This window comes from Alteromonas antoniana, from assembly GCF_019249295.1.
GTDB classification, from domain to species: domain Bacteria; phylum Pseudomonadota; class Gammaproteobacteria; order Enterobacterales; family Alteromonadaceae; genus Alteromonas; species Alteromonas antoniana.
This window is the reverse complement of sequence record NZ_JAESDH010000008.1, coordinates 115,343-173,013: the sequence shown is the minus strand read 5'-3', so window position 1 is coordinate 173,013 and position 57,671 is coordinate 115,343. Positions and strand designations below refer to the sequence as shown.

At 48.1% G+C, this 57,671-nt stretch carries 57 protein-coding genes and 1 tRNA gene (2 of these 58 running past the window's edge); 50 read left to right on the top strand and 8 right to left on the bottom strand.

The features are described 5' to 3' along the window. Positions 1-83, top strand: the 3' end of a protein-coding gene (locus JKP77_RS09120; RefSeq protein WP_218310873.1) for a transporter substrate-binding domain-containing protein. It extends 997 nt beyond the left edge of the window; 83 of the gene's 1,080 nt are visible here — the last part of the coding sequence; the start codon falls outside the window, past its left edge; it ends in the stop codon at positions 81-83. A 40-nt stretch (positions 84-123) separates the two neighbouring features. On the opposite strand, the gene JKP77_RS09115 is transcribed toward JKP77_RS09120, so the two are convergent. The 3 genes from JKP77_RS09115 to JKP77_RS09105 form a co-directional block, all read right to left on the bottom strand. Next, complete coding sequence (locus JKP77_RS09115; RefSeq protein ID WP_338024855.1) at positions 124-930, bottom strand: polyphosphate kinase 2 family protein; 807 nt, start codon at positions 928-930, stop codon at positions 124-126. Positions 931-1,358: 428 nt separating this feature from the next. Further along, positions 1,359-1,434: transfer RNA gene (locus JKP77_RS09110), tRNA-Arg, on the bottom strand. 154 nt (positions 1,435-1,588) lie between these two features. Beyond that, a complete protein-coding gene (locus tag JKP77_RS09105; RefSeq protein WP_218310871.1) occupies positions 1,589-2,764 on the bottom strand; it encodes a flagellar assembly protein T N-terminal domain-containing protein in 1,176 nt (391 codons plus the stop codon). Positions 2,765-3,050: 286 nt separating this feature from the next. Here JKP77_RS09105 and JKP77_RS09100 point away from each other — a divergent pair, with 286 nt between their 5' ends. Further along, the gene (locus JKP77_RS09100; protein WP_218310870.1) at positions 3,051-3,539 is read left to right on the top strand and encodes an LPP20 family lipoprotein; all 489 of its coding nucleotides are present in this window, start codon (positions 3,051-3,053) and stop codon (positions 3,537-3,539) included. A 228-nt stretch (positions 3,540-3,767) separates the two neighbouring features. On the opposite strand, the gene flgN is transcribed toward JKP77_RS09100, so the two are convergent. The 3 genes from flgN to flgA all read right to left on the bottom strand — a co-directional run bounded on the left by flgN (position 3,768) and on the right by flgA (position 5,496). After that, positions 3,768-4,199 (bottom strand): flagellar export chaperone FlgN, encoded by a 432-nt coding sequence (flgN, locus tag JKP77_RS09095; RefSeq protein WP_218310869.1) that lies wholly within the window; start codon positions 4,197-4,199, stop codon positions 3,768-3,770. A 7-nt stretch (positions 4,200-4,206) separates the two neighbouring features. Continuing rightward, positions 4,207-4,539 (bottom strand): flagellar biosynthesis anti-sigma factor FlgM, encoded by a 333-nt coding sequence (gene flgM, locus JKP77_RS09090; protein ID WP_218310868.1) that lies wholly within the window; start codon positions 4,537-4,539, stop codon positions 4,207-4,209. 117 nt (positions 4,540-4,656) lie between these two features. Beyond that, positions 4,657-5,496, bottom strand: a complete 840-nt coding sequence (gene flgA, locus JKP77_RS09085) for a flagellar basal body P-ring formation chaperone FlgA (protein WP_246601147.1) — start codon at positions 5,494-5,496, stop codon at positions 4,657-4,659. Between the two features lie 91 nt (positions 5,497-5,587). Between flgA and JKP77_RS09080 the strand changes: the two genes are divergently transcribed. From JKP77_RS09080 to flgL, 13 genes are all read left to right on the top strand, one after another. Beyond that, the gene (locus JKP77_RS09080; RefSeq protein ID WP_218310867.1) at positions 5,588-6,517 is read left to right on the top strand and encodes a chemotaxis protein CheV; all 930 of its coding nucleotides are present in this window, start codon (positions 5,588-5,590) and stop codon (positions 6,515-6,517) included. A gap of 15 nt (positions 6,518-6,532) precedes the next feature. After that, the gene (locus tag JKP77_RS09075; protein ID WP_218310866.1) at positions 6,533-7,366 is read left to right on the top strand and encodes a CheR family methyltransferase; all 834 of its coding nucleotides are present in this window, start codon (positions 6,533-6,535) and stop codon (positions 7,364-7,366) included. An 80-nt stretch (positions 7,367-7,446) separates the two neighbouring features. After that, positions 7,447-7,851, top strand: coding sequence for a flagellar basal body rod protein FlgB (gene flgB, locus JKP77_RS09070; protein WP_218310865.1), 405 nt, complete (start codon positions 7,447-7,449; stop codon positions 7,849-7,851). Positions 7,852-7,853: 2 nt separating this feature from the next. Further along, positions 7,854-8,276, top strand: coding sequence for a flagellar basal body rod protein FlgC (flgC, locus tag JKP77_RS09065; protein WP_218310864.1), 423 nt, complete (start codon positions 7,854-7,856; stop codon positions 8,274-8,276). Between the two features lie 28 nt (positions 8,277-8,304). Then, positions 8,305-8,991: a flagellar hook assembly protein FlgD gene (gene flgD, locus JKP77_RS09060; RefSeq protein ID WP_218310863.1), complete on the top strand. Its 687-nt coding sequence runs from the start codon at positions 8,305-8,307 to the stop codon at positions 8,989-8,991. A gap of 16 nt (positions 8,992-9,007) precedes the next feature. Beyond that, the gene (gene flgE / locus JKP77_RS09055) at positions 9,008-10,393 is read left to right on the top strand and encodes a flagellar hook protein FlgE (protein ID WP_218310862.1); all 1,386 of its coding nucleotides are present in this window, start codon (positions 9,008-9,010) and stop codon (positions 10,391-10,393) included. A 287-nt stretch (positions 10,394-10,680) separates the two neighbouring features. Continuing rightward, a complete protein-coding gene (flgF, locus tag JKP77_RS09050) occupies positions 10,681-11,424 on the top strand; it encodes a flagellar basal-body rod protein FlgF (RefSeq protein ID WP_218310861.1) in 744 nt (247 codons plus the stop codon). Between the two features lie 43 nt (positions 11,425-11,467). Further along, positions 11,468-12,256 carry a flagellar basal-body rod protein FlgG gene (gene flgG, locus JKP77_RS09045; RefSeq protein WP_218310860.1) on the top strand — a complete coding sequence of 263 codons (789 nt, stop codon included), beginning with the start codon at positions 11,468-11,470 and terminating at the stop codon, positions 12,254-12,256. Between the two features lie 11 nt (positions 12,257-12,267). Next, entirely contained in the window at positions 12,268-12,948 is a 681-nt protein-coding gene (gene flgH, locus JKP77_RS09040) for a flagellar basal body L-ring protein FlgH (protein WP_218310859.1), read from the top strand. 8 nt (positions 12,949-12,956) lie between these two features. After that, on the top strand, positions 12,957-14,069 hold the full coding sequence (locus JKP77_RS09035) for a flagellar basal body P-ring protein FlgI (protein WP_218310858.1): 1,113 nt from the start codon (positions 12,957-12,959) through the stop codon (positions 14,067-14,069). After that, positions 14,069-15,019 (top strand): flagellar assembly peptidoglycan hydrolase FlgJ, encoded by a 951-nt coding sequence (gene flgJ, locus JKP77_RS09030; RefSeq protein WP_218310857.1) that lies wholly within the window; start codon positions 14,069-14,071, stop codon positions 15,017-15,019. Before JKP77_RS09035 ends, flgJ begins: the two co-directional genes overlap by 1 nt. Further along, positions 15,019-17,151, top strand: coding sequence for a flagellar hook-associated protein FlgK (gene flgK, locus JKP77_RS09025; RefSeq protein ID WP_218310903.1), 2,133 nt, complete (start codon positions 15,019-15,021; stop codon positions 17,149-17,151). The genes flgJ and flgK overlap by 1 nt, the downstream gene beginning before the upstream one ends. Before the next feature lie 5 nt (positions 17,152-17,156). Further along, positions 17,157-18,377, top strand: a complete 1,221-nt coding sequence (gene flgL, locus JKP77_RS09020; protein ID WP_218310856.1) for a flagellar hook-associated protein FlgL — start codon at positions 17,157-17,159, stop codon at positions 18,375-18,377. Between the two features lie 89 nt (positions 18,378-18,466). Here the strand turns inward: flgL and JKP77_RS09015 are convergent, their stop codons facing one another. Further along, positions 18,467-19,444: a hypothetical protein gene (locus JKP77_RS09015; protein WP_218310855.1), complete on the bottom strand. Its 978-nt coding sequence runs from the start codon at positions 19,442-19,444 to the stop codon at positions 18,467-18,469. A gap of 225 nt (positions 19,445-19,669) precedes the next feature. Between JKP77_RS09015 and JKP77_RS09010 the strand changes: the two genes are divergently transcribed. From JKP77_RS09010 to JKP77_RS08870, 29 genes are all read left to right on the top strand, one after another. After that, positions 19,670-20,500, top strand: coding sequence for a flagellin N-terminal helical domain-containing protein (locus tag JKP77_RS09010; RefSeq protein WP_218310854.1), 831 nt, complete (start codon positions 19,670-19,672; stop codon positions 20,498-20,500). A gap of 358 nt (positions 20,501-20,858) precedes the next feature. Further along, on the top strand, positions 20,859-21,689 hold the full coding sequence (locus JKP77_RS09005) for a flagellin N-terminal helical domain-containing protein (protein ID WP_218310853.1): 831 nt from the start codon (positions 20,859-20,861) through the stop codon (positions 21,687-21,689). A 472-nt stretch (positions 21,690-22,161) separates the two neighbouring features. After that, entirely contained in the window at positions 22,162-22,995 is an 834-nt protein-coding gene (locus JKP77_RS09000) for a flagellin N-terminal helical domain-containing protein (RefSeq protein ID WP_218310852.1), read from the top strand. A 680-nt stretch (positions 22,996-23,675) separates the two neighbouring features. After that, a complete protein-coding gene (locus tag JKP77_RS08995; protein ID WP_218310851.1) occupies positions 23,676-24,506 on the top strand; it encodes a flagellin N-terminal helical domain-containing protein in 831 nt (276 codons plus the stop codon). An 88-nt stretch (positions 24,507-24,594) separates the two neighbouring features. Continuing rightward, positions 24,595-25,029 (top strand): flagellar protein FlaG, encoded by a 435-nt coding sequence (locus JKP77_RS22530; protein WP_218310850.1) that lies wholly within the window; start codon positions 24,595-24,597, stop codon positions 25,027-25,029. An 11-nt stretch (positions 25,030-25,040) separates the two neighbouring features. Then, positions 25,041-26,474, top strand: coding sequence for a flagellar filament capping protein FliD (fliD, locus tag JKP77_RS08985; protein ID WP_218310849.1), 1,434 nt, complete (start codon positions 25,041-25,043; stop codon positions 26,472-26,474). 18 nt (positions 26,475-26,492) lie between these two features. After that, on the top strand, positions 26,493-26,921 hold the full coding sequence (gene fliS / locus JKP77_RS08980; protein ID WP_218310848.1) for a flagellar export chaperone FliS: 429 nt from the start codon (positions 26,493-26,495) through the stop codon (positions 26,919-26,921). Beyond that, entirely contained in the window at positions 26,918-27,229 is a 312-nt protein-coding gene (locus tag JKP77_RS08975; protein ID WP_218310847.1) for a hypothetical protein, read from the top strand. The genes fliS and JKP77_RS08975 overlap by 4 nt, the downstream gene beginning before the upstream one ends. Positions 27,230-27,232: 3 nt before the next feature. Continuing rightward, positions 27,233-30,643 (top strand): 6-hydroxymethylpterin diphosphokinase MptE-like protein, encoded by a 3,411-nt coding sequence (locus JKP77_RS08970; protein ID WP_218310846.1) that lies wholly within the window; start codon positions 27,233-27,235, stop codon positions 30,641-30,643. Continuing rightward, on the top strand, positions 30,640-31,644 hold the full coding sequence (gene pseB, locus JKP77_RS08965) for a UDP-N-acetylglucosamine 4,6-dehydratase (inverting) (RefSeq protein WP_218310845.1): 1,005 nt from the start codon (positions 30,640-30,642) through the stop codon (positions 31,642-31,644). The genes JKP77_RS08970 and pseB overlap by 4 nt, the downstream gene beginning before the upstream one ends. After that, complete coding sequence (gene pseC, locus JKP77_RS08960; RefSeq protein ID WP_218310844.1) at positions 31,641-32,786, top strand: UDP-4-amino-4,6-dideoxy-N-acetyl-beta-L-altrosamine transaminase; 1,146 nt, start codon at positions 31,641-31,643, stop codon at positions 32,784-32,786. The genes pseB and pseC overlap by 4 nt, the downstream gene beginning before the upstream one ends. Then, positions 32,783-33,475: a pseudaminic acid cytidylyltransferase gene (pseF, locus tag JKP77_RS08955; RefSeq protein ID WP_218310843.1), complete on the top strand. Its 693-nt coding sequence runs from the start codon at positions 32,783-32,785 to the stop codon at positions 33,473-33,475. Before pseC ends, pseF begins: the two co-directional genes overlap by 4 nt. Position 33,476: 1 nt before the next feature. Further along, positions 33,477-34,415, top strand: coding sequence for a glycosyltransferase family 9 protein (locus tag JKP77_RS08950; protein WP_218310842.1), 939 nt, complete (start codon positions 33,477-33,479; stop codon positions 34,413-34,415). Then, entirely contained in the window at positions 34,416-35,474 is a 1,059-nt protein-coding gene (gene pseI / locus JKP77_RS08945; RefSeq protein ID WP_218310841.1) for a pseudaminic acid synthase, read from the top strand. Further along, the gene (gene pseG, locus JKP77_RS08940) at positions 35,453-36,508 is read left to right on the top strand and encodes a UDP-2,4-diacetamido-2,4,6-trideoxy-beta-L-altropyranose hydrolase (protein ID WP_218310840.1); all 1,056 of its coding nucleotides are present in this window, start codon (positions 35,453-35,455) and stop codon (positions 36,506-36,508) included. The genes pseI and pseG overlap by 22 nt, the downstream gene beginning before the upstream one ends. Next, positions 36,501-37,082 carry a GNAT family N-acetyltransferase gene (locus JKP77_RS08935; protein WP_218310839.1) on the top strand — a complete coding sequence of 194 codons (582 nt, stop codon included), beginning with the start codon at positions 36,501-36,503 and terminating at the stop codon, positions 37,080-37,082. The genes pseG and JKP77_RS08935 overlap by 8 nt, the downstream gene beginning before the upstream one ends. A 16-nt stretch (positions 37,083-37,098) precedes the next feature. After that, positions 37,099-37,338 (top strand): acyl carrier protein, encoded by a 240-nt coding sequence (locus tag JKP77_RS08930; protein ID WP_218310838.1) that lies wholly within the window; start codon positions 37,099-37,101, stop codon positions 37,336-37,338. After that, positions 37,322-38,089, top strand: a complete 768-nt coding sequence (locus tag JKP77_RS08925; protein WP_218310837.1) for an SDR family NAD(P)-dependent oxidoreductase — start codon at positions 37,322-37,324, stop codon at positions 38,087-38,089. The genes JKP77_RS08930 and JKP77_RS08925 overlap by 17 nt, the downstream gene beginning before the upstream one ends. Before the next feature lie 15 nt (positions 38,090-38,104). Beyond that, positions 38,105-39,514, top strand: a complete 1,410-nt coding sequence (locus JKP77_RS08920) for an AMP-binding protein (protein ID WP_218310836.1) — start codon at positions 38,105-38,107, stop codon at positions 39,512-39,514. Positions 39,515-39,528: 14 nt separating this feature from the next. Next, positions 39,529-40,614, top strand: coding sequence for a LuxE/PaaK family acyltransferase (locus JKP77_RS08915; RefSeq protein ID WP_218310835.1), 1,086 nt, complete (start codon positions 39,529-39,531; stop codon positions 40,612-40,614). Continuing rightward, positions 40,611-41,813 carry an acyl-CoA reductase gene (locus JKP77_RS08910; protein WP_218310834.1) on the top strand — a complete coding sequence of 401 codons (1,203 nt, stop codon included), beginning with the start codon at positions 40,611-40,613 and terminating at the stop codon, positions 41,811-41,813. Before JKP77_RS08915 ends, JKP77_RS08910 begins: the two co-directional genes overlap by 4 nt. Further along, positions 41,810-42,754 (top strand): glycosyltransferase family 2 protein, encoded by a 945-nt coding sequence (locus tag JKP77_RS08905; protein WP_218310833.1) that lies wholly within the window; start codon positions 41,810-41,812, stop codon positions 42,752-42,754. The genes JKP77_RS08910 and JKP77_RS08905 overlap by 4 nt, the downstream gene beginning before the upstream one ends. A gap of 4 nt (positions 42,755-42,758) precedes the next feature. After that, complete coding sequence (glf, locus tag JKP77_RS08900) at positions 42,759-43,925, top strand: UDP-galactopyranose mutase (protein WP_218310832.1); 1,167 nt, start codon at positions 42,759-42,761, stop codon at positions 43,923-43,925. Further along, positions 43,925-44,791 (top strand): glycosyltransferase family 2 protein, encoded by an 867-nt coding sequence (locus tag JKP77_RS08895; protein WP_218310831.1) that lies wholly within the window; start codon positions 43,925-43,927, stop codon positions 44,789-44,791. The genes glf and JKP77_RS08895 overlap by 1 nt, the downstream gene beginning before the upstream one ends. 18 nt (positions 44,792-44,809) lie before the next feature. Further along, entirely contained in the window at positions 44,810-45,163 is a 354-nt protein-coding gene (locus JKP77_RS08890; RefSeq protein ID WP_218310830.1) for a RapZ C-terminal domain-containing protein, read from the top strand. Continuing rightward, positions 45,160-45,954, top strand: coding sequence for a glycosyltransferase family 2 protein (locus JKP77_RS08885; protein WP_218310829.1), 795 nt, complete (start codon positions 45,160-45,162; stop codon positions 45,952-45,954). The genes JKP77_RS08890 and JKP77_RS08885 overlap by 4 nt, the downstream gene beginning before the upstream one ends. Continuing rightward, positions 45,954-47,213 (top strand): glycosyltransferase family 2 protein, encoded by a 1,260-nt coding sequence (locus tag JKP77_RS08880; RefSeq protein ID WP_218310828.1) that lies wholly within the window; start codon positions 45,954-45,956, stop codon positions 47,211-47,213. Before JKP77_RS08885 ends, JKP77_RS08880 begins: the two co-directional genes overlap by 1 nt. Beyond that, on the top strand, positions 47,210-48,292 hold the full coding sequence (locus tag JKP77_RS08875; RefSeq protein ID WP_218310827.1) for a hypothetical protein: 1,083 nt from the start codon (positions 47,210-47,212) through the stop codon (positions 48,290-48,292). The genes JKP77_RS08880 and JKP77_RS08875 overlap by 4 nt, the downstream gene beginning before the upstream one ends. Before the next feature lie 57 nt (positions 48,293-48,349). Next, the gene (locus JKP77_RS08870; RefSeq protein WP_218310826.1) at positions 48,350-49,282 is read left to right on the top strand and encodes a hypothetical protein; all 933 of its coding nucleotides are present in this window, start codon (positions 48,350-48,352) and stop codon (positions 49,280-49,282) included. 19 nt (positions 49,283-49,301) lie between these two features. On the opposite strand, the gene JKP77_RS08865 is transcribed toward JKP77_RS08870, so the two are convergent. Continuing rightward, positions 49,302-50,048: an FkbM family methyltransferase gene (locus JKP77_RS08865; protein ID WP_218310825.1), complete on the bottom strand. Its 747-nt coding sequence runs from the start codon at positions 50,046-50,048 to the stop codon at positions 49,302-49,304. Positions 50,049-50,310: 262 nt separating this feature from the next. Here JKP77_RS08865 and JKP77_RS08860 point away from each other — a divergent pair, with 262 nt between their 5' ends. The 6 genes from JKP77_RS08860 to fliF form a co-directional block, all read left to right on the top strand. Next, complete coding sequence (locus JKP77_RS08860) at positions 50,311-51,111, top strand: flagellin N-terminal helical domain-containing protein (RefSeq protein ID WP_218310824.1); 801 nt, start codon at positions 50,311-50,313, stop codon at positions 51,109-51,111. Between the two features lie 146 nt (positions 51,112-51,257). Next, positions 51,258-52,718 (top strand): sigma-54 dependent transcriptional regulator, encoded by a 1,461-nt coding sequence (locus JKP77_RS08855; protein WP_218310823.1) that lies wholly within the window; start codon positions 51,258-51,260, stop codon positions 52,716-52,718. A 402-nt stretch (positions 52,719-53,120) separates the two neighbouring features. Beyond that, positions 53,121-54,269, top strand: coding sequence for a sensor histidine kinase (locus tag JKP77_RS08850; RefSeq protein WP_218310822.1), 1,149 nt, complete (start codon positions 53,121-53,123; stop codon positions 54,267-54,269). Beyond that, positions 54,266-55,609, top strand: a complete 1,344-nt coding sequence (locus tag JKP77_RS08845) for a sigma-54-dependent transcriptional regulator (RefSeq protein WP_218310821.1) — start codon at positions 54,266-54,268, stop codon at positions 55,607-55,609. Before JKP77_RS08850 ends, JKP77_RS08845 begins: the two co-directional genes overlap by 4 nt. Positions 55,610-55,833: 224 nt before the next feature. Then, positions 55,834-56,163: a flagellar hook-basal body complex protein FliE gene (fliE, locus tag JKP77_RS08840; protein ID WP_218310820.1), complete on the top strand. Its 330-nt coding sequence runs from the start codon at positions 55,834-55,836 to the stop codon at positions 56,161-56,163. Positions 56,164-56,175: 12 nt separating this feature from the next. Next, positions 56,176-57,671, top strand: the 5' portion of a protein-coding gene (gene fliF / locus JKP77_RS08835) for a flagellar basal-body MS-ring/collar protein FliF (RefSeq protein ID WP_218310819.1). It continues 202 nt past the right edge of the window; only the first 1,496 of its 1,698 coding nucleotides appear in the window; it begins with the start codon at positions 56,176-56,178; the stop codon falls past the right edge of the window.

Sequence of the window (57,671 nt, the reverse complement as noted above, 5' to 3'; positions counted from 1 at the left end):
AGCGTTTAAACACCACTTTGCTGGAAGTGATAGAGGAAGATAGCTGGGAGGATACCGTAGAGTCCTACCTTGGTCAGCAGTAACTTTGCTGAGAACATGACTTACACAACACGGTAGCGTTACTCAGCTATCACCGGAGACTTGCTTAGATGAGCTGGGAACAGTAATTCCCAGCTTCTCCTCTGCTAACGTGACAAGCTTTTTATCGATAGGGGGTGGTGAAATGTCGACCCCTTCACGCAGCGCTGACACCAGCGTTTTTAGTACCTCAACCCTGGCAAACCATTTATGTTCGGCGGGGATCAGGTGCCAGGGCGCCTGTACTGTATCTGTTTTTGAAAACATGGCATCAATAGCCTGCTCATAGTCTTTCCGCTTTCCACGGTTTCTTACGTCCTCTTCAGTCAGTTTCCAGCGCTTATGCGGGTTATGCAGACGCTCCTCAAACCGTTTCAATTGCTCTTTTTCCGAAATGTGCAGGAAAAGTTTTACAATGCGCACGCCATCGTCGCAAAGCAGTCGTTCAAATTCATTGATTTCCTGATACGCACGTTGCCACTGAGTTGGGCTTGCTAGCCCCTCAACGCGTTCGACGAGTACCCGGCCATAATAAGAGCGGTCAAAAATTGTCATCGTGCCGGGAACGGGTAGTTTGGTATAAAAGCGGTATAGATAATGACGCCCGTTTTCCTCTTCGCCCGGCGCGGCGATGGGATACACCGTAAACCCTCGCGGATCCAGCTTGCTTGTGAGGCGGCGTATTGCACCGCCTTTGCCTGCAGCATCCCAGCCCTCAAATACAATCACAGCGCGTCGTTTCTGATGATAATACGCCTGCTGTACATGCAGCAGCTTTCTTTGCCACTTCTTGAGCTGGGCTTTGTAATGCGCTTTGTCTTCAATATAGCCAAATGCGCCGTGTGATTTCACACTGAGACCGCTGTCACGTAAGGTGACTGGTGTTGGCAAATGGTTGATATGCGCCCCCTGATTACGGTATGCCGTTCTTTAAAATATACAACGCCAGACAGTTCCTGCCCATTTTCTCATGTTGTCAGCACCGTAAAACGACAGATACAGTTAAAAGATAGGGGAGATGGGGAGAGAAAGTGAACTCTGGTTGAGGTAAGAAATGAATGTATTGCGCCTTTTTATTCACCGCGAACAAGAGCGATGCGCGCAGTGACAAGGTGTACGGTTGACGAAAAGGAAGGTAGTAACCGGCTCTGTCAGCTTGGTGATAAACGTGTTCAGCAGATATTATGGCCGGGTAACGGTAAAGGCGAATGTAATAAGGGCGTGCTCAGGACATGCAGATGATGGCGGGTCCCAAATTCGTTTACGCGAAAATCGGAGCCTGGCGTCCCCACCGCGACTTGAACGCAGATCTAAAGCTTAGGAGGCTCTTGTTTTATCCAGTTAAACTATGGGGACACGGCGCTATTATAACTAGCTGACAGCAAAGGGAAAGTCCCCAGCGCTTTCATTTTTCCAGACAGTCACCGTGTGAGTGAGAATGAAGTCATAAGAGTGGCTTGCCCGTTAAATCCGGGCACAGGCTTTTCGGTTATATGGGTCAGACAAGTAATCAGCGCTTAGCTACAAAGTCATTCGGTTGGATATTCGCCAGAACGACACCATCCGCAGCCTCAACCGTTGCGGTATCGGCGTAAGCACTTACCACTTTGACTTTACCCGGATAAATATTGTACTGAATAAAGCTCTGTCCGAAAGCATCCTGAATTTGTCGTGTCTGATATAGAAACAGTTCATCACCTACGCTGATGCCGTGGTCACGGCCCAGCGACACCTGGACACGGTCTCCTGCAACCTGAATAACGCGCCCTGTTAGTGGCTGACAGGATACCGCTTCTTCAACATCGCGCACGATATCCTCAAGTGTATTGTCCAGCGCACTGCCATATTGTGATTGCCAGAAACGGCCTGCAGTGACGTCCACCTGAGCAAAGCGGTCAAAGTCCCACCCCGCTTCCAAATCGTATTGTTTTTCCAGCAGTACACCGCCGTTCATACCATCGACCAGCCGCATGGTGAAGCCAAATTGACGGTAGGCAGAATCATCTTTCCAGAACGCCAGAGAAGAATGCTGTGGTCGATATACGCTGAGATCAGTGATGATCCCTGTCAGTACATATTGGGTTTTACTCTGGCGGGCTAAAACCGGCGCCTGACCAAGTACAGCATCATCGTTCCAGTGCGCAGTATAAGGGGCAATGTGCTGCAGTGACACCGCATCAGAAAAATGCGTAAACTGGCGCTGCAGCCTGACTGCCAGTACCTCAGACAGCGATTGTAATTGTCCGTCCTGGGCCTGCTGACGGTGCAGGATAGGGTAGTAACTGGTAGATAAGGTGCGGCGATAGTCATGCGTATTACATTGATTTGTTTGCGGGAATATATCGGCGCGTACGCTTACCGTTACATAGTTGTCGTGCCAGGTTTCGTTAATAAGCTCTACCTGAGACACTTCTCCCGAGGCGCGTATTTGCAGCTCATCATTGCTTAATAGTCCGTTAGTCAGCGTCTGAACGCTCTTTACTGACGCGCCTGAAAACAACATCGCCTGTTTAAGTGCTTCTTGTGTGGCTTTCTGGCGGGCCATGGCTTTATCACCGTTAACCACTACAGCCTGACCTTTTGCCTCGAACCATGCGGCAGAGGCTTGCCACGCCGGCAGCATCAACAGGCATAATAGGGCGAGTTGTCGCCATACGGTTGAGATTTTATAAAGCACATCACTCATTATGAGATACCGATTCTGATCATTAAAACGTTATCCGCACATCGACAGCTAACGTCTGCTGTAGGTTGTTTGCGGGCACCGTGTCAGCGCTTCGCCGCCACTGCGACAGAGCCGCTTTCATTTCAATACGATTTTACTTGCACAAAGTATTCCCAAATTGCATGTCGACAAAATAGAAATATGGCGGGCACAAATATTGCTATCCAGTTATTGCTAAGCGAGTTGGCACTATGACTAAAAAAACGGTATTTAGGGTGGCGAAACACCAGCAGGTGAGCGAACAGTTATGATCGTAAAAATAGTAAAACTTATTCGTCTTTCAGTTATGTCTGGAGCGATTGTCACTTCAGTAGCTTTAACGGGTTGCAGTTCTCTGGTAGACAAGCATGTTGAATGGGAAACGGTAGAGCCGGAGTCCTATCCGGTGTTGACGGCAGTGGGTTATGCGCCAATAGAAAGCCAGAGAGGCGATACTGATAGCGTGCGCTCACTTATGGCGATGAGAGCGTCAAAGCTTGACGCATACCGTGAGCTTACTGAGCAGGTGTATGGACAACGAATCGAAGGAAACGAAACGCTTGCCAATCTTGTGGTAAACAATACCCGTCTGGAGGCATCCGTTGAGGGCGTTATTCGTGGCGCAAAAGTAGTCAAAACGTATGCTGTAGGTGAGGACACTTACGCCACTGAACTTGAACTGGATATGCAGCGCGTCTATGACATCTATTTAACCACTGCGAAACCAAGACGAATAAAAGAAGTGCGTTATTACTAGAGCCTGTTAATCTTTGGCCACTGCCCACAGGGTTGGAGCTAAAACGCCCTACTACTGCGTTATCAGCCGCTTATTTGGATTGCCAAACCACGCTGCTTCTGCTTTGTATTAGGGCGTTTTAGCATCCAACATAAATACTGAACAAAGATAAACAGGCTCTAGTCGTTGTCTTTGGGTTTGATATACAAAAAAAGCGCCGTCTGGCGCTTTTTTTTAGAATGGATTTCTTCAGGCGCTGACGCCGGGTCCGAGACCGGTACCTTTTGGCTTGCCACTTTTGTCGTAAGTGAGAGATTCTTTTGCGCGGACTTCCAGCATAAGGTTTCTGAGGTGCGTCAAGCGTAGCTGGCCCTGTTCCACGGCTTTTTGATTGATTTCAGTTCGGTACTGACAGTCTTCTAACAGTACTTTAGCCTTATCAATACCCTGTTCAACGTCATCGGTCAGCGCATCGTTCTGTTTCGCGTCCCGGTAAAGCGGGTCGATGCGGTTGTCTGTCTCACCAATGGCTTCTAACGTTAACTCTTTCTCTTTGAGCAGAGACATCAACGACTCAGCATCACGGGTACTTATCAAATGCAATTCCTGCTCGAGCAGCGATGAAAGCTGACTCAATTGTTCCACTTGTTGTTCGACGAGTGATTGCAGAGATTGCGTCATAAATTACCTAAGATTTGATGCCGAAAATTTCAGATTCCAGTCGCGCTATCTTTTTCGCCAGCACTTCTGGGTTAACCTGATACTCACCACTCTGGATGGCTTTCTTCAGTTTATCAACTTTTTCCTGGTTAACCGGCGCTTCAGTGCCTTTTTTCTGCACTTGATTCAGCTGTTGTGCAGACTGAGTTAACGACACAGAATCCTGACGAGGCGCAGCAGTTGTTGCGCTCTTAGCTGCAACCTGTTGCTGAGCTGCCTGATTTTGCGTTTGCTGATTAACCTTATTGTCTAACGGTGTCTTCGGGACCCCGTTATTGTTATTCACATTATTAATTGCCATAAAGAAATTCCACTACCTTTTTACACCTCAGTTAGTATATCGGCAGGCATGTGTGTTTCTTTAGCAAATTTTCATCTCTGTCTAAAGAACAGCGTTTGTCGTAACGATGCCCGAATATCAAAGGCTGACGACCACTTCCTGCGCACTGGCCACTTCGGCGATGACGGCTTTCTGTGAGTTTGCATTCACTACCTGGATCGTGTCTCCCACAACACCATCCTGCTTAGCAATACCCGCCGTTTTCACCTGCATACCAGACAAGTTAGCGCTTATTGTAATACGGTCGCCCTTACAAACAAAGCATAGCATGTTTGACTGCACCGGCTGACCGTCACGAACTCGACGTTTCATTCTGGCACCGACTAGCGCATCTATATCAGTATAGGCGGTGTGGCGAAGTCGGTTTACATCGATATCGGCCGCCTGCAGATTTTCTGAAGTCAGCACGGTACCCGGACTAATCATGCCTGAGGTAACAATAACCTGACGCGTACGGTTCACGTGCGCACTGGTGAATAAATACCAGTCATTGTTCCGGCAGCTGACGCGAACGGAAATATAAGACTGGCTAAGAGAAGCCTGGTCGGCATTGTAACTGAAACCTTCCGGGCAGGCAGGAATGGCAATGCGCTCATCAATATCAACGATCTCCACATTGACTTTGGTGTCGGCATTGTCCGATCCGAGCTCTGACATCAAATAGGCTTTTGCACCATCCTGCACTTTCTGATGCTGGCTTTTTCCGGCACTCGCCGCTTGCGCTGTAAAAGCGGTTAGCAAGAGTATTGCTGCGGATCCGATGATATTTCGGGTCAATAATTGGCAATTAACTTTTTTCATATCCACTTTTTCGTGTTCAGTTGGTGTCATTTTGTCTATGATTACTAAAGCACAGTCAGGCAATGAGGTTTTGCGCTGCTCCAAACGGCCTGCTACATTGCTTGAAAGCGCGCGCATGCAAAGCGTCACTTTTTTGGCGATGTTTAGTAATCAGCATGTTGTTAAGGTACAAACGCAATGATCGTGCCCATAATTTTAGAGGTGACGTATGTCGGGAATTCTTGATTCCGTAAACCAGCGAACACAGTTAGTCGGACAGAACCGGCTTGAGCTATTGCTGTTTCGTTTGAATGGCCGTCAACGCTTCGGCATTAACGTATTTAAAGTAAGAGAAGTACTGCAGTGTCCGCCTCTTACCTCTATGCCTAAGTTGAATAAGCTGGTAAGAGGGGTCGCCCACATCCGCGGGCAAACCATTTCTGTTATTGATCTGAGTATGGCCACTGGTGGCCGTAGAATTGAGGATCTTTCGACCGCATTTATCGTGATAGCCGAATACAATCGCTCAGTACAGGGGTTTTTGGTAGGCGCCGTAGAGCGCATCATCAACACCAACTGGGACTCTATTATGCCTCCCCCACAAGGGACAGGGCGCGCCAGTTACTTAACAGCAGTCACCGAAGTGGAAAACGAGCTCATTGAGATCCTTGATGTGGAAAAAATACTCAATGAAATTTCGCCGCTTAATGCAGATGTCAGCGCAGAAGTCGCTGCGGGCCTGACGACGGAAGGTAATGAAGATAAAATTATCTTTATTGCCGATGATTCAGCGGTGGCGAGGAATCAGGTGAAAAAAGCCCTTACCTCGCTAGGGCTGGAAATTGAGCTGGCAAAAAATGGCCTTGAAGCGCTCAAACGTCTTAAACAGATCGCTGAGGAATATGGTGATGTCACAAACCGCGTGGGCGTACTGGTTTCAGACATAGAAATGCCTGAAATGGATGGGTACACCTTAACTGCGGAAATCAAAAATACGCCAGAGCTGCAGAAGCTGCACGTGGTGCTACATACCTCGTTAAGTGGGGTTTTCAACCAGGCGATGGTTCAGAAAGTTGGCGCAGATGACTTTATTGCGAAATTTCACCCGGATGAGCTGGCAACAGCCGTTCAGAAATGGCTGGTCAAAAAAGACGACTAGCGGAGTTTCATTGGATTGAAAAATAAAGAAGTGTCGGCCGAAAATTATCGTGCTTTCGGTCGTTTCCTGGAACAGCAATGTGGCATTGTACTGGGAGAAAATAAGCAGTACCTGGTCAGGAGCCGGTTGTCTTCGCTGCTCTATCAATATGATTTTGACGATATTGATACGTTGATCGATACCACCGTCAGGGGGCATCGCCGTGATCTGCTACAAAGCGTAGTCGATGCCATGACGACAAACGAGACGTTGTGGTTTCGGGATGGCTATCCGTTTGATTTACTGATACGCCAACTGCTGCCCGAATTTGCCGCAAAAAACCGCAGGCTTCGAGTCTGGAGTGCCGCTTGCTCGTCCGGGCAGGAGCCTTACTCAATTGCCATGTCGTGTCTTGAGTATCAGCGACGTAACCCCGGCGCACTGCGGGCAGGGGTGGAAATCGTTGCCACCGATTTGTCATCGGCCATGTTAGCAAAGTGCGAGCAAGGGCTGTATGACGAGTTATCACTTGCACGGGGCTTGTCAGCAGAAAGGCGGCAACAATATTTTGACGTTCATGCCAGCGGCATGATGCAGGTGAAGCCGGAAGTACGTCGAATGGTGTCATTTCGTAGTCTGAACCTGCTGCACACCTACACCGGGCTGGGCCGTTTCGATATCGTATTCTGTCGTAATGTACTGATTTACTTTGCGCCGGAGATAAAACAAAAGATACTGCAACAAATTGCCGCTCAACTGCAGCCCAGCGGCATCCTTTTCCTCGGCGCGTCGGAATCCATCAGTAGCGCCAGCGATTTATTCAGTATGGTGAAGTGCCACCCAGGCCTTTACTACCAAAGAAAATCATAATCTTACCTTCTTAAAAGCTCCTCTTTGGTTCTTGTTGGCATCACCTTTGCAAAGCTGGTACTGAATGAGGAGTTTTTATCATGGCAATTAATCTCGACAAACTTGTTGGCTTTCATCAAAAGGCGTTAAGTCTTCGCACTGACAGAATGGAAGTGATCTCGGGTAACCTGGCAAACGCAAACACGCCAGGCTATAAGGCCAGAGACATTGATTTTAACAAAGCGATGCAGTCTGCGCGTGCCAGTCAGCGCCAGGACCTGGTGAAAACTCACGAGAACCATATTTCCGGCTCAATGGCATCCAATAGCTTCCTGGAATATCGCGTACCAACGCAACCGGATACCGGTGACGGTAATACCGTAGAAGTTCAGGCAGAGCGGAACCGTTTCCTGGATAACGGACTGCGCTATCAGGCCAGCCTTGAATTTCTCAACGGAAAGATCAAAGGCATGAAGAAAGCACTTGGCTCCGGTGGAGGGCAATAAGAATGAGTTTATTTGATGTAATGGCCATTTCCAGTACGGGGATGGAGGCAGAAAACGTCCGGTTGAATACCACGGCCAGTAATATTGCTAATGCGAACAGTATCAGCAGTAGTTACGAAGAGACTTATAAAGCACGTCACCCCGTATTTGCCGCAGAGATGCAGCGGGCGAATGAATACCAGTCCAAAGGGACTGGGGTGCAGGTGAAAGGGATAGTTGAGAGTGATGCACCACTGCAGGTGGAGTACGCGCCGAACAATCCGATGGCTGATGAAAATGGCTACATTTACAAGCCCAACGTCAACATCGTTGAAGAAATGGCAAATATGATGTCAGCATCGAAAGCTTACGAAACGAATGTACAGGTAGCAGATACCACGAAGCGTATTTTCCGTCGTGTCCTGCAACTTGGTCAGGGTCAGTAATCCGCCTTAGCGATATGAGGAAAGAAACGTGGATAGCATAACGAACAATGGCCTGAAAACTGACCTCTACTGGCAGGAAGAGAAGGTAAAGGTCGCCGATGGTTCAGAGCAAAAGCTCAGTCAGGAAGATTTTTTCTCGATGCTGACTGAGCAGTTGTCCAATCAGGACCCCACCAAGCCAGTAGACAACGATCAAATGGTTGCGCAGATGACGTCCTTCACGATGGCCGACGGTATCTCCCAGCTTAATCAGAAGTTTGATTCATTTGCCGCGTCTATGACGTCGAATCAGGCCCTACAGGCCTCCAGCCTGATTGGTCAGAATGTGCTGGTAGAGGGCAATGTCGGGCATATGGCGTCAGAAGGTGCTGGATTTTCTGGTGTCGTGGTGAATGAAGAAACCGCACAAAACATGAAAATTACGATACAAAACCAGTATGGCGAAGTGGTAAAAACCATCGATGCCGGCACCCAGGCGGCAGGCAACATTCAGTTTAACTGGGATGGTACTGACGCACGCGGCAATGCTATGCCGCCCGGTGATTATGTGATTAGCGCTACGGGTGAAGTCAATGGTGAGGGGACACAAATTGCCACCGCCGTAAATCGTCACGTTGGTAGTGTGAGTCTGGCCGGAAGTGGTCAGGGTGTTATTTTGAATTTGGATGGTGATGTCAGTATCAGTCTCGATGACGTCATCCAGATCGGCAGTTAGCAGGAGAAAGTAAGTTATGTCTTTTAATATTGCACTGAGTGGCGTATCTGCCGCACAAAAAGATTTGGATACCACGGCGAACAACATCGCCAACGTCAATACGGTAGGCTTTAAAGAATCCCGTGCAGAGTTTGGCGACGTTTATGCCGCTTCGCTTCTGGCTGGCGGTAAAACCAAGGTAGGAGACGGTGTCTTAACCCAGGAAGTCGCTCAGCAGTTTACCCAGGGTAGCCTGCAGTTTACCAATACGGCACTGGATTTGGCGATTACCGGTAATGGCTTTTTCGCGACGGTACCTGAAATCACGTCACGTGACTTCTCTTTTACCCGTGCAGGTCAGTTTAAACTGGATAGTGACAACTTCGTAGTCAATAGTAACGGCGACAACTTGTTGGGCTTCCCGGTTAACACCGACGGTACCAGTGCGTCAGTTGCGTTAAGTACGACTGTGCCGGTGCGTATTCCTGACTCGTCGGGCTCTCCTCAGCAGACCTCTGAAGTTGATATTCGTATGAACTTGCCTGCGGGTGACACGGGCCTGGATCCTGCAGCGTTTGATCCGGAAGATCCGCTTACCTATAACGCGGCAACATCAGTCACCGTTTACGATTCACTGGGCGACAGCCACGTTATGACGTATTACTTTATAAAAGATAATGCAGCAACGGTAGATAATGAATGGTACGTTGCCACCGCTGTTGACGACCAGCTAGTGGATATGACCAACTCTGACGGTTCGAATTCTGACCCTACTACTGCAGTCCATACCATGGGCACAAGTACCGGTAATAGCGTTACCGCAGCAAAACTGCAGTTTAGCCAGGGCGGTGACTTCATTGGAATTGAATCGGCTGATGGTATCTCTACGCCTGACTTTAAAATTTCTACAGAAGCGTTAGGTGCCTCTATTCTGGCGAATGGTTCAGATCCTTCGCAGCAGATTAGCATAGACTTTAACCTTGACCCGGCCAGCGCCACACCAAACGAACCTACACAGTTTGCCTCTGCCTTTGAAGTGACTTCATTAGAGCAGGATGGTTTACCGGTAGGACGTCTGACAGGCATCGATATCGGGCCGGATGGTCTGGTACGAGCGACGTTCTCTAACGGTACATCAGAGCCCATCGTTCGGGTGGCGCTGGTTCGCTTCTCTAACGAGCAGGGCCTGACTCAGGAAAGCAGTACGCAGTGGAAAGAAAGTATTCTTTCCGGCGAAGCGCTAGCGGGTGAAGCGACGACCGGTACGTTTGGTGAAATCAATTCATCAGCACTGGAGCAGGCGAACGTTAACCTGACCACCGAGCTTATCGATATGATCATCGCACAGCGTAACTTCCAGGCGAACTCACGTGCATTGGAAGTGAATAACCAGCTTAACCAGACAATCCTGAATATTCGATAATCGGTTATCCTGAGAATGTAAGGACCGCCGTTGCGGTCCTTTTTATTGCCGCATTTCTGGGGTGACAAACATTGCCGCCTTGCCGCCTTCGGGCGTCTGCAACAGTGATATTTTGTTGTTATATCGATTTTCTTCTCTTACTGTGTTTACGATAAAAACGCTTTAATTTCATGCGCCTGCTGCAAGTTCTGGCAGCCACCTTCCCCTGACTATGTGAGCCATTTTAACCTTGGCACTGCCTTTGCAGTACTTATAGTAATCATTCACATAACCGTCAAAAGTCAGTCATGGATAATTTTCTCTACATTGCTGCAAGCGGCGCTAAACAAGATTTATTAGGCACCGGGTTGCGGGCGAATAATCTGGCAAATGCGCAGACTACCGGGTTCAAAGCACAACTGGAGCAGGCCCGGGCAATGCCGGTATATGGTGAAGGCTTGCCTAGCCGCGTGTTCTCTATGACCGAGAGCCCGACAAATAACTATGAATCCGGTCCGATGATCCAGACAGGTCGTGAACTGGATGTCGCGATACAGGGCGATGGTTGGTTTACTGTTCAGGACGCCAATGGTCAGGAAGCGTATTCCCGTGACGGGAGTTTTCAGCTGGGCCCTGACGGAATGTTGACGGATATGCATGGAAATATGGTGATGGGCGATAACGGGCCCATCTTTTTACCGGTTCCATTGGATAATCTCAGTTTTGCCAGTGACGGCACGATATCGGTTCGCCCGGTAGGCGCCCCGGAGAATGTCTCAGAAGAAGTCGGGCGCCTTGGGTTGGTCAAACCGGATTACCGTGACATGGAACGTGGCAATGATGGTCTCTTCAGAATGAAAGACGGCACTCAGGCCCAGCAGGATGTGACCGTGCAGATTGGCTCAGGCATGCTGGAAGGTTCTAACGTGAATGCCGTCGATGAAATGGTCAATATGATAAGCCTGCAACGTCATTACGAAATGCAGGTGAAGATGATGAAACAGGCACAAGAGCTTGATACCCGCGGCAATATGCTGCTTCGCATAATTTAATGAGTAATACATAAGGCGCGAGAAGCGACCTTAGGAGGTAACTATGCATCCTGCATTGTGGATAAGTAAAACCGGTCTGGACGCGGCACAAACCGATGTGTCTGTGGTATCGAACAACCTGGCTAACGCCTCAACCGTGGGCTTCAAAAAAGACCGCGCGGTGTTTGAAGATTTGCTGTACCAGAATATTAATCAGCCAGGTGGCCGTTCGTCTGCAGACACCGAGTTACCATCGGGACTGATGCTGGGGTCGGGCTCTAAAGTTGTAGCAACGCAAAAAGCCCATACTCAGGGCAACATGTTAACCACTGAAAATGCGCTGGATATGTCTATTCAGGGCCGTGGTTACTTTGAAATACTGCAGCCGGACGGCACTATCGCCTATACCCGCAATGGTCAGTTTACGCTGAATGATCAGGGCCAGATAGTGACACCGGGAGCCGGCTTCTTACTGCAGCCGGAAATCGCGATCCCTGAGGATGCCCAGCAAATTACTATCTCACAGGATGGCGAAGTGTCTGCCACCGTGCGTGGACAGGCTGAACCTCAGGTACTGGGTCAGATTAACATTTCCGACTTTATCAACCCGACAGGCTTGCAGCCAACAGGGCAGAATCTGTTTGTCGAAACCGCTGTCAGTGGCGCGCCAATTCAGGGTATTCCGGGCCTTCAGGGCTTAGGCACCATCGCGCAGGGTACCCTGGAAACCTCAAACGTTAACGTTACCGAAGAGCTGGTGAATCTGATTGAAAGCCAGCGCTTATATGAGATGAACTCCAAGGTGATTTCATCGGTGGACCAGATGCTTGGTCAGGTGATTCAGCAGCTTTAATGGGTAACATCATGCGTACGGTTATTTTCGTTTTTATCAGTGCTTTTTTGACGGCCTGCGCCAGCACCAGTCAGCCGCCGGTGCAGGCGAACGACCCTACTTTTGCACCGGTCGTACCGGACTATCCGCGCGATCAGATTGTGGAAGATGGTGCGTTGTTTCGGCCCTATATGGCAAACAGCCTGTATTCGGACGTAACGGCGCGCAGGGTCGGAGACATCATTACAGTGACGTTGAGCGAAAATACCAATGCCTCCAAGTCAGCAGGAACGCAAACCTCACGTGATACCGGCGTCGATCTTCAGCCTATTACCGGATTGGGTGGAAATGCCATTAATCTGGGCGGTGAGTCTATCCAGCTGGGTGTTAACGCCTCCAACGATTTTACCGGTGATGCCCAGGCCAGCCAGAGCAACAGCTTAAACGGAAGTATTTCTGTGACGGTTGTCGATGTGCTTCCGAACCAGAATCTGGTTATCCGTGGCGAAAAATGGCTGACCTTAAATCACGGTGACGAATACATCCGACTGACAGGCATTATCCGCTCTGCCGATGTCTCGCCTGATAACGAAATACTTTCTACCCGCATTGCTAACGCACGCATTCAGTACAGCGGTACAGGCTCGTTTGCCCGTTCGCAGGAAAAAGGCTGGCTGGCAAAATTCTTTTCATCTGAATGGTGGCCGCTGTAGAGGTGCCTATGAAACTGTTATCCCTTGGAATGTTGTTACTGGCTGTGGTCTGCTCACCACTGGTGAATGCCCAGCGCATCAAAGATGTCGCCAGTATTCAGGGCGTGCGAGCAAACCAGCTGGTGGGTTATGGGCTGGTTGTAGGCTTGCCGGGTACGGGTGAACAAAGCCCGTTCACCGAACAGAGCTTCAGAACGATGCTGAGCAATTTCGGTATCAGCCTGGATTCTAACGTCAAACCCAAGATTAAAAACGTGGCCGCAGTCGCGGTTCACGCAGAATTACCGCCTTTTGCCAAGCCAGGCCAAACTATCGATGTGACTGTCTCATCGGTAGGTGAAGCAAGCAGCCTGCAAGGCGGCACATTGTTGCAGACCTTTTTAAAGGGGGTTGACGGGAAAGTGTATGCCGTCGCGCAAGGCTCGTTGATTGTTAGTGGGTTTGGTGCTGAGGGAAATGACGGATCACGAATTGTGGTAAATACCCCCACAGTCGGGCGAATTCCCAACGGCGCGCTGGTGGAACAAACGGTACCGAGCGGCTTCGCGAACGGCGATTCGCTGACGTTGAATCTTCACTATCCTGATTTTTCCACAGCCAAACGCCTGGCTGACACCATCAACGAAAAGCTTGGCGCGCAGCCAGACCAGGGCTACTCCATTGCCACACCGTTAGATGCGGCCTCAGTCAGAGTGACTGCACCGCGCGATGTCGGTCAGCGGGTCGGTTTTCTGGCAACGCTGGAGAACTTTCAGTTTGAACCTGCCGATGCACCAGCACGGGTTGTTATTAACAGCCGGACCGGCACGATTGTCATCGGCCAGGACGTGCGATTGCTTCCTGCCGCGATTACTCATGGTGGTCTGACGGTGACGATTTCTGAAAATCAGCAGGTATCACAGCCCAATGCGTTAGCTGATGGCGATACTGTGGTCACTACGCAGTCTATTATCGATGTTGATTTGGCTGACAGCAGAATGTTCAAGTTTGAGCCGGGCGTGACACTGGATCAGTTAGTGCGCGCTGTTAACGAAGTGGGCGCAGCCCCCGGTGATCTGATGGCAATATTAGAAGCATTGCGTCAGGCTGGCGCGTTGCGCGGCGAGCTGGTGATTATCTGATGGACGCATTAAGCACAAAATCACAAATGGAAATGGCGAGGAACGTTCACGACCTCGGCAGTATCAACTCTATGCGTGAGGCCATTGCCTCCGGCGATGAAAAAGTGCTTGAAGAGGCCGCACATCAGTTTGAAGCGATTTTTGTTCAGATGATGCTGAAGTCTATGCGTAAAGCGCAGGATGCGCTGGCAGATGAAGACAGTCCCTTCAATTCACAGCAGGTAAAATTCTACCGCGACATGCATGATCAGCAGCTGGCGACGGACTTGTCGTCGGGTGGTGGTTTAGGGCTGGCAGATCTCATAATTAAACAGCTGGGTCAGAAGGACGAAAACTACGTGCCCGGAAGTGTGATCCGAAGCGACGGCAACCTGGCGTCACTGAACCGTGCCCGTGAGCACGCAGTAACACAGGCGACTAACAATGTCATGGAATCGAGCAGCAAAGGCTCATCCAGTGCGTATAAAGCCGCTATGTTTGACTCGCCTGAACAGTTTATCGAAACGCTGCGTCCTCATGCCGAAAAGGCAGCAGCAACACTCGGCGTCGATCCTAAAGCGATTATTTCTCAGGCAGCAGTCGAAACCGGTTGGGGTCAGTATGTAATCCATGACGGCAGTGGCAAGGCGACAAATAACCTGTTTGGTATTAAAGCCAATCATCACTGGCAGGGTAAGCAGGCGGTTGTCGATACTATTGAGTTTGATGCTGGCGTGCCTTCCAGACAAAAAGCAGCATTCCGGGCGTATGATTCAATTGGAGAAGCGCTGGATGATTACGTGAAGTTTTTGTCTTCACAACCCCGTTACCAGAACGCGGTCGCCAGTGGCGAAGATGCGGCACGGTACGCTGAGTCTTTACAGCAGGCAGGCTATGCAACCGATCCGGCGTACGCAGAAAAAATTATGTCGGTGTATCATAGTGATCGCATGCAGGGAATGATGCCATGATGAGAACGGTTGATTTATTCTCTATTGCTAGCAGTGGCGTTAATGCCAGTAATAAGCTGATCCAGACTACCGGTAATAACATTGCCAATGTGAATACCGAAGGCTACGTCAGAGAGCGCACCATTCTTGAAAACAGCAATGTTTATGGTGTGGGTGTAGGTACCACGGAGCGTGTAATCAGTGTCTTTGCGCAAAATCAGTTGCGCCGGGATATTACGCAGGTTGGCGAGCTTGAAGCCTTCACTGAGAAAACTCTGGCGCTGGATAACATGCTGGCAAATGAGGGGAATTCCCTGTCCGAAGGCCTCAGTAAATTTTTTGCGTCGCTGCAAACTGCCGCTGACGATCCGACAAACCTTGCCTCAAGAGAACAGGTTCTCGGGGAAGGAAAAGCGCTGCTTCGCCGAATGGATACCTTATCTGACTTCATGCAGGCAAAAGAAAAAGAACTGAATTTAGAGTTTACCAGTCAGGTAAACCGCGCTAACAGCCTGATTAAGAATATCGGAGAGCTCAACGAGGCGATACTTGTTGCCAAAGGTAATCAGGGCGGCAATCAACCAACTGCCTTATTAAACGAGCGTGACAACGCCATAAACGAGCTTGCCGGCATCATGTCAATTGATGTCAGAGACAGCCTCACCCAGAGTGGTGCCGTAACGGTAAACCTGACCTCAGGGGAGTCGCTGGTGCTGGAAGATGGCTCGTTTAATATTTTTGAGTTAGGCAGTGATGCTGATCTGACGTTTAAAGAACTCGAGTTATCCACCAACTTTACCGGCGCAAAAGCCAATACGACACTGAACGTATTGGAAGAAGAGCTGGGCGGCAGCCTCGGCGGTCTTTTCCGTTATCGTAATGACATTCTTGGTCCGGCGCAGCGTGATATTGGTCAGCTTTCACTGGCATTTGCTGATGCGATGAATCAGCAAAACAAGCTGGGTATGGATATGGATGGCCAGCTCGGTAGTAATTTATTTACGCTGCCAACGTTTCAGGGACTGAATTACGAAGGAACACCCGATAACCTGCCAGTGCTGGGACAAGTGACAGCAGGCAAAGGTGAAGCGCTAACGGATGCGGATTATAAGATTACCGTGGCTACCGTGAGCGGGGGAGTGCCGACATCTGTGAATGTAGAACTGCTTAACAGTGACGGTACACCCAAACTGGATGCCTCAGGCGCTGCGGTTACTTACCCAGGCATTGCCATCACAGCAGGCTTCACGGAGTTACCCGGGGGGATAGAGATAGATTTTACAGCGGCCTCAGGTTACTCCGCGGGCGATGAGTTTCTGCTTCAGCCAACCAAGCGGGCGGCTTCAGAGATTACCATAGCAACCAGTCGACCTGAAGATTTGGCATTTGCATCACCGGTTCGGGTGCAGCCGGGCGCAAATAACCTGGGCGACGCTAAGGTGTTACAGGTAACGGTCACCAACACCGAGGTAGACGGCACACTGGGGGCAGATGCATCCGCTTTTAACGGCGCCGGTGGCATTCACGGTGTGGCAGGCTCGCCAAGTGCCACAGTCGGAGCGCCTGCTGAAATTGTATTTACCTCGCCGACCAGCTTTCAGGTGCTTGATGGAGAAAGTCCGGCTAATGTAATCACCAATGTGACAGGGGTGACCGATTACACCAATTTATTAGCGCAGGCCGAAGCCAGTGGCGCAGGCCCGGCGTGGCCTGCATCGTTCTCTGCGCTGAATGATTATCCCGGCTACGATATTAGTCTTGATGGGGTGCCGGTAGCCGGAGATTCCTTTTCACTGACCTATAACACAGATGGATTCGGTGACAATGCCAATGCGTTGTCAATGGCATCGCTTCAAAACGAAGGGCTGGTACAATTAAGCTCCGAAGCTACCAATAAACCGCGCACCATGCATGATGCTTACGCGTCACTAGTAGGAAGAATTGGAGAAGAAGCGTCTTCTGCCGATATCTCTTTGCAGGCGGCCGAAACCATGAAGGTGCAATCGGAAAACTGGTTCGACTCGGTATCCGGCGTCAGTCTGGATGAGGAAGCGGCGAACTTGATCCGCTTTCAGCAATCTTATTCGGCAGCGGCGCGTATTTTAAGTACGGCTCAGGATTTATTTAACACTATCTTACAGGCGGCAAGGTAAGTTACATGCGTATTTCAACCAACCAGATATATGATCAGAATATCCGTGCGATCATGGAAAATCAGCGTGGGTTGGCGGATACGCAGGAATCCCTGGCAACCGGTAAGAAGCTGAACCGTCCTTCTGATGATCCGGTTGGCGCGGCAAAAGTCATCCGCCTGACGGAAGAACTGGATCAGTTAAAGCAATATCAGCGCAACATTGATCTGGTTACCGGTTCGCTTGAGCAGCAGGAAGCGGTGCTGGATAACATTACCAGTGCGGCCAATCGCGCCCGCACACTAGCGTTGCAGGCGGGATCTGGCATCTTGTCAGATCCGGACCGTCGGGCTATTGGCGCGGAGATGGAGCAACTGCGTGACGAAGTGTTCGATTTGATGAACAGCCAGGATGCTGATGGTAACTATATTTTCGCCGGCTATCAGTCTCAGAATCAGGCTTTTACCCTCAACCCGGCAGCGGCAGGTAATGCGGTGACGTTTTCAGGAGATTCCGGTGAAAGCTTTGTGCAACTGTCTGACAGCACACGGATCCAAAGCACCAGCAGCGGTCAGGATGTGTTTGAGAATGTGCTAGCGCGCCGGAATTTTTCAATTACCCCGCCATCTACTGCCACGGTCACTGAGTCCAGGGTAGCAGAGCAGGGAACATTTGATACTTTTCACAAGAATAACTACGATCCCGTTACCCCGGCTAACAATGATTATCGCATAACCCTGCAGGCCGGTAATCAGGCGCAATTAACGAATGTTGGAACCGGTGCTGTGGTTGATACTGTCAGCTACAGCTCAGGTGAACCTTTTACCGTGAAAGGGATGCAGTTTACGTTAACGGGTGTCCCTGGCGATACGGTGGACTTTTCCTTAGACACACCGGAAAAAAAGAACCTGGCGCAAACTATTGATGATCTCTATCGCGTGCTCAGTAACGACACCAGCGGCCAGGATCTTCGCGAATCTTTAAGCGATGCGATTGTCGGTATTGATAACGCGATGGAAAAGATTGGTCTGGAGCGTTCTTCTATTGGTGGCCGCCTGAATGTCGCAGAGTCTATTTATGAAACCAATCTGGATTTAGAAATTGCCGCGAAAGAGTCACGTTCCTCTATTGAGGATGTTGACTACGCTGAAGCGTCAGCAGAATTTGCCAAGCAGGAAACTGCATTAAATGCTGCACTGGCAACCTTTCCACGTATTTCCGGATTGTCCTTATTCGACTTCCTTTAATACCACAATCCGTAAAAATGTGTGCTCACTTATAGACATTCCTTTTTCTCTGAGCTGATCACACATTATTTTGGATGGGTATAACAAATTTATTCGCACTCTCCCGATAAAGCAGTAATGCCGCGCAACGTTGCCAGGTAAACCCGGGTTTCGTTATCCAGGTGACCTGAGTAATAGGATACATAAAGCGTATCGCCATCTATGGCCAGGCCCGGGTAGCTGTTGTCACCGCCACTGGGCAAGGTCAGAATCTTATCCAGCTTTTTATTACTTAAGTTAAGTGTCCACAGGGTGGTAACCAGTGCTTTCCCCGTCCACTCTCTGCCAGCCACCAGCATGGTTGTTTTTGTGAGCGGTACCCACGCTGGCCCTCCAATATACTTTCCCAAATCATGCCAGTACCAGCGCGTAAACGGTGCCTTACTGAAACCCAGCTGCGCACTGAATGAATCTGCATCCCGACGCACCAGTGCCCACATGTTGCCATTACTATCAACATGCATATCACTCTCGTTAGGGTAGCCCAGATTGTGTGAAACCCGTCCCAGCGCATGTGATTTTCTACAGAACATACGCTTTCCCGGATGGCCCTGATACAAATCGATGCGATCCTGGCCGCGATTGTAAGCGAACCCGAAAGCGTTATCGTCGCGCCAGATAATACGCCACAGCCACCAGCCATTAAGTCCAAGGTCGTGTGGTGATGACCAACTGATTCCATCATAAGAAAACCAGCTCATCATGTGACGTTTTAACGTTCTGTTTTCGGCGTCTGCGTATCTTGCGTTAGCCAGAAGCCAGATTCGTCCGTCGGGGCCTTGACTAAGTTTGGGATCACGAAGGTCAACGCCGGCTATTGCGACGTGACTACGACTTTTTACATTGCAAGTTTCAGCGTCAATACAGGCAATTTCTAATCTACCGTCATTACTCACATGGTTGGTCGCCTGACGATAGCAACACAGCAGACTTCCATCAGGCAAATTATGCAGATCCGTAAATGCACTGTGCGGCGAGCGGGAGGAAATCCGGTTTACCTGATCAATTTTAAAAATATTTTTAGACATGAAATCGCTTAAAAAACCATTGTTTACGTCATTATAGGCGGCAATTTCCTGCCTCTCTACGGCAATTTTTGCAAATTTTATTAAAGGGAAATTTATCACCGTCGATAACATTTCTGAGAGAGCCAGTTCATCAATTACCCCTCAGGTGTTGATGACTACTAAATTTGTAACCGCCGGTGACCCCGGCAGCCAGCTCATGCTGGACTGAGAGTGTAGGAGAGACTTATGTCTTTATACGTCAATACCAATGTGTCTGCATTGAACGCACAACGTCAGTTGTTCGATGTCAGCAATTCATTGAGCACATCCTTTGAGCGTCTGTCGTCAGGTTTCCGCATTAACAGCGCAGCTGACGATGCTGCTGGTCTGCAAATCAGCGACCGCATGACGTCACAGGTTCAGGGCCTTAATCAGGCTGTCCGCAACGCCAACGATGCTATTTCACTGTCGCAAACTGCCGAAGGTGCGCTTAACGAGACTACGACTGCGCTCCAGCGTATTCGTCAGCTTGCAGTACAATCGCAAAACGGTATCAACAGTTCTGCTGACCGTGTCGCACTGCAAAAAGAAGTGTCTGCACTGAAGGCAGAAATCAGCCGTATTAGCACAGATACTCAGTTTAACGGTGTGAACATCCTAAATGGCTCGTTCTCTGCTGCTTTCCTGGTAGGTGCAAATTCCAACCAGACTATCAGCGTTAACTTATCTACAGCTAACGGTGCGAGCTTAGGGGCTTCTGGCCTTGGTGTTGGTACAGTCGATATTTCTACTGCAGGTGGTGCAAGCACGGCTTTGACAGCGATAGATGACGCGATTTCTTCTATCGGTGGTACTCGTGCTGATTTGGGTGCGCTGCAAAACCGCTTCCAGTCTACCATCCGTAACCTGAGTAATATCTCTGAGAACATCTCGGCGGCACGTTCACGTATCCGTGATACTGACTTTGCTGCGGAAACTGCAGACCTGACGCGTAATCAGATTATCCAGCAGGCAAGTACAACAGTACTGTCTCAGGCGAATCAGCGTCCTCAGGCAGCATTGCAGTTACTGGGCTAATTACCTAATTAGCGTAGGAATGGGGCCAGGAGGTAGTGAACCGGGAATCCACCCCACGCAAAAACTTCGCTCAATAATCTCCTAACGTAGAGCGGTTGGCCGGACGAAAGTCCGGCTTTTTTGCGACTTCTTTCTTAGCTAAAGCACTGAAAAATAAAGCTTATGAAAATTTAGCGAAAAATTGCTAAAGGATTTTTCGTGTCCGAACGATAACTTAAATGTAGGCACTGGGAACAATAAAAATAACTCAGGCCACAATGAGTGACACCACCCCTAAAAATAATAATACGGGTCGCTCAAACCAGACTCTAAAAATAAAAATATCGGTCTGGTCTACAAAAATCGTTAGGAGATTATTATGAGCTTGTACGTTAGCACGAATGTATCGTCGCTGAATGCTCAGCGGCAACTGTTTACCTCAAATATCGAGTTGAGCACCGCTTTTGAGCGTTTATCTTCCGGCTTCCGGATTAACAGCGCCAAGGACGATGCCGCGGGTTTGCAGATATCAAACCGCATCACATCACAAATCAAAGGTCTGGATCAGGCCGTACGTAACGCCAACGATGGCATTTCACTGGCACAGGTTGCAGAAGGCGCCATGCAGGAAATGACCACCGCACTGCAGCGTATCCGTGTGCTGGCTATTCAGGCACAAAACGGTATCAATACCTCAGCAGATCGCCTGGCACTGCAAAAAGAAGTGTCTGCACTTAAGCTGGAAATCAGCCGAATTGCATCGACATCTCAGTTTGCAGGTGGCGATATTCTGACTGGTTCCTTCTCTACTGCCTTTCTGGTAGGTGCACAGGCCGGTCAGTTCATCAGCTTTAATCTGTCTCGTAATGGGGGCTATGGCTTCTCGGGCCTGACTAACGGCGCTACTGTGTCTGTAGAAACAGCGGCCCTTGCGTCAGCGGCACTACCACTGGTAGATGCAGCCATCTCCATTATCGATGCTAAGCGCGCTGATTTGGGGGCTATCCAGAACCGCTTTCAGTCAACCATTCGCAACCTGAGCAATATCTCAGAGAATGCGTCAGCGGCACGCTCACGTATTCGCGATACTGATTTCGCGACGGAAACCGCAGAGCTGACACGGTGGCAGATTATCCAGCAGGCAAGCACGACGGTACTCGGACAAGCAAACCAGCGTCCACAAGCCGCACTGCAGCTACTGCAAGGGTAAGAAATGAATAATCTATCGACTGTAAACATGCGGGGGCAGACTGCAGTCGAGTAAATCGAATGACGATTGAGTAGATACGAAAAACGGTCGGATTGCACAATGTGGGGACAGACTGCAACCGACCGACGAGTAGAGTATTTCGCAAGACAACGTGTTAAAGCACGCTGAGGGCAACATGGTACTGCAATACTACGCCGTGTTGGATGCTGAAGCTGCTGACTGGCAGGAATGAAGCCAGGAGGTAGTGAGAGGTATGAGGTCTGGAACAACAGACCCACCTGTCAGCAAAGTATGGGAGTGACCCATACCCGTTCAGCATCGCTTTACCAGGTACAACGCCTCGCAAAGCGTCAGTTTTTTATCACTGACACTATTTGTGAAGCATAGTATGTGCCAACACGTTGAAAGTTTTTAAATAACATGCGCAGAAAAAAACAATAACAGCGCAAACTTCAACTGTTAGGAGAGACCTATGAGTCTGTACGTAAACACAAATGTTTCATCACTAAACGCACAACGTCAGTTATTTAACACCGGCAATGGCCTGGATACCGCCTACGAGCGTCTGTCTTCGGGCTTTCGTATCAACAGCGCAGCAGACGATGCTGCCGGCCTTCAGATCTCTGACCGCATGACTTCTCAAATCATGGGATTAGACCAAGCCGTAAGAAACGCGAACGACGGGATTTCCCTGGCACAAACCGCAGAAGGTGCGATGCAGGAAATTACCACATCACTGCAGCGGATCCGGGTTCTGGCAATTCAGTCACAAAATGGTATCAATTCATCTTCTGACCGTCTGGCACTACAAAAAGAAGTGTCCGCACTGAAAACGGAAATCAGCCGTATCGCAACAACGACTCAATTCGGGGGCGTGAACGTACTTGACGGTACCTACTCTGCGGCTTTCCTGGTAGGGTCTAATGGCGGTCAGACCATCGGCGTGAATATCTCCCGCACAGGCGGTTTTGGTTTCTCTGGGCTGACGAATGGAGATAGCGACTTGTCTATCGCGACCGCATCGGGTGCATCGGCTGCACTGACATCTATTGATGCGGCTATCTCGGCTGTCGATGCCAAGCGCGCTGATTTAGGTGCGATTCAGAACCGCTTCCAGTCAACCATTCGTAACTTGAGTAATATTTCTGAGAACGTATCGGCGGCAAGATCACGTATTCGTGACACAGACTTTGCCACCGAGACGGCAGAACTTACCCGTAATCAGATACTTCAACAGGCAAGTACAACCATTCTGTCGCAGGCAAACCAGCGACCACAGGCAGCGTTGTCTTTACTTGGAGGTTAATTGACAGGTAAGGCGTAGGATTGGGAAGGAGTTGAGAGGCCATCCCCCGAACGCCGCGGCCATCTGGCCGCGGCACCAAGAAAACGCCGACTAACAGGACTGAGAGTGTAGAAGTGTTGGTTGAGAGGCCAGTTTATTCTACTATAATTCCTGCCAGCCGACTGAAACTGAATTTTGCTCAATCTCCTAACGTGAGCAAATTGGCCGGGACATTTGTCTCGGCCTTTTTTCTTTTATTACCGAAACATCTCGTCAACTTGCTTAATATCTAAAGCATTCCCCGTGCCAAAAATTTCTTATACGTACCAGCCCCAGCAATCTTAGAGATTGGTTTAGATACGCTATTATTATCTTTCATACCTCGCCGTTTCCACACATTTATTTGCCGTTTTTGCGGCAATGGCTTGCCCCTGGATGAATATCTTCAAAAAAAGGTAACTTGCCGCCCTTAAAACTCATTATTTTTCAGTTAGATATGAATTATTTTAATTTTTTTCAAAAAAAAGCTAAAGAACCTAAAGGAACCGCCGATACCTTTAGCTGAGGGGTAATTTAATTACTTTTTGCGGAGCGCATGCGCTTCGTTTCGAGGGGACCAGCGGGAGTAGTGACCTGGCTGGTCTGAACTGGAAGGGTTTGATAGTAGCACCGGTTACATCGAATCCCTAGGAGGTATAACAATGTCTTTATATGTAAACACCAATGTGTCTGCGCTGAATGCGCAACGTCAGTTGTTTGACGTAAGCGACAAGCTGAGCACGTCATTTGAAAGACTGTCATCAGGGTTTCGCATTAACAGTGCAGCAGATGATGCGGCAGGTCTTCAGATTTCAGATCGTCTGACCTCACAGGTTCAGGGTCTAAACCAGGCTGTTCGTAACGCGAACGATGCCATCTCTTTGACGCAAACTGCAGAAGGTGCGTTAGGAGAGGTAACAAGCAGCCTTCAACGTATTCGCCAACTGGCAGTGCAGTCTCAAAACGGAATTAACAGCTCTGCTGACCGTGCAGCACTGCAGAAAGAAGTTTCTGCGCTGAAAACCGAAATTTCCCGTGTAGCAAGTGATACGCAGTTTGGTAACGTAAATCTGCTAAACGGTAGCTTCTCTGCTTCGTTTTTGGTGGGCGCAAATGCGAATCAGTCCATCAGCGTTAACCTGTCTACGGCCAACGGTGCGAGTTTAGGGGCTTCTGGCCTCGGAGTCGGTACTGTCGACATTTCCACTGCAGGTGGTGCAAGTGCAGCTTTGACAGCAATAGACGATGCGATTTCATCTATCGGTGGCACGCGCGCTGACTTGGGTGCTCTGCAAAACCGTTTTCAGTCAACGATTCGTAACTTAAGTAACGTATCGGAAAACCTTTCAGCTGCGCGTTCACGAATTCGTGACACTGACTTTGCCGCTGAAACCGCTGAACTGACACGTAACCAGATCATTCAGCAGGCATCTGTCTCTGTATTAAGTCAGGCCAACCAGCGTCCACAGACAGCGCTTTCGCTGCTGGGATAAGCTTAACAATAAGTAACCTTGCTTAAACTGTAACGGGTGTCTGCTTCAGGCAGGCCCCGTTTTTTCGCTTTTTACTAAGGAGGTTCACGTGGAGATTGCAAATACACAAATTGGCCAGAATTTTGCTGTTACAGCAGTAGATAAAGTGCCCGTGCGCGTCGATTCGCCCAGGCCTGTTGAGTCATCAAATGATTCAACGGATCTCTCTGTTGAAAATGCACGTGCAAAAGATCTTCAAGTCGAGCGTGAAAATGCCGATAACCTGAATAGAGAGGGGCAAGCTGAAGATATCGAGCTTGCTGTACAAGAGGTCCAGGCATTTTTACAGGTACAGAACAGAAATCTGGCATTTTCAGTAGATGAAGATACACAGCGTTCTGTAGTCACCGTTAAAGACTCTGAGTCAGGTGACGTAATACGTCAAATTCCTTCTGAAGAAGTGCTAAAATTAGCAGAGCGAATAAAAAGTCTTCAGGAAGATATCGGAAGTAGCGTAGGAGTGCTTGTTAATAACAAAGTGTAGTGAGGTGAGTAATGACTATTCAATCGTTGGGTGTTGGTTCAGGGCTTGCGCTTGATGATCTTGTCTCGCAATTGCTTGATGCTGAACGGGCACCAAAAGAAAACCGCTTAAATCAGCGAGAAGAACGGATTGAGGCTGAAATTTCAGGCCTCGGTCAAATTAAGTCTAAGCTGTCGGATTTCAAAGACGCGGTAAATGATTTAAGACGCGACAATGATATAAATGGTCGCGAACCTACTATTACCAATCCTTCTGAAGATACAGAGATCTTTACAGCCGAGGCCACGAACTCTGCACTAAAAGGAAGTTACAAAGTCGCGGTGACTGAGCTCGCCAGCGGCAGCAGAATTACTACAGACGATGGCGCGTTTACGTCCTCGTCCGATGCGGTGCTGACTTCAGGTAGTGGGTCGCTGACCTTTTCTGTAGGCGGCTCAGACAGCTTCTCAGTCAACGTTACCAGTGGTATGACGTTGACCCAGCTTCGCGAAGCAATAAATAACAATTCTGACAATTTTGGTGTGAATGCCAATATCATCGATACCGGCACCTCAGCTGGTCCTAAACTCGTTTTCACGTCTGAAAAAACGGGTAATGGGAATGACCTGGTTATCAATAATGATGGTGGTAACACCGAGCTAGATCGTCTCTCAACAACCGGTGGCGTTGGCAGCATCAGCGCAGCCAATATTGAAGCTGCTACGAATGCGAAGGCCACAATAGACGGTATTCTCGTAGAGAGTGAGACGAATAAGTTTGAAAATACGATCCAAAACGTCTCGTTCGAAGCCAAAGAAGTTTCGCCTAAAGACACGTCAGGCGAATTCATTACCTCAAAGCTGGAAATTGGTTACGACCGTGAGGGTTTAGATAAAAAAATCCGGGACTTTGTCGATAACTATAATAGCTTGATAAAGGAAATTGAAAATTTAACCAAGTACGGTGAATCAGAGCTGGAAGATGATGGCGCATTAGCCGGTGATTCATTGCTAAGAGGCATTCAGAGTGGTCTGGCATCTATTGTTGGCGGAAGCGTTTCTTCTTCATCGCTTGGAGGCTTGTTCCAACTGGGTATTGAAGTTAATTCAGAGGGTAGCCTGGAAATTGGTGACACCGATTTCGGGCTTGGGACCGGAGAAGATCGTCTGAGCGATGCGCTGGAAGATAGCTTTGACGAAATCGCTGCGTTGTTTACCGACGAAAAAGAGGGGATTGCGGTTCGCTTATATGAATTTGCTGACCAATATACCTCATACAGTGGACTTATCAGCCTGCGCGAACGTTCTGCGAAAGATGATCGAGATCAGCTCAACGATGACCGTGAGAGATTAGAACTTCGTATGATGAATTATGAAGAAATTTTACGAGATAAATATTTAAACCTTGACCAGACTGTTGCTCAACTCAACCAGACAGGTTCAGCACTGCTGGCAGCTTTAGGGTAAAGGAAATAAGGAGTCACCATGGCACTCACTGGTATTAACGCTTACCGCAAAGGTAATTTAAAGCAAGACGTTGCAGCAGCAGATCCGCACCGGCTGACGCTTATGCTGATGCAAGGAGCGTTAGATCGTATTGCCTATGCAAAAGGCGCGATGGAGCGTAAAGATTTTGCTGCCAAGTCTGATTATATCTCTCGTGTAACGGCAATTATTATCCATTTGCGGGATACGCTGAATATGGAGATAGGGGGCGAAACGGCGCAAAATATGTTTGCCCTCTATGACTACATGGTAGAGAAATTAAATGAAGCGCATGTGAAGAACGACTTGAATATGCTCGACGAAGTCTCTAGCCTGTTAACACCAATTCGTGATGCATGGGTTCAGATTCCTGAAGACGCCAAACAGGAAGCCTTTGAAGCTCAGCGTCAAAACCGACAAGCTGTGTGAATAAAGAAACGTTAAACCATCCTCTGACACCAGTTGCATTACGTAAGATTAATGACGAGATTACGGTGCAACTGGCACCTTCTTCTGAGCTAGACCTACCTGAATTGAATCGCATCCTTGCCGAGAGAGATGACATCGTTAAAGCGCATTTGAAAACGCTGAGCGACGAAGACAAACGTGCTTTTGCGCGTGCAGAAATTCCTGTCAATGATAAATTAAAAGAACTGGCGCAATCTTTGCTGCAGTCAGCAAAAGACGATGTGTCAAAATTTATTCAAAGCCAGGCTGCGGTCAAAAAATACAAATAGCACATGTTAAAAGACATTACTCTGCACGTAGACCAAGATGAAGAACGCCAGCGCTCCTTGGAAGGCGAAGCTTCTGAAATTATCCAAAAGCGTCAAAGGCAAAATTTAAATGCATTTCGGCACACTATCCCGTCAATTTACGAGCAAATCCTCTCAGCTCCAAAAAGCGCCAAGTCGATTTTATGCAACAAACACGGCCAACTGAATATCGTTGATTATCAGTCTGGCAGAGTCTTTTATGATGAATTCCCGCAGGACGAAGTAACCGCGCAGGTTAACAGTTTCTTAAAAAATCCGACTATTATTCAAAATGAAAACAACGCTGCGAGCGAGGCTGAATCTGAAGTGATGGTCATTATGGGAATTGGCCTGGGCCATCACATTGCATCGCTTTTTGAGAAATCCACCGCCAAGCACTACATCATCTATGAGCCAGACTTTGCGCTTTTTATGTGCTCGTTGTCGGCTATTTCCTGGCAGGATATTTTTCGACTGGCCAGCAGGGAAAAAAAAGCTATCTACCTTCAGATAGGGAAAGATGGTCGTGGCGTTGCCAGCGACCTGAACGAACTGGCAGAACATGTTCACTTTTCTACGGTAAGCGTTTTTAAGCACTACAATCATCCTGTGTTTGATCAGGTCATGGCTGAGATAAGCCGCGGTACACTACAAACATTGTCAAAGTGGTATTACGATCAGAAAAAAGCCAGTGCTCCGTTACGATATACCAATTACTGGCCAACTGAGTCTTCTGACAAGCCGTACTCTAAAAGGCTGGACCAAGCCGTATTTGATGCCAACATCGCAGCGTTTGAAAAGTTCTTTCCTGAGATTGCCAAAGAGTTTAAGAGTTATCAGCCCGATATCTGGTATCCGGTCACCACCCAATCAGGTGATGTGAATGTACTTCTGACCCCATTGGATACGCCGTTGTACGGCGGTAATCCCCGTTCAGAGGGGCAGCGGAGTGCAAGAGCTTTTTCGGAAAATCCGAATAAAGATGGGTTATTGCTTAGTTACAATGGTAAAAAGTTAAAGAACCATCTTCATTATCAAATGGTTACGGAAATGTCTCAAGTGACAGATGATGTCACCGATGATGTAGGGACATTACCGGATAACATTAAATCGCTTATTTTATTTGGTATGGGAGTTGGCTATTCACTAGAGAGCTTATTAGAAAAACACGCAACGGAAATGCTGTTTATCTGTGAGCCTAATCGAGATTTCTTTTATGCGTCTCTTTACGCCATCAACTGGTCGCAAATACTTACTAATCTGGATGAAAGCGATGCCAGACTCTATTTAAATATCGGCGACGATGGCTCTCATTTAATCGATGACCTCATCAAGCAGTTTCACTCCATTGGTCCTTATGTACTGGCGAATACCTTCTTTTTTGAGGGCTATTACAATGCTAATTTGGTGTCTGCTATTGCACAGTTGCGTGAGCAGTTAAAGGTTATTGTGGCCATGGGCGATTATTTCGACCACGCGTTTTACGGTGTGAGCCATACCAAGTGGTCATTTGAACAGGAAGTTCCGCTGCTCAGGAGTGACAGTGCCGAACAATTGTCGATTGAAAGTAAAGACGTTCCGGTTTTTCTGGTTGGCAACGGCCCTTCTCTAGACAACCTGATTGAAGTTATCAGAGAAAGCGCAAATGACGCCATTATTGTTAGTTGTGGAACAGCCCTACAAACTTTACACAGGCACGGGATCCAGCCAGATTTTCATGCAGAAATCGAATCGAACCGATCTACCTTTGACTGGGCGGTCAGGGTGGGCAGTTTAGACTACCTGAAGCAAATTACACTGATTAGCTGCAACGGGATTCATCCCGATACTTGTCAGCTCTATAAAGAGGTGTATCTGGCATTTAAAGAAGGCGAGTCTTCAACGGTGTCAATTGGTGAGGTGATCGCAGAGCAGGATTATGCAAAGCTTCGCTATGCATATCCCACGGTTGCTAACTTTGGTTATGACTTCTTTCAAACTGCCGGCTTCACACAGCTCTACTTTTTCGGTATCGATATGGGATTTGCCGATCCTAAGTATCACCACTCCCGCTCGTCAGGCTACTATGATGATGAAGGCAAGGAGCGATATGACTACAGCAAGGAAAATGACACATCCATCATTGTCGAAGGCAACTTCAGAGCAAAGGTGAATACGAAATTTGAATTTAAGGTGTCAAAGCGGGTGCTAGAGCAGGCGATTTCGCCTCACGCAGCAGTTTACAATGTCAGTGATGGCGCAAAAATCTACGGTAGTATGCCATTACGTCCGGAAAACGTGTTCGTTTCATCAGACATTGGCCTGAAAATTAGGACGTTGACGATATTCAAAGAACGGTGCTTTTTATCTATTCCCTCTGATGCGTTTCGAGATGACTTCAACAACCGTTATTCAAAAGAGTATTTACTGCAGGAAATGGAAGCACTGCTAAGGTTACTAGATGAAGAATACGATTCACTTGAAAGGGCGCATTATTTGGTGAAACGGCAGAGAGAACTTTTAGTACTGTCATATCAGCGCAAACGCAGCCTGTTGTTTTTTTACCTTAACGGCACATTGAATTATGTTAATAGTGCATTCACCCGGGCCATTATGTTGGCAGATGAGTCCTCAGCGAGAACGGCGTTCAATGAGTTACTCGTAATTTGGCGGAAGCGGGCTCGTGAGCTGTTTCAAACCATGAAATGCAGCGAGGGTAGTTTCGACTTCATTTCCAGTTTTGAAATGGAAAGGCGCAGACTTTATATGAAATTGCGAAGCAAATCTGAGAGTAAAAAGTCCGTAGGCGTTTATCCATCCACCGACCGAAATATACATCGCCTCTTCGATGCACTGTCTGTTTTGGGAATTACCGGTGACTTAACTCATTGCTTTGATAAAGCGGACTACCAATTATATTTTGGTATCGCACCAGAGAAATCAAGCGGAAAGTTTTTGTGTATAGTAAATAATCATGAGCAGCTTTTGCATTACTTGGTTAACGATAACGATTATCCAATACTATATTTAGTCGGTGATATCAGCTCAAAAAATTGGTCGCCATCGTGTAATGATGTATTGCGTCTTTTCCTATCAAGAATAGCGGTATCCTCAGAATTAAGCCGCTTTATCGTGTTACCAAAATTAGTGCTATCACAATATGAAGAGGTGGATAAGTATTACGACCTATCGCTTTTCGAAAGTTACCATACTTATGATTGCAGCAATTTTATATTTCTAAGCAAAGAATTACTAACTACAAAAAATAGTTTGTTCGAAGATGGTACGAGAGCCCGGTATCTACCAAGGGGGCTAAAAAATGAGGATTTTGTTTCATTACTGCTTTCACCTGAAGAAATCGAGAATGATCGAAGTCATCGACTCAAACAATTTACTTCTCTGGCGATATCAAAATGACTTTATTTGATAGTAAAACAATATTAATAACTGGCGGTACTGGCTCCTTTGGTCACCAGTTTGTAAGTTATCTGCTTGACAATACTCAGGCACAAAAAGTGATTATTTACTCGCGTGACGAGTTAAAACAATATGAAATGCAGCAGCGATTCAGTCATCCAAGCTTGCGGTTTTTCATTGGTGATGTCAGGGATAAAGAGCGTCTCAAAACGGCGATGAAAGATGTGGACTTCGTGGTTCATGCTGCAGCGCTGAAACAGGTTCCTGCTGCCGAATATAATCCGAATGAGTGCATTAAAACTAATATCAATGGCGCCCAGAATGTCATTGACGCTGCGATAGCTAACGGTGTTAGGCGAATTATCGCTTTGTCGACAGATAAAGCCGCGAATCCAGTTAATCTTTACGGAGCCACGAAGCTGGCATCAGATAAGCTGTTTGTGGCTGCGAATAATATCTCTGGTGCCGATGGCCCGCGCTTTTCCGTTGTCAGGTACGGTAATGTTGTCGGCTCACGCGGGAGTGTGGTTCCTTTTTACCGTTCATTATTAGCAAAAGGTCAGCAAAAGCTGCCCGTCACGCATCCGGAGATGACGCGTTTTTGGATCACTCTGGATGAGGGCGTTAAGTTTGTTGTTAAAAACTTCTCGCGTATGCAAGGCGGAGAGATTTTTGTTCCCAAGATTCCGTCTATCCGAATTCTTGATCTGGTCGAGGCAATGAGTGGTAAACGAGATTTTGACGTGATTGGTATACGGCCAGGCGAGAAATTACACGAAGTAATGGTGCCAGAAGAAATGGCACACCACACCTTTGAATTTGAAGATCATTTCGTTATCGCACCGGCAATTACATTTTTTGATAAGAATCTTGATTATACAAAGAACCGGTTAGGTGAGAAGGGTAGGTCCGCAACAGATAAGTTTGAATACCACTCTGGTACTAACCCGCACTTTCTGACTGTCGAAGAGCTGAAAGCGTTGGACAGCGAAACCTTATGATCCCGTACGGCCGTCATTCTATCAACGACGATGATGTAAATGCCGTTGTTGATGTACTGAAAAATGAATTTTTGACGCAGGGAAGTCAGGTCCCGCTGTTCGAACAGAATCTCTGTGAGTACACCGGAGCCAGATATGCGGTAGCCTGCAATAGCGGTACTTCCGGGCTACACATGGCGTGCCTTGCAGCTGGTGTCGGCATTGGCGACAAAGTCTGGACCTCTCCGAACTCGTTTGTCGCCTCTGCAAACTGTGCTCGATATTGTGGCGCAGAGGTAGATTTTGTAGATATTGATCCTGTCACCCGAAACCTTTCTTTAAGCGAACTGCAACAAAAGCTCAGCCAGGCCGAAGAAAATGGCAAACTTCCAAAGGCCATTGTGGTGGTGCATTTCGCAGGCAGCAGTTGCGACATGAAAGCCATTTCCGAGCTAACTTCCCCTTACGGCATTACATTAATTGAAGATGCGGCACATGGGTTGGGCGGTAAAGACAGGTATGGAAACCCTATCGGCAGCGCAGTATACAGTGACTTTGTAGTACTCAGCTTCCATCCAGTTAAGTCGTTAACTACCGCAGAGGGTGGCGCGGTATTAACAAACCGTGAAGCCAATGCGAATTCACTGCGTCGGTATGCCAGTCATGGTATCTCACGTGATAACAGCCACTTCCCTAACGAGGAGAAAGCAAGTGGCTGGTACTACGCGCAGCATGACCTGGGTTTTAATTACCGGCTTAGTGATATTCATGCGGCTCTGGGGAACAGCCAAATTAAGAGGCTAAATGAATTTGTCGCAGCTCGCCTGTCATTAGCAAGACGCTACGAAAGTGCGTTGTCAGCACTTCCGCTTAAGCGTCCTCAACTGGATATACACAGCGCATGGCATTTATATGTGATAGAGCTTGAAAACAGAGACCGCCGCGTGGTTTTTGATGCATTGCGCGCGAGAGGGGTTGGTGTGAACGTGCATTATATCCCGATATATCATCATCCTTATTACCAGGCTTTAGGATTTAAACGTCATTGTTACCCGGCCTGCGAAAAGTATTATCAGAATGCGATTACGTTGCCTTTATTTCCTGAACTCTCTGCCGATATGCAAGATAGAGTAATTTCAACACTGCATGAGGTACTTAAGTGAACATTGCGGTTATTCCGGCCCGAGGGGGGAGTAAACGGATCGTAGGAAAAAATATTAAATCGTTCGTAGGTAAGCCCCTGATAGCGTATTCCATCGAAGCGGCACAAGTCAGTGAGCTCTTTGATGAAATTATCGTTTCTACAGATTCTGACGAGATTTCAGCGATTGCCGAGCAATATGGTGCCACGCAGATTATCAGACGCCCGGAATCATTAGCGAATGATTACGTGGGGACGTTTCCCGTCATCAAACACGCCGTAGAGGCGTTTGAGCAGGCTGGTGAGAACGTTGAGTACGTGTGCTGCATATATGCAACAGCGCCTTTTTTATCTGCGGAACGATTAAAAGAAGGGCTGCACAGACTTGTCGCAGACAGCACGAAACAGTTTGCTTTTTCAGTAACCAGTTTTCCATTTCCGGTTCAGCGAGCCATTAAGCTCTATGAAGGAGGGGTTACGCCCGTAGAGCCTGCTCAAATGGGAAAACGCTCGCAGGATCTTGAAGAGTACTACCACGATGCGGGCCAGTTTTATTGGGGCACTTGCTCGGCCTGGAAAAATGATGAGGCCACTTTCGCGCCACATTCAATACCTGTCATTCTTCCGCGCTATCTGGTGCAGGATATCGACACACCAGAAGACTGGAAACGCGCCGAATTAATGTATCGCGCCTATATGATGTCAGAATAATATGTCAGAGAAAATTTTAGTTATCAGAATGGCTGAGCAAGGCGATGCATTGGCGATTGGTCTTCCGGCTGTCAAATATTTTCAGAAACGGTATCCCCATGCGCAAATCACCGTGCTTACTTATGGTGAAAACAAAGTTTTTTTTGAAAAAGGTGCGCCGCACGCGCGCGTGATGCAACTTCCTCAGGGAGCCTGGCCCGATAACATTGTTGCTGCAATGGAGCAGTTCTTAGGATTGGCAGAAGAAGTGGTTGCAGAAAATTTCTCCCTGATAGTGAATCTCGATACTGCATTTATGCCCTGTTTTTTGGCGCGCTTTTTAAAAGATGCGGGAGAACCGGTTGAGGGAAACCTTTTAGCCTTTTCCGTTGCAGAGTTGATTGAGGAACTTCAACAAGAGACATTGTCACCAGTTAAAGTCAGTGAAGCAGAAACGTATTTGCAAAGCACATGGCTGACATTTGGTCAGTGGTTTACGCAATGGTGGGATACGGATGCGCCGCCGCAACAAGGTTATCCAGAATATTTTCTTAAACGCTGCTGCGGCTTCAGCGATATTGACCTTGATATGACGCTTAACGTTACCGGAATTGCGTCAGACAAACCCTATATTGCGGTAAGTATTGAAGGAGCGGAAGACGGACTTCTCGATCACTCAGCGTTCTTTAATATGCTCGATTTACATAAAGTAGAATACAAAGTGTTGTCTCAGAATACACCTGTTACTAAGCGTCTCGAGATTGTAAGTAGTGCAGAATTGTTGGTGACCATTCCCTCGGCTTCTCAATGGTACGCGGTGGCGACGCACACACCAACCCTTTTACTCGCGGGCACCTTTGATCCGCGAATTACCATGCCTGATTATGCAACTACTGTGAACCAGCCGGTAGATGCTGGCGTGTTGGTGAATGATATTGTCGAATTACTGGAGGCGTCTTAAGTGAAGCAAGCAATCCGGATCGGAGATTATCTCGTCGGGGCTGATGCCGCGCCTTTCATCATTGCGGAACTGAGTGGAAACCACAGTCAGGATTACGCGCTGGCTGAGAAAATGGTTGATGCCGCCGCAGACGCAGGTGCACATGCTGTCAAGCTCCAAACCTATACTGCAGATTCCATGACATTGGATGTAGACAGCGCCGACTTTGTTATTGGCGAGTCTGATAGTCTCTGGGCCGGTGAGAAGCTCCATTCTCTTTACCAGAAAGCCGCCACCCCCTATGAATGGCATAAGGCCTTGTTCGAACGTGCCGGAGCCAGAGGTATGGTGGCATTCAGCTCCCCGTTTGATACACATGCAGTGGATTTTCTGGATGACCTCGATGTCCCGTGTTTTAAAATCGCTTCGTTCGAGCTGACTGACTTACCCTTGGTTGCCCACGCCGCTAAAAAAGGCAAGCCACTTATCATGTCCACAGGTATGGCAAGCCTCAGAGAAATCGAGGAGGCGGTTCAGTGCGCCAGAAATAACGGCTGTTCGGATATTATTCTTTTAAAATGCACCAGTACTTATCCTGCTGAACCCAATAATACAAATCTTGCGACAATACCCAATATGAGAGCTGCATTTGATTGCCAGGTAGGGTTAAGCGACCATTCTGGCGGTATTGGTGTGGCTGTGGCATCGGTAGCATTAGGCGCCAGTGTCATTGAAAAGCATTTTGTGTTAGATCGAAACGCCGGCGGCGTCGATGCGGCCTTTTCGCTGGAACCGTCAGAGTTAACTTCATTGGTTACCGAAACCCGACGAGCTTGGCAGGCAATGGGAGAAGTACGATACGGAGGCTCTCAGGCTGAAGCCACTGCTAAGCAATATCGCCGCTCGATATACGTGTCAGAAAATGTCAGAGCGGGAGAGGAGCTGAGTGAGAGCAATTTGAAAATTGTGCGCCCCGCTTTTGGGCTTGCTCCTCGTCACTGGCAGGAAGTCATTGGCAAAGTGGCGTCAAAAGACTTGAGTAAGGGAACCGCGTTGCGATGGGAACACCTTTCCTCGTGACCGACATCCTTTTTTGGGCTGAGGGCAGCAGACAAAAAGGCATAGGCCATATTATTCGATGTCTGGCGCTGGCTCAGGCTGCAAATCAGCACCAAATGGAATGTGTATTCATGCTCGATAAGGAAGCAGCAGACATTGCGCGAGCCCAGCACGACTGGGATTTTCCTGTTGAACTTATCGACAAGTCAGCGTTAACAGAGGCGTCAAGCGGTAAAAACGGGAATGTGCTGGTGGCGACATTGAAGAAGTATAGGCCGCGTATTCTGGTGCTCGATGGTTATCAACTGCCCGTGGATCTTATTGATGGTGCAGCCGGAAAGCTGCCTTTTACGGTCGTGCTCGACGATGGCGAGCAACGGCTGGTTGCGTATGCAAACCTCATTGTAAACGGCACTACGCAGGCTCTGGACGCAGACTACGCGTCACAGAATGCGCGCGCTACGCTTTGTACCGGGCGACAGTACAGGCTACTCAGACAAATGTTTCGCGATACGCCAGCATGTCCTGTTGAACAGCGTCAAGGCATTGTCATAGCCTTCGGCGGAAGCGATCCGGCAGAGCTGACGCTGCCACTGTTATCAGCTCTGGATGCCTTAGGTTCAACTGTTCCGGTGCGCGTAATTACCGGCCCGGCTTACCCAAACCCTGAGCGTGTAGGCGCGCTCTCCCGAGCGTTGGGATATGCTGTCCAGCATGTACACCAATGCCAAGACATGGCTTCTGCCTGGGGCAGTGCCAAACTGGCAATCAGTGCTGCCGGAGGCAGTCAGTTTGAGCTTGGCGCCTGCTTTACTCCGTCTATTCTGGTTGTAGTAGCAGAAAATCAGCGCGAGGCGACAAACAATGCGCAGCAGGAAGGCTGGTGTGAGACTTACGACCTGAATACTCGCCCCCTAGAGATTGCAGAACAGGCGCTCAAGCTTTATCAGGATAATAACGCGTTGAAAGAAATGTCACAGGCTGCACGGCAATATTATGATGCCCACGGGGCGAGCAGAGTCACAGAAGCCATAATCGGAGCCATAAATGGTTAAGGTAACAGGCACTTTACCCCAATTAACGATAAGCGGTTATCAAGTGTCACTGGAGCCTTTGCACGAAAATGACATCATGCAGCTTAGGGCGTGGCGAAACTCTGAATTTGTCAGGCACAAGATGCTGTCTTCTGACACCATAACTGAGCTCCAGCAGCGAAACTGGTTCAGCAAGATCCAAAACGATCCGCAGCAATGTCACTGGGTAGTACGCTATAAAGGCGCGGCTATTGGCACAACGAATATAAAGGTGCCTTCCGATAGCTCGGCGACATCGGTATCCGTGGCAAAAGCATTAGAGCCTGGCTTGTATATCGGTGAACCCACCTATCAGGGGAATATCATCGCGTTCGCTCCCACACTCGCGCTCTATGATTACTGCTTTGATTATCTTAATATCAACACCTTACAGGCGACTGTGAAAGCCGATAATCGTTCGGCGCTAAACTATAATGAAAAATTGGGCTATGAAACCGTGTCACGTTCCGATGACGGATGCTGGGTAACACTTTGTATTACTAAAGCACGTTATGAAGAAGCTACAACGATGATCAAACGTTTTTTATCCCGGTAATTAAGGCGAGAACACCATGACGAATCAGGAAAAACTAACGCAGGCGTTTTGTGACGCATTGGGTATCGGGCCAGACCAGGTGAAAGACGACCTGCAATACAACACTATTAAGGAATGGGACTCGACCGCACATATGGTACTCATCTCGGAGCTTGAAAATACTTTCGACGTGATGCTGGATACCGACGATATTATTGACATGAGTTCGGTCGCGAAAGCTAAAGAAATTCTGGCAAAATATGACGTCTCTTTCTGATACGTCCTGTTTAACCGGTCACAGTGTATTAGTAACCGGCGCTTCAGGAGCGATTGGCCAGGCCATTGTCAAGCGACTTCTAGCTGATGGCGCTGTGGTGTTTGCTGCCGGGCGAAATGAAACGACACTACAAAAGCTAAGCGAAACTGATCCCGCCCGGATTGTTCCCCTTGTGTACGATATTGCTGATGAACAAGCGGTTAAGGCGGCTTTTCGCACTATCCAGAGTAAACAGTCCGACCCTGCTGTTGGTAGCTTAATCGGTCTGGTAAACAACGCCGGCGTTATGGATGAAGCCTCCTTAATGCTCAGCAGCCTGGATGCCGTTAAACACCAATTGAACGTGAACTTTCTGGCTGCCTATCAACATATGCAGTTAGCTGCCCGTTTAATGGCCAGACTGAAGCAGGGAGCCATCGTTAATGTCGTTTCTCAAGTGGGCGAGCAGGGTAGTGCTGGTATGAGTGCCTACGCTGCCAGTAAAGCTGCGCTGACAGGTGCAACGAAAGCATTGGCAAAAGAACTGGCATCCACAGGGATCAGAGTCAATGCAGTCGCCCCTGGCTTCATTGACACATCGCTTACCGAACACTACGACGACAAAGCGAAAGAGGCGGTGTTATCCAGAACGGCGTTCAACAGAGCAGGAACACCAGAACAGGTCGCTGACGCTGTCGGTTTTCTGATGAGTTCGGCATCCTCTTATACGTCGGGACATGTCTTCCCGGTGGATGGCATATTTCACCCGTAAACCAAGGATAACAGAATGATCGACTGGATCTCTTCACTAGGTTCCTGGGCTGAACGGGTTGCGCTGAAGATGAATAGCGATTCTGTTACTTATGCCTTATTGGAAGAAAAAGTAAAGCAATGCCAGACTCATCTGCTTGATTTACTGAAAAACAGCCAAGATGCCCGAACTTTGGTGCAGAAACCTCGACCCTTGGTGTTACTGCAAATGGAAAACTCGCTCACCGGAATAGTTTACTATCTGGCCTGTTTGCGCGCCCGGTGGCCGGTTATTGTTGTCAGCCCACAAATGCACGACGACGGAGTGGAGCAACTAAAAGCATCGTTTCTTCCTAATCTTGTGCTCACCGATACCCATGAATTGAGCTTTCATCCGCACAGGCATGTTCTTGACGATAAACTGGCATTAATTCTACTGACATCAGGGTCGACCGGCGGCGGCAAGGGGGTAGCGCTGTCGTATACTAATATTCAGGAAAACACTCGCAGCATCTGTCAGTATTTGCCTATTCAAAAAGACGATATCACGCTGGCCAGCATGCCGTTTTCTTATTCCTACGGCTTGTCAGTTTTACATACCCATCTGGCACAGGGAGCCTGCGTTGCCGTTACTTCACATACTATCGTGGAGAAAGGTTTCTGGGAGCTGGTAGAACAATTGCCGGTAAACTCACTTGCCGGCGTGCCCCATTGGTACGATATGCTCATTCGGTTGCGGTTTACCCGGCGAAGTTTGCCAGCGCTTCGGTACTTTACGCAGGCAGGCGGTAGACTCTCAGAGTACACGGTTAATGCATTGGCAGAGTTTGCCGATAAGAATAACAGCCAATTTTTCAGAATGTACGGTCAAACGGAGGCGACAGCCAGAATAGCATGGCTTCATCCGGACAGAGTGAGAAAGCCAGACGCGATAGGTCAGGCCATTCCGGGTGGAACGCTCTACTTAGAAGATGAAGAGCAGAACCGTATATCTGAGCCCGGAAAGGTGGGAGAACTATGCTACATTGGCCCAAACTGCATGCTTGGTTATGTAGAATCTGTGGGTGAGATGGCCAGTTTCGATGTCTCAGGCATTCTCAGAACCGGGGACCTGGCTTACTTTGATGACGACGGAGACTTTCGAATTGCCGGTCGCAAAAAGCGTATCATCAAACTGTTAGGTGAGCGGATTAACCTTGATGAACTGGAACGCCTTTTTGCATCAAAAGGGTTTGAAGTAAAGTGTTGTGGAGATGATAGTCATCTTTTTATTTTTTGCTTGCAAGACAGGCGCGAGCAGGTGCACGCATTAGCTCGTGAGTGGGTAAATGCGCCACCGAAGTTTTATCACGTGAATGTGGTTGCAAAGTGGCCGTTGCTGGCAAACGGCAAAATCGATTATCAGCAGCTCACTTTATTGGCCAATAACGCAGTAACAGGTAACTAGCAGATACAAAGACTATGACTTCCCAGGCTTATCAGGACCGTTACGAACAACTGCTGGCGCAGGATATGTATTCTCTGAATACCGCAGAGAAAGAAGGAGCACTGTTACCCGTCATTCAAGCGCTGCATCAGCATCATAAACTACACTCACCGGCTTATTCTAGACTGGTTCAGCATTATAGAGATCAGCCTGATACGATTGAAGATGTGCCTTTTTTGGCCGTTCGTCTATTTAAATTATTTTCCCTGAGCAGTATTTCAGATGACGACGTTTTCAGGGTATTACAATCTTCCGGGACGACCAGCCAAACCCCCGCAAAAGTAATTCTCGACAGGATAACCAGCGCGCGTCAGAGTAAAGCACTGGTTAAAATTATGCAGAACTTCATCGGCAAACAACGTTTGCCACTGCTGGTTATCGATGCTCCGTCAGTGTTAAAAAATAAAGCGCTGTCAGCACGTGCGGCCGGAATACAGGGTATGGCATTTTTCGGGCGCCAGACAGTGTATGCGTTGAATGATGATATGACGTTAAACACCGACGCGCTTAATTCATTTCAGAAGTTATACGCTGATCAACCAGTACTGGTGTTTGGTTTCACCTTTATGGTGTGGACCTGCTTTCTGGAAGCATTAAAGGCGCAAAAGCTATCATTATCGTTACCTCATGGCGCGCTCATTCACAGCGGAGGCTGGAAAAAGCTGACCGATAAACAAGTCGACAATCCCACCTTCAAGCGCGAAGTGACCAGGCTTACCGGCATACCGCGTGTGCACAATTTTTATGGTATGGCTGAGCAGGTCGGAACAGTATTTGTAGAGTGTGAACAAGGGCACCTGCATGTTCCTGAGATGGCAGACATACTTATCCGGGATCCGTATTCGCTTGCCGTTTGCGAAAACAAAACGCAAGGACTCATACAGGTGATATCTTCAATACCGACCAGCTATCCGGGTTTTAGTTTATTAACGGAAGATGTCGGGCGGGTGCTGGGACAGGATGATTGTTCATGTGGACGATCAGGTAAGTATTTTGAAGTGCTTGGAAGGTTACCCAAGACGGAGGTGCGTGGCTGCAGTGACACGCAGGTTTCAGTATGACACTGAACATCGTAGCCCCCAAATCGCACGTTGCTGCCACAGTTATTAGCGACTGGGAGATCTGGACACTAACCCCAATGGGGTTCTCTAGCGACAAAGCGATTGCTTTTTTGCAGGACGTCTCGACAAGAATGATGCGAAGTTCGGCATGCCGTGAGCATGCCGAACTTGTTGCGTTGGCGTTCTGGCTGCGGGAGGCCAATACCAGACATATTCTCAAGGCTTACAATGAAAGCAGTTATAAAGCACTGGGTACGGTAGTGCACTTTACGCCGGCGAATGTGGACACCATGTTTATTTATAGCTGGGTGTGCTCCCTACTTACCGGTAATAAAAATATTGTCAGGGTGTCGTCTCGTTCAGGCGCAGTGCAAACCCTAATTGTAGCCTTGCTCAACGAGGTATTTTCCTTTGGTGATTATCGTGATATTGCTCAGCGCAATCTGTTTATTCAATATCAGCATGATACTCAGGAGGGCGCCGAGTACACGGCGTCATTGTGCATCGACGCTGACGCCAGAGTATTGTGGGGGGGCGATAACAGCGTTAACGCGCTCAGGCGTTTCGCCTGTAAACCCCGTTGCAGGGATATTAGCTTCGCAGACCGTTATTCGGCCTGCGTAATTGACGCTGGTACCCTTGTGAAGGAGGACACCGCCAAGCAGGCGGCAGCTACTTTACTGAAAGATATTGCGCCATATGAACAACAGGCCTGTTCCTCTCCCCGTGTGTTGTTTTGGTTGGGTAGCCGCAAATCTTTGTCGCAGTTCTTTGGCCAGATTGAATCCGGGGTAGACAGACAGGCTGACAGCGCGATAACAACGAAAAATGAGCAGCTGATCACGGCGCAATCTGTGCAATTGGTGACTGAGGTTAACCAGGTGATAATTGGTGGCGCGATATGTGTCATCGAGTGTGCCCGGTTTGAAGAGGGACTTCTGGATTACCATGTCGGTCGACAGGTGCTGTACTGTCAGTGTGTGGATACCTTAGATGAGATTGCGGAGTCAATCTCAGATCGTCTGCAGACACTGAGCTACTTTGGTATCGCAAAGCAGGCATTAGTAAAGTTCATCGGCCAGCCGTCGATAACAGGAATAGACAGAGTGGTTCCGCTCGGACGAGCGCTTGAGTTTGCACCTCAGTGGGACGGGTATGAGTTAATAAGCCAACTGGCACGGCGTGTGGTAATAGAATGAAGCTTTCAGTGCTGATCCCTGCATATAATCTGGAAAAGTACATCGAGGAAACCATCCGGTCGATTTGCGAGCAGCAAACCGATTTTGGGTACGAGGTTATCGTTTGTGATGATGCTTCTCCTGATGGAACTGCGCAAATTATCAGGCAGTTAGCAAGCGAGTTTGACAATCTTGTTCCTGTTATCAAGAAGGAAAATGGTGGACTTGCAGAGAACATGAAGACGCTGCTGTTGCAGGCGAAAGGTGAGTATATTGCTTATCTTGATGGTGATGACGTCGCTTTGCCCGGCAAGCTGCAGACGCAGGTCGACTACCTTGATAACCATCCTGAGTGCGGGATGGTTTATCACGAATCAGATGTGTTTGATTCCGATACCAATCAGTCGATAAAACGCTATTCGGCTGATCATTATAACTGGGAACAGATCCCCGAGAAGTCCGATATAACCCATCTTGTTCGTTATGGCACTTATATGCAGGCAAGTAGCGTAATGTTTCGCAATCATGACAATACGCAACATACCGTGTTAGATGATTGTCGCATTATTCTGGACTATCCTTTCTACGTCATGAATGCCGGTTATCTTAACGGATCTATCGATTTTATACCGCAGGTGCTCGGTCGCTATCGTATGCATGAAAACAGCTTTGGTGCACAGACACAAAAAAGTGTGTCCAGACGTATTCAGAGTCTGCATGATATTGTGACAACGTGTCAGCATGCGCGTCAGTTCATTGATGATGACACTATCATTCAGCAGGGAATTGCGCACCATCACTTTGCGGCATCGTTGTATTTCCTTTTCAGACATAATGACGAGCAGTTTTTGCAGCAAATTGAGCTGGCGTCGGCCGCTGAGCATTTTTTTAATTCGCGTCACCTTCTTGCCTGGGAAAACCGGCATCAGCCGGAAAGAGCGCGAGCACTGTTAGCGGAGTAGGAAAATGAAACCTGATGTCATTGTCGTCGGCGCAGGATTTTCTGGTGCTGTCATGGCAGAGCGGTTTGCCAGTGTAGCGAACAAACATGTCCTGGTGTTGGAGCAGCGCTCTCATATCGGGGGAAACTGTTACGACTTTAAAAATGAACACGGTATTGTGGTTCACCAGTATGGCCCGCATCTTTTTCACACCAGTAAAGAACAGGTCTGGCAATATCTGTCGCAGTTTACTGAATGGCATAGGTATGAACACGAGGTATTGTCGAGAGTGGACGGTAACCTTGTTCCGCTGCCATTTAATTTAAACACGTTAGATGCACTGTATCCTGCTGAAGAAGCAAAGCGTATCGCCTCATTGCTGGTCAACGAATATGGCCGTGATGCCAAAGTTCCCATTCTGAAATTAAAACAGTCTGAGCACGATACCTTGCGGGCTTTGGGACAGCTTGTCTATGACAAGTTTTTTGTCAATTACACGGTGAAACAATGGGGGTGTAAGCCAGAAGATATTTCTCCGGAGGTTACCGCACGTGTACCGGTGGTAATATCGCGGGATAATCGCTATTTTCACGACCATTATCAGGCTATTCCGTCACAGGGGTATACGCCGATGTTTGAGGCCATGCTGTCACATCAAAACATCGAAGTGGAGCTCAATTGTAACGCTGTGGCCCGGTTACGACTGGATGCCGGCAGCGGAGCTATTTATTTCGATGGAGAGCGCTTCGACGGGAAAATCATTTTTACCGGCATGCTGGATGCGCTGTTTGACTATGTGGCTGGTGAACTGCCTTATCGCTCGTTGAAGTTTAAGTATGAAACGTTACCGGTGGAGTATTACCAGCCAGCCACCACAGTGAATTATCCCAATGAAGAAGCATTTACCCGGATCACTGAATTTAAGCATATATTACCGGTCACGAGTGCTCATACAACGATTGTCAAAGAGTACCCGCAAGACTTTGATCGTTTAGACCCGGAAAAAAACGTGCCTTACTATCCGGTGTTCACAGATCAAAACCAAGCGTCACATCAGCGATATCAACATCAGTGTAATCAGTTTGCTAATCTACATGTGTTGGGGCGTCTGGCGGACTATAAGTATTACAATATGGACGATGCGGTGGCCAATGCACTGGCGATGTTTGAGCGCATCGCGACGGACTTGTAATGCCGCAAGTATCGGTGATAATGCCAGCATACAATGCACAAGCATTCATTTCCGAGGCTGTGTCCTCTGTACTCGCCCAGTCTTTTCGCGATTTTGAGTTATTAATCTGGGATGATGGCTCGACTGATCAGACAGTTTCGCTTTGCGAAAAATGGGCTGAAGAAGATAGCCGGGTCCGGGTATTCGTAAGCGCCAACCGGGGGGTGGCCCATACGCTTAATACGCTGTTGAATGAGACGTCTGGTGAATTCATCGCCCGTATGGATAGTGATGATATTTGCTATGCAAACAGACTGGCAGTGCAACTGGATTACTTCTCAAACAATAAAGCATTGGGTGTGCTTGGCTCAAAAGTTGATTTGTTTGGCGCTACGACAGGTTGCTGGCACTACCGACAAACCCATAAGCAAACCCAAGCGCTGGCAATGTTAGGCAATACCCCGTTGTGCCATCCCAGTTGGATGGTTCGTCGAGATTTGTATGCGGCTTATCGTTATTCGCCAGATTTGGAATACATGGAAGACTATGGCTGGCTTGCACGTATTTTGTCAGAAACGGGGTGGCAAATGTATGCAACCCAAGAGTCGCTAATGAAATACCGGGTACATGCCGATAACGTTTCTATACACCATGCCTGTAAACAGGCAGAGCTGAGAAAACGTGTACTGACTAGTCTGTGGACACACAGTGGGATTATTCACTCACAGGCCGATATTGATGTGTTTTGTGATACGTTGCTGACAGGGAAAAGCTACGCTGATCCGGATGCGCTAGTGGAGTCAGTTGAACGGATCGCGCCTCAGCTTGAAAAATTAAATTCCTGTACGGCTAGCGAAGTGGCTAGCCGGTTAAAGCGGCATCAGTAGTAGTGCCTGGAGGTAATAATGCAAAAGTTAACCCTTATTAGCTTTGGTTTTAAATATGGAATTCCTAACGCGAATTACTATTTTGATGTCAGCTTCGCAAAGAATCCGGCACGGGAAAGTCGCTGGAGTCTGTTTGATCAGCCCGATAACCAAATGGTTGACTATGTTCTTAGTCAACCCAAGGTCAATGATTTCATTAGTGCGTTGTTACCGATGATGGATGTGATCATTACGCTGGACGATGATGCCCGGATTGCGCTGGGTTGTAATGCTGGACGCCACCGCTCGGCGATTATTGTTGAGCATGTTGCGGCGAAAATGCGCGCCAAAGGCGTAGATGTTGATGTGATTCATAGGGAGTGGAAAAAGTGAAGTCTCAACCAAGAGTGGCGATCGTTATTGTGTCGCGAAACCGCCCAGACCTGGTGGAACGAAGTGTAAAGCAGTTTGAAGCCGACAGTTATCCGAATAAAGGTATTCTGGTTGTAGAGTGCGGTACTGAACCTGCGAACCTTACGTCATATCAGACCGTGCTGTATTCTGACGATGACTTTAAAGGGAAGTGTTTCGGGCACAACGTGGGTCTGAATTATCTGAACATGCAAAGAGAGTATGATTATTACCTGTTTTGTATGAACGATGTTTTTATTAACGATAAGCAGGACTTCATTCAGGAAATGATTGATGTCATGCAGGATAACCCCAGATTAGGGGTAATGTCGCCAACAGAAAAAGGCGCTTCGTATCCAGGTGCTGAGCCGCAGTCGAAGGGCGTTCGCCCGGTTACCACCTCTGATTATCTGTTTTTGTTTATGCGCGGTGAAGTGGTCCAGAAATATGGCTTTCTAAATCATACCTTCAAATATTGCTGGGGGGCCATTCACGAATACAGTTATAAACTGTACAGTGATGGCTGGTTTATGGCGTATTACGATGGTCTGGACTATTTACATCTGGGCGGCACCACGTACGGCAATAAGGCAACCAAAACGATTTCACGCGAAGAATACCTGGTAAATGCCAAGCGTTTTGCGTATCAGTATTTTATCGATAAATACGGCGAAAACTGGGATGTGAGGTTTTGGGAGGCCGCGACCCAACACCATGACATTGAGCATAATACCTACAAAGCGCATCGCCATTATTGGGCCGGAGCTATGTGATGTATGCAGATGTTAGCATCGTCATACCGTGCTTTAATCACAATGAAGAGCTTGATGGAGCGCTTCATTCAATCTGTAAGTTAGAGGTAAAGCCTCGCAAAGTCATTGTGGTAGATGATGGCTCCGATGTGCCCGTAGATATACCTGTTGCGCAGGAAGTTAATATCGCTTTAATCCGTCAGGAAAATAAAGGGCTGGCATGCGCCAGAAATACAGGTTTAATTGAGGCTGAGACTCGATGGGTGCTGTTTCTCGACGCAGATGATGAATTACTTCCAGATGCGCTGAACAGCCTTTCCGATAGTGCAACGACTGATGTTATTTGCTCCGCCTATGTTCTTAATAAACAGGGCAAGGAAATGGTGATTTATCCGCAAGTGGGCGACCCTATTGCAGCTCTACTTCGCAGTAATATTGGTCCGCCAGCTTCGTTTTTCTTCCGGACAAGTCTTCTCAAAGAACTTCGTTTTAATGAAAGTGCTGACCTTCGGAAAGGCCATGAAGACTATGACTTACTATGCCGGCTTGCGTTGACCAATGCCACCTTTTCATCCCTGCACAAACCGACCGCACGTTATATAAAGCGCGAAGGGTCCATGTCTACCGACACGCTTAAAATGGCAGAGTCCAGAGTTATCGTCTGGTCTGGGTTTTTTCTTCAGCTGCGCAGTGACCGTGACACGTATTTGCTGGCAGCATTTCACTTTCTCGCTGAACATTGGGGGGACATACTCAAGTTCAGGTATGCAGCTTCAACCGAGATCATCAGCAAACTGAATCAAATGATAAAGTGCTATAAAAGCTCAGTGCTTGATTTCGACTTTCTTTTTAATAAATTACCGTCAGAGTTACGTGAACACTTGCTGCCGTTTACACCTGACGAGAATAACGTCAAAGCTAGAATAGAAGTGGCAAATGAAGTTTTTGACTGGCGTGGGCGTGATTACCAAAGATTGGTTACCTATGAACGCTTCACAAATTTGCTATGCAGTCACGCACCTGACGCTGTAAAAGGCGTCTATTTGATTGGAGCAAACACGCTGGCAGCATCTGTTGTCGAGCCAATGAACACGGTCTATAGCGTGCAGGTGATTGACGATACCAAAGCCGGAGCAGACTTTATGGGTGCCACAGTAAAGCCATGGCAGGCATTGACTGTTGAGGAAGACCTTATTTATTTCATCGCAAGCTATTCCAGCTATACAGCAGTAAAAAACAAGCTTCTGGCTTCTGGTGTCAAAGAGGAATGTATAATTTGAAAAAGACAATGATACTTGCCTCTGGACTTCAGAGTGGAGGTACTACACTCGTTTCCTCTTGCTTTTTAAAGCACCCTGATCTGGATGGTGTGCTAGATATGGCGTCAGACCGAATTGAGGTAAACCTGTCACGTGTGAGCACATCTCTGACATGGGTTAAAATGACAACTGTCGCATTCTCCTGGCAGGAAGTGGCTGAGGTTTATGCTATTGAGGGCTTCGAAGTATACCCTTTGCTCATTGTACGAAACCCTTTCGACGCGTGGGCGTCACTAAAGAACAAGTGGTACGGACTGAATAGTACTACCGCAGAAGATCCACCTTTATTTTTGAGATTCAGGCGTTTTCTGCATGACTGGCAATTTTTTATGCAAAAAGGATATCCGATTATTCAGTTCGAGTCGTTTATAAGTAATCCTGAGCAAGCCTTAAAACGGGCATGCAAGTCGCTGCCTATAGAGTTTCATTCAGGCATGCTTGAAAAGGATACCGATCTCAGCGGTATTGCTTATGTCACTGAGTCAAATGCGAGCTTTGTAGACTCCCTTGATAAGGGGATATCAAATCAAATCGCGACTAGAGCGCGGAGTATAGATGAGACGGAATATGCGTGGATTTTGGAAAATATGCACGAGTTGCTTGCGTACTACCAATATGAAAATAGCCATAATGTCGTACTAGCCTCACCAAATCAGGGCTTAGCCCCGCAACCTTTTGATAGTCGTCGATACCTCGGCTTCGGTCCTCGAGCATCTGACAGGAAGGTGTCCAGGCAGTTATCTTCTCTTATCGTAACGTGCCAGAGAGCTCTCACTGCCGGAAAGCCGCTGTATATTTATGGGGCTTGTGAACTTGGAGAGTACCTCCACGGGGTGCTGCATAGTGAAAATATTCCGGTTACTGGGTTTGTCGATAGTTATTCTGACATCGGTAGAAAGTTTTGCGGACTGGAAGTCAGTCAATTTGATTCGAGTAGGCATTGCGATAGCGTTTTTATTGTAGCGAGCTTCCATCACGCAACAACGATAAGGGAGTTGCTGAATCTACATATGCCAGACGATGCAATTTTTACTTTCTAGTGTTGTTATCGTGGGGATAATCATAAGTAACATTCGGTGAGGCAAAGAATATTTTTTATGGCTCAAAAGTTGAAGCTGTATTTACACATTGGTTGGCCAAGGTCTGGTTCAACGTCAATTCAGACCGCGTTCTACAATAAACGTGAGGAACTCTTACTGCATGGTATTCTCTACCCCAAATCAGGATTGCAACATGTCGGTCATCATCAATGGGCTTACCCATTACTCTCGTCACCAGTAGATTGGATTAAGCCTGCGTCAATTACGGCGTTATTGCAGGAACTTAAAGAAGAAGTGTCACATTGTGACTCCAACGTTGATAGCGTTTTCTTGTCTTCCGAGGCTTTTATCTACTGTAACAATTACGAAAATTTGAGAAATGCGTTTACTGATTTTGATATTGAAATAATTGCAATCGTGCGAGAGCAGTTGAGCTTGATCAATTCTGCGTACTTACGGCAGTTGTCAACAAATGCAACTAAGCTTAGTCCAGAGAATTATGTATCAGAGTTTATTGACAAGCCCGATTACTTTTTTGAAAAAAAGCTGTCTCCAGTTTTATCTGACAGGCAGCATGTAAAATTAAATGCTTTTCCATTCTCATCGGTGAAGAATCAATTCTGGCATCGTATCTCAGATATTATTGGGGTCCCGAAAGATATTTTTGCGCGTGTTTGTCAGCCTGCAACTAATGTGAGTTTACCAAGGAAAGCGATTGAGCTACTGCAGTCATGGCCAGAAAATGTAAGGTTACTTGGGCCCGGTTTCGAACAATTTAGACAGCTTTTGCTTAATGAATTTGGTAGTGCACAACCAGGCTCGACCATGCTGACTGAAGAGTTATGTAACATCATTGTCGATCGATACAAGGCAGACAGAATCTGGGTCAGAGAAAACTTAGATATAAAACTAAGCCCGCCATCACTAAAGCTTGATTCAGAGGGGCTTCAAATTAGTGATACATTGAGAATAATCAGGCGCCTCGTTTGAAATGGTTTAATTTACAAGTCTAATATTGGTTAACGTACCAATCATCCCAACGTGAAACCTCGGTATTCCAACGAGAAAAACCCTTACCGGTGAGAAGTTCCTTTATTCTTTCGCGCTTTTTTTGGTCTCCACCGTGCTCCACGGCAATTAACTTTATATGCCATTTTTGGATGTCAAAATTTTTAAGAATTTCGTATTCAGACCCTTCTGTGTCGATAGATAAGAAATCGATGGTGTCGGGCGCATTGTATCTTTGTAGCAATTCGTTCAACGACAGACAATTAACTGAAATAACATTGGCGTCTGCTCGAGCACCGGTTTCCTCATGATGATCTGTCGGAACGATGTTACTTAACCGGGAAAGCTCAGGTTCGCTCTCGACATCGTAAAAAGTAGTCGTGGCATATTCGCCGTCAGTGACACAGTCAAAACAAATTGAGCAGTTCCTTTCCTGTTTGAGTGCGTTATGCCATCTTGGGTTAGGCTCGGCGAGAATACCTTTCCATCCGTATTCACGTTCAAGTAAAGCTGTATTGCTCATTGATAAGCCGTCACATGCGCCAAACTCAACAAAAAAGCCGACCTGTTTTTCTTTGAGCATGAAAAGCACCCACAGGTCCTGATATAGCTGGGCATATGATTTTTCAGCAAGAGGATATGCGAAGTGAAAAAATTCAAGAACCTGCGTATCCTTTAATGAGCCGTCTCTTTTACGATCCAGTACGCGCTTTACAAAATCAGCTGTTGTTGCTATTGCCTTTCCCAATGGTTCCTCCGATTTTTGAGCAGTCAGCATACCTTAGCTTAACCACATTAAGTGTTAAGTTGTATCGTGGCAATAATTCTCTTAACGCAATATACTGAAAAACTAATCTAAATGGTGAAATATACCCTGGTAACAAAACTTAGCCCATACAAAACAAAGTGATACTGGCTATGGTATGAATTAATATACTAAAGTATGCGGCATCTTGCTTAGTAAATAGTCATTATTCTGCTAAACTGATTATAATATTAGCGGAGGTGCTATGATTGAATTTAACAGCTCAGGCTCATCGTCGCTTCTCCAACAGGTGCAGGAAAAACAAACCAACCTGATGGAGAAACTTGCCAGCGGCAAAAAGATAAACAGTGCCGCTGATGGCGCTGCGGCGCAGCAGATTATCGACCGGCTGACTTCACAGGTTGAAGGGAACCGCCAGGCTATTAGTAATGCCTATGACGGCATTTCACTGGCGCAAGTAGCAGAAGGTGGGTTGGGAAACATCAATAATGATGTTAATCGCATTCGCGAGCTTACCATTCAGGCCGGCAACGGGATCTTAAGCGATTCTGATAAACAGGCCATACAGTCTGAAATCACCCAGTTGCAGGACAATATCAGTCAGACCATCGAGCAAACAAATTTTGCCGGAAAACCGCTGTTATCTGAAAATGGTTCATTGAGTTTTCAGGTAGGGGCAAATGACGGTCAGCAAATTGATGTAAATACGCAGGACATAGGCAGTCAGCTATCGGATGTGCTCAGCATCGATATCACAGGTGGAACCAGCGTAAACGATGCTCTTAGTGCCGCAGATGCTGCTATTGAAGTGGTTGGCGGTGCGCGATCTGATTTGGGGGCAACCCAAAGCCAGTTTGAGAGCACGGCGCGCAACCTTTCTCAAGCCGATGTGAATACGTCAGCAGCGCGAAGCCGAATTGCAGATACAGATTATGCGCAGGCAGTATCGCAAAGCATTGCCAATGACACATTAGGTCAGGCGGCATTAACCGTTCAGGCTCAGTCCAATCAGCAGAAGGGACAAGTGCTCAACCTGCTCAATTAATCTTCACAGAATTTGAAAAAAGCAGGGTAACCTGCTTTTTTTATTACTGGAATTCAGGAATCAGCAGTTGCGCTGGTATCTTTTGCCGTTACAATCATGCAGGTGCGCTAAACTGTTAATAATAAAAACGCGTTTTCGGGGAATTGATGAAGGATATCTTGCTCGTTAGTGATAACGGCGACCTTACTCACAGCTTAGAAACCATCATTACCTTCTTGGGGGAGCCATGCCAGCACACAAGTTTTTCCGCTTGTGAAGAGGCATTGCGCGCCACTAAGGTAGATGCTGTGCTGATAGATTTTGATGACGCGGCCAAAGCCAAAGCGATAATCACACAGTTTCCTCATATTCCTTTTGTGGCTATCCAGCCCGCCAACGGCCAGATAAAGCCTGACTGCAATCTGGTCAGTGTTATTACTTTGCCACTTACTTACCCCGTACTCACCCAGGCTATCCACCGGTGTCAGGAATATAGTCGCCAAAAACCTGGTGCAACAAGAGGGAGTGGCGCCAAAACCCGCTTGTTTCGCAGCCTGGTTGGTAAAAGCGATCAGATTCAGGGCGTGCGCCGACTGGTCGAGCAAGTTGCGCCTACCGATGCCACGGTACTGATTCTGGGTGAATCCGGAACGGGTAAAGAAGTGGTAGCGCGTAATGTGCACTTTCTCTCTGCCAGAAAAGAAGGGCCATTCATTCCGGTAAACTGTGGTGCCATTCCCGGCGAGTTGCTGGAAAGTGAGCTGTTCGGGCACGAAAAAGGCGCGTTTACAGGGGCTATCAGTGCACGAAAAGGGCGATTCGAGCTGGCCGAAGGCGGTACGTTGTTTCTGGATGAAATTGGCGATATGCCAATGCAGATGCAGGTAAAGCTCTTGCGGGTACTGCAGGAACGGACTTTTGAACGTGTTGGCGGCAACAAGCCGATGCAGTGCAACGTTCGTATTATTGCTGCAACACATCGTGATTTAGAGACGATGATCAGAGACGATAAATTCCGCGAGGATTTGTACTATCGTCTGAATGTCTTTCCCATAGACAGTCCTGCATTACGAGAGCGTCGCGATGATATTCCGTTGTTGTTGCAAGAGCTTATTAGCCGCATTCAGGGCGACGGCGTTGATGGCGTGCGGTTTACTGAGCAGGCTATCGGCTCTCTGATGGAGCATGACTGGGCGGGCAATGTGCGCGAGCTGTCGAATCTGGTTGAACGATTGAGCATCCTGTATCCCGGGCAAATCGTCGATATACAGGATCTGCCGCAAAAGTATCAGTACGGTGATGTGGAAGCCTACCAGCCGGACTATCCTGAAGAATTACTGGAACGGGATGCCTTTAACGCCATCTTTGCTGAGGCTGCTGCCAGTGAGCCCGCGCAAAGTGACGAGTCTGAATCGCAAGACAGTGACGCTTATATGTCTTCTCAGCTCCCGGAAAGCGGCGTCAATCTGAAAGAATATTTGTCTGAACTGGAAATCAATCTTATTCGGCAGGCGCTGGAACAGCAGGACTGGGTAGTTGCCAGGGCGGCAGACAAGCTGGGTATGCGCAGAACAACGCTGGTTGAAAAGATGCGTAAATACGATATCCAACGCGAAGAGCAAATCTGACAACGCGGGGCGGGCTACTCGCCCTGCATCACATTTTTCACTGAAGTTCTTTCTGCTGGCACAGATGTGTCACGACTTTCCCGCCCAGTGCGGGTCGTCGAAAAAGCTTGGTGTCAGCGCGCTTATTTTTGTCTTGGGTGGGGTGAGCGCCTTCTGCTGAAGTCGTTTTCGGAACACTGCCGTTTCCCTCTTAAAACAACTATCACTGCGTTTCCGGAACGCGACAATCATTTTAAAAGCCTGCACGCTGCTCACCTCAAAACCTTGAAAGTCGGATCTTTGACGTTATTCCGTGACCGCCATTTATCACTAACCTTATGAAAAATATTAAAAATTAAATTGGCACGACTCGTGCTATCCACTATGACATAAGCAAGCCGTCTGCTTTTTGACGAGGATACTATGGCATACGATAGCAGTCTTAGCGCCACTACACATTTTGACAACGACGACTCGATGTACACCGCGTTCGGTCATGACCAAACGCCGCGCAATCAGGATGTGTCATCTGCTGATATTGCCTCTTTGCGTCAACAGGCCAGCCGACTTGAACATTTACTTAAAGTTATGCCGGCAGGCGTGATTGTTCTTGATGGGCGCGGCATTGTACGACAGGCAAACGACCAGGCGCGGGATCTTCTTGGAGAACCGCTTGAAGGCCAGATCTGGCGAACTATCATTCATCGTTCGTTTAAACCGCGTGCTGATGACGGTCATGAAGTGTCACTGACGGATGGCCGTCGAGTGAAGTTATCCATTACGCCGCTGGAAAAAGAGCCTGGCCAGTTGATTGTATTGACGGATTTGACAGAAACCCGTCAGTTACAGGCCAGAGTCAGTCATATGCAGCGCCTGTCTTCGTTAGGCAAGATGGTAGCCTCGCTGGCACACCAGATCAGAACGCCGCTATCTGCCGCCATGCTGTATGCGTCAAACCTGACCCGTAAAGGGCTGGGTGAAGAGGCGTCGCATAATTTTGCCAACAAACTTTCTGCGCGTCTGAAAGAGCTGGAAAGTCAGGTAAACGATATGCTGCTGTTTGCAAAATCCGGTGAAGAGCAAGTTGTTACTACGCTGACTTTGCAGGATATCGATGAGGCTATTCGCACCACCGCGCAAACCATCGCACAGCAGGCGGAGCAAAACGTCAGGCTGGAAGGATTCGATTCAGACGTTACCTTCACCGGCAACCTTACTGCGCTTCAGGGGGCACTGCTTAACCTGATTAATAATGCCAGTCAGGTTACGGCGAAATCAGGCACGATTACGGTAAAAGCGTTATGTGCGAAAGGCCAGGTCGCCATTACGGTATGTGATGAAGGGCCCGGTGTTCCTGCAGATCTGCAATCGCGGATTTTTGAACCCTTTTTTACGACTAAAACCCATGGAACCGGGCTCGGACTTGCTGTGGTCAAGTCTGTGATTAACGCGCACAAAGGCCAGCTCTCTGTTGCGAACCTGGCTGATCAGGGCGCGTGTTTTACTGTTTCTCTGCCTTGCGCCTCAGCGCAGGACAGTCACCCGCATCGTTATGCAGGAGTTCACTCATGAGCAAAACCACCATTCTTATCGTTGAAGATGATGCCGGCCTGCGAGAAGCACTGGTCGACACACTGTTGCTGGCGGATTACCAGGTGCTTGCGGCGGACAGTGCCGAAGACGCGCTGATGCTGCTGACAAATCAGTCGGTGGATCTGGTTGTTAGCGATATTCAGATGGGCGGCATGAATGGGTTGTCTCTACTGAAAAATATCAAAAGCAAGTCGCCGCAAATGCCGGTGCTGCTGATGACCGCGTATGCCACTATTGATGACGCCGTGCAGGCAATGCGCGACGGCGCTACCGATTACCTGTCCAAGCCATTTGCACCGGAAGTGTTGCTTAATCTGGTTGGGCGCTATGCGCCGGCACAGAAAGTCGAAAGCCGGACACCGGTAGTCGCTGATCCCAGCAGTATCGAGTTACTGAAACTGGCAGGAAAAGTCGCGAAATCTGAGGCTACCGTGATGGTGCTGGGTCCCAGCGGTTCAGGTAAAGAAGTCTTATCGCGCTATATTCACGATCAGTCGCCTCGTGCGGCAGAGCCGTTTGTGGCAATTAACTGTGCGGCTATTCCTGAGAACATGCTTGAAGCAACCTTGTTTGGCTACGAGAAAGGCGCGTTTACGGGGGCGGTCCAGGCGTGCCCGGGCAAATTTGAACAGGCCCAGAACGGTACCCTGTTGCTGGATGAAATCACGGAAATGGATCTAAGCCTGCAGGCTAAACTACTGCGGGTATTGCAGGAGCGGGAAGTCGAACGTCTAGGCGGACGCAAAACCGTACAACTTGATGTGCGGGTGATTGCCACCAGTAACCGCGACTTACGACAAGCTGTCGAAGCTGGCGAATTCCGCGAAGACCTTTATTATCGATTGAATGTATTTCCTATTGTATGGCGACCGCTGGCGCAGCGTCCCGGCGACATTGTGCCATTGGCGGAACACCTGATTGCACGTCATGCACAGGTGCAGAAGCTGGGCACGATTAAGCTCAGTGCAGCAGCACGCAATAAGCTGACGCAATATACCTGGCCGGGTAATGTACGTGAACTCGAAAATGTTGTGCAACGCGCGCTTATTCTCTGCGAAGACAACTGTATCGATTCGTCTGATTTGATGATTGATATGGCGGCATCACTGGCCAGCCACTCTCCAGAGCCGTCTGCGGTGGAAGAATCGAGCCGTTTAGGATCAGAGCTTCGTCAGCAGGAGCACCAGATCATTCTGGATACGCTGGAGATATGTAACGGAAAGCGCAAGGATGTCGCAGAGAAGCTCGGGATAAGCCCGCGGACACTACGCTACAAACTGGCAAAAATGCGCGAGGACGGCATCGACGTACCTGCGTGATGGTGAGCTGCTTTGGGCTAAAAACCTCAGCGATATTACGTAAACAAGAAGACCGCAGAAGCGGTCTTTTTTATTGCGCGGTTATACGCTGCTGTCATTTTTTTGGCATCTACTATAACACGTTGAATTAAAAGTGATTTTAAAGTTGGTGCGGTAATTGCTGATGTCCACTTATCAGTGAAATGTCAGCCAAGAATCTGACAGCCATTACCCCAGGAGTTGTTATGGACGTGAAAGCCAACAGTTTGTATCAGGAAATGCAAAGCATGATTGGGCAAACTCGTCTTCAGGTTAACGAGCCCCAGGAACTCATCAAGCAAAACCCGTCGGCAAACGAGTTTTCCGATATGTTGAAAAACGCTATCGACGGTGTGAATACCATGCAGCTTGAATCTAAAGATGCCCAGCAACGCTTCGAAATGGGAGACAATTCATTGAGTCTTGCCGAGGTTATGCTGGTAAAAGAAAAGTCGGGTATTGCCTTTGAAGCCACTGTACAGGTGCGCAATAAAGTGTTGGAAGCCTACAAAACTATTATGAATATGCCGGTTTAAGTGGAGTAACCCATGGCTGAAGCGACAGGCACAAACCTGACCGTTGCCGATCAGGCAGCAGGCTCAGACAACGAACCGGAAAATAAATCCGGATTTATGGACACGCTAGGCAGTGCCGACATGATGCGTCAGATGGCATTGGTTGTGGTACTGGTTATCTGTGTGGCCATCGCGGTATTTATCCTTATCTGGGCGCAGGAGCCTGATTATCGTCCACTGGCTAAAATGGAAACGCAGGAGCTTATTGAAACGCTCGATTACCTTGATGCCAATCAAATCGATTATCAGTTGCAGGGCAACACCGTTTACGTTCGTAATGATCAGTTTCAGGATATTCGTCTTGGCATGACCCGCCAGGGGATCTCAGGGGAGTCCAGCAATGGTACTGATATCATTATGCAGGACATGGGTTTTGGAGTCAGTCAGCGCCTGGAAATGGAGCGACTGAAGCATGCCCGTGAGCAGCAAATTGCATCCACCATCGAAGAGATGACCAGTGTGCAAAAAGCCCGTGTATTGCTGGCGATGCCAAAAGAGAACGTATTTGCCCGTCGTGAGAAAAAAGCGTCCGCGACGGTAGTGTTAACCGCGAGTCGTGGCACCATTATTAAAGGTGAAGAAGTCGATGCGGTTGTCGATATTGTAGCGTCAGCGGTTCAGGGCATGGAGCCATCGAAAGTCACGGTTACTGACAGCAACGGCCGCCTGCTGAACTCTGGCTCTCAGGACTCGATGAGTGCCCGTGCCCGTAAAGAATATGAGTTAGAACGCCAGCGCGAAGACGAATATCTGGAAAAAATAGACGCCATTCTTATTCCGGTGCTTGGCATCGGTAACTATACCGCACAAGCCGATGTCACCATGGATTTCACGGCGCTTGAACAAACTCAGCGTAGCTATAACCCTGATTTGCCAGCTGTTCGCAGCGAGATGGTGGTAGAAGAAAACAGCGTGGGTTCGGTGGCCGGTGGCATCCCTGGGGCGTTGTCTAATCAACCGCCGCTGGATGCCAATATCCCCGAGAACGCAATCGGGGACGGCGCGCAGCAACCTGTTCCTGGCCGCAGCTCCAAAGAGTCAACGCGTAACTATGAGCTGGACACGACCATCAGTCACACTAAGAAACAAACCGGTGTGATCCGCCGCCTGAGCGTCTCGGTTGCTGTAGATTATGTACCTACAACTGCCGATGATGGCACCGTCACGCAATCGCCACGGGCACAGGAAGAATTGCTGAATATCCGTCGCCTGCTGCAGGGCGGAATTGGGTTCGATGTTACCCGCGGAGATTCGCTGGAAGTGGTGAGCGTGCCATTTACCCGTATGGATACGGGTGAAGTAGAGGAATTGCCGCTTTGGGAACAACCTGCATTCCTGCCTATACTTAAGCTTGTCATCGGCGGCCTGGTAATCATTGTATTGATTGTCTTTGTAATCCGTCCGATGCTGCGTAAACTCATTCATCCGGATGCTACGAAAGACGGTGACGACTTTAGTGCTGATGAAGG

Bases quoted from the DNA above. Each gene is read 5' to 3' on its own strand.
- JKP77_RS09105 (WP_218310871.1), bottom strand. From the start codon at position 2,764: ATGAGTGATGTGCTTTATAAAATCTCAACCGTATGGCGACAACTCGCC.
- JKP77_RS09100 (WP_218310870.1), top strand. From the start codon at position 3,051: ATGATCGTAAAAATAGTAAAACTTATTCGTCTTTCAGTTATGTCTGGA.
- flgN (WP_218310869.1), bottom strand. From the start codon at position 4,199: ATGACGCAATCTCTGCAATCACTCGTCGAACAACAAGTGGAACAATTG.
- flgM (WP_218310868.1), bottom strand. From the start codon at position 4,539: ATGGCAATTAATAATGTGAATAACAATAACGGGGTCCCGAAGACACCG.
- flgA (WP_246601147.1), bottom strand. From the start codon at position 5,496: ATGCGCGCGCTTTCAAGCAATGTAGCAGGCCGTTTGGAGCAGCGCAAA.
- JKP77_RS09080 (WP_218310867.1), top strand. From the start codon at position 5,588: ATGTCGGGAATTCTTGATTCCGTAAACCAGCGAACACAGTTAGTCGGA.
- flgB (WP_218310865.1), top strand. From the start codon at position 7,447: ATGGCAATTAATCTCGACAAACTTGTTGGCTTTCATCAAAAGGCGTTA.
- flgC (WP_218310864.1), top strand. From the start codon at position 7,854: ATGAGTTTATTTGATGTAATGGCCATTTCCAGTACGGGGATGGAGGCA.
- flgE (WP_218310862.1), top strand. From the start codon at position 9,008: ATGTCTTTTAATATTGCACTGAGTGGCGTATCTGCCGCACAAAAAGAT.
- flgF (WP_218310861.1), top strand. From the start codon at position 10,681: ATGGATAATTTTCTCTACATTGCTGCAAGCGGCGCTAAACAAGATTTA.
- flgG (WP_218310860.1), top strand. From the start codon at position 11,468: ATGCATCCTGCATTGTGGATAAGTAAAACCGGTCTGGACGCGGCACAA.
- flgH (WP_218310859.1), top strand. From the start codon at position 12,268: ATGCGTACGGTTATTTTCGTTTTTATCAGTGCTTTTTTGACGGCCTGC.
- JKP77_RS09035 (WP_218310858.1), top strand. From the start codon at position 12,957: ATGAAACTGTTATCCCTTGGAATGTTGTTACTGGCTGTGGTCTGCTCA.
- flgJ (WP_218310857.1), top strand. From the start codon at position 14,069: ATGGACGCATTAAGCACAAAATCACAAATGGAAATGGCGAGGAACGTT.
- flgK (WP_218310903.1), top strand. From the start codon at position 15,019: ATGAGAACGGTTGATTTATTCTCTATTGCTAGCAGTGGCGTTAATGCC.
- flgL (WP_218310856.1), top strand. From the start codon at position 17,157: ATGCGTATTTCAACCAACCAGATATATGATCAGAATATCCGTGCGATC.
- JKP77_RS09015 (WP_218310855.1), bottom strand. From the start codon at position 19,444: ATGTCTAAAAATATTTTTAAAATTGATCAGGTAAACCGGATTTCCTCC.
- JKP77_RS09010 (WP_218310854.1), top strand. From the start codon at position 19,670: ATGTCTTTATACGTCAATACCAATGTGTCTGCATTGAACGCACAACGT.
- JKP77_RS09005 (WP_218310853.1), top strand. From the start codon at position 20,859: ATGAGCTTGTACGTTAGCACGAATGTATCGTCGCTGAATGCTCAGCGG.
- JKP77_RS09000 (WP_218310852.1), top strand. From the start codon at position 22,162: ATGAGTCTGTACGTAAACACAAATGTTTCATCACTAAACGCACAACGT.
- JKP77_RS08995 (WP_218310851.1), top strand. From the start codon at position 23,676: ATGTCTTTATATGTAAACACCAATGTGTCTGCGCTGAATGCGCAACGT.
- fliD (WP_218310849.1), top strand. From the start codon at position 25,041: ATGACTATTCAATCGTTGGGTGTTGGTTCAGGGCTTGCGCTTGATGAT.
- fliS (WP_218310848.1), top strand. From the start codon at position 26,493: ATGGCACTCACTGGTATTAACGCTTACCGCAAAGGTAATTTAAAGCAA.
- JKP77_RS08970 (WP_218310846.1), top strand. From the start codon at position 27,233: ATGTTAAAAGACATTACTCTGCACGTAGACCAAGATGAAGAACGCCAG.
- pseB (WP_218310845.1), top strand. From the start codon at position 30,640: ATGACTTTATTTGATAGTAAAACAATATTAATAACTGGCGGTACTGGC.
- pseC (WP_218310844.1), top strand. From the start codon at position 31,641: ATGATCCCGTACGGCCGTCATTCTATCAACGACGATGATGTAAATGCC.
- JKP77_RS08950 (WP_218310842.1), top strand. From the start codon at position 33,477: ATGTCAGAGAAAATTTTAGTTATCAGAATGGCTGAGCAAGGCGATGCA.
- pseG (WP_218310840.1), top strand. From the start codon at position 35,453: ATGGGAACACCTTTCCTCGTGACCGACATCCTTTTTTGGGCTGAGGGC.
- JKP77_RS08935 (WP_218310839.1), top strand. From the start codon at position 36,501: ATGGTTAAGGTAACAGGCACTTTACCCCAATTAACGATAAGCGGTTAT.
- JKP77_RS08930 (WP_218310838.1), top strand. From the start codon at position 37,099: ATGACGAATCAGGAAAAACTAACGCAGGCGTTTTGTGACGCATTGGGT.
- JKP77_RS08925 (WP_218310837.1), top strand. From the start codon at position 37,322: ATGACGTCTCTTTCTGATACGTCCTGTTTAACCGGTCACAGTGTATTA.
- JKP77_RS08920 (WP_218310836.1), top strand. From the start codon at position 38,105: ATGATCGACTGGATCTCTTCACTAGGTTCCTGGGCTGAACGGGTTGCG.
- JKP77_RS08915 (WP_218310835.1), top strand. From the start codon at position 39,529: ATGACTTCCCAGGCTTATCAGGACCGTTACGAACAACTGCTGGCGCAG.
- JKP77_RS08910 (WP_218310834.1), top strand. From the start codon at position 40,611: ATGACACTGAACATCGTAGCCCCCAAATCGCACGTTGCTGCCACAGTT.
- JKP77_RS08905 (WP_218310833.1), top strand. From the start codon at position 41,810: ATGAAGCTTTCAGTGCTGATCCCTGCATATAATCTGGAAAAGTACATC.
- glf (WP_218310832.1), top strand. From the start codon at position 42,759: ATGAAACCTGATGTCATTGTCGTCGGCGCAGGATTTTCTGGTGCTGTC.
- JKP77_RS08895 (WP_218310831.1), top strand. From the start codon at position 43,925: ATGCCGCAAGTATCGGTGATAATGCCAGCATACAATGCACAAGCATTC.
- JKP77_RS08890 (WP_218310830.1), top strand. From the start codon at position 44,810: ATGCAAAAGTTAACCCTTATTAGCTTTGGTTTTAAATATGGAATTCCT.
- JKP77_RS08880 (WP_218310828.1), top strand. From the start codon at position 45,954: ATGTATGCAGATGTTAGCATCGTCATACCGTGCTTTAATCACAATGAA.
- JKP77_RS08870 (WP_218310826.1), top strand. From the start codon at position 48,350: ATGGCTCAAAAGTTGAAGCTGTATTTACACATTGGTTGGCCAAGGTCT.
- JKP77_RS08860 (WP_218310824.1), top strand. From the start codon at position 50,311: ATGATTGAATTTAACAGCTCAGGCTCATCGTCGCTTCTCCAACAGGTG.
- JKP77_RS08855 (WP_218310823.1), top strand. From the start codon at position 51,258: ATGAAGGATATCTTGCTCGTTAGTGATAACGGCGACCTTACTCACAGC.
- JKP77_RS08850 (WP_218310822.1), top strand. From the start codon at position 53,121: ATGGCATACGATAGCAGTCTTAGCGCCACTACACATTTTGACAACGAC.
- JKP77_RS08845 (WP_218310821.1), top strand. From the start codon at position 54,266: ATGAGCAAAACCACCATTCTTATCGTTGAAGATGATGCCGGCCTGCGA.
- fliE (WP_218310820.1), top strand. From the start codon at position 55,834: ATGGACGTGAAAGCCAACAGTTTGTATCAGGAAATGCAAAGCATGATT.